A 57,281-nucleotide genomic window follows, 5' to 3' on the forward strand; every position below is an offset into this window, starting at 1 on the left:
GCACCAACTGGTCGGCTGCCATGTCTCTGCCGTGCCGTTCAGATTGGACAACGACTGTGACCATCATCCCTCAACTCTGCAAAAAGTGTCATTCAATGACAAAATACACTTGACGACATACGTTACTCAGTGCCATATTTCAGGCGTACTTACAGAAATTTGCGGTCTCTTGCAACCCCGTCACTTCATTGATGGCTGGGCGGGGAGACATGTGTCTGGTCTACGGTTTTCACGAGGACGTCATGAGCGCAATACCGTCAATTGCATCCTACTCACTTCCCTCACGTGACAGTCTGCCCGCAAACGTTGCGCAATGGCAGGCAGAGCCAGATCGAGCGGTTCTATTGATCCACGATATGCAACGCTATTTCATGGGCTTTTTTGCTCCTGAATTGCGCGCCTTGTTGATCCAGAGAATCGTGCAACTTCGGCAACAGAGCATCGCTCTTGGGATACCCGTCGCATACTCTGCTCAGCCAGGTGGGATGAGCGATGAGCAACGTGGCTTACTGAAGGATTTCTGGGGCCCCGGAATGAAGGTCGATCCAGAGGAGCGGAGTGTCGTAGACGAGCTCACCCCGGGACCCGACGACTGGCTTTTGACGAAATGGCGATACAGCGCATTCTTCAGGTCTGATCTACTTGACCGGATACGGGCGGCGGGCCGCGATCAGCTCATTTTGACGGGCGTCTATTCCCATGTCGGAGTTATCGCAACTGCGGTCGAAGCATTTTCGAACGACATACAGCCATTCCTAGTCGCGGATGCCACCGCAGATTTTTCCGAAGACCTCCATCGCTCTACCCTAACCTATGCGGCCAAACGGTGTGCCTATGTCACCGTTGCTGAGGGGGTTTTCAAATGAGTGGAGGAGCGCAAATTCAAGACACCCCGTCCAGTATTCTCGATGCAATTATATCCAACACACCGCCGTCGTATGCACTAATTCGACGTAATCTCGCCGATGGTGGAGCTGATCTAACTGATATCTTGGTTGGAGACGCGGTAGCTTTAAATCAGCTTGCTGATCTGGCGTCTATACCGCTTTCCCAGAACCAAACTCATCCTGAACATGGTGTACTGCTCCTACTGCCTTTCCGGCAAATCCACGAAAGAGGATATGAATGCATCGATGATGGTGAAGCGCTTCGGGCGCTCAGCATCACTCAAAGCGCCCAAATCTCCTCCGATGAGCTTGCCCACAAGCTCCCGCAAAAGAAGATCATCATTAACGATGAACGATATAGCCTCTCTGACGAGGGCTATGCGGAGATAGCGCGAAAAATTATTGCGGACGAAATAGGCGGCGGCGCTGGGGCAAATTTCGTTTTGAGCCGCTCCTATCTTGCCACCATTGACGGCTTTGACAATATCACTGCTCTTTCGCTATTCCGAAGTTTGCTGATGCTTGAAACCGGAGCCTACTGGACGTTTATCGTTCACACTGGTGACCGAATATTCGTCGGCGCTTCGCCAGAAAGGCATGTCAGCCTTTCCCATGGCATTGCCGCCATGAACCCTATCAGCGGAACCTATCGCTACCCCTCGTCTGGCCCCAGCCTTGATGGCCTGCGCTCTTTTCTGACCGACAGCAAGGAGGCTGACGAGCTCTACATGGTCGTTGATGAAGAGCTAAAGATGATGGCGCGCATCTGCGATAACGGCGGCACTGTCTATGGGCCAACCATCAAGGCTATGGCTCGGCTCGCACATACCGAATATCATATAAAAGGCGCTTCCAGTCTTCGACCGGACCAAATACTGCGAGAAACGTTATTTGCTCCTACCATTACTGGTAGCCCGATAGAAAATGCCTGCCGCGTTATCAAAAAATATGAGTCGAGAGGGCGAGCGTACTATAGTGGTGTTCTAGCTCTAGTTGGCCGCGATAGCGCTGGCGGCCATGCTCTTGACTCAACGATCCTTATTCGAACTGCTGATATCAATATTGAGGGCCAGCTTCGCATTGGTGTTGGTTCAACACTCGTACGCAAGTCGAATCCGGCCTCGGAGGCGGAGGAAACCAAAGCCAAGGCATCTGGCCTGTTGCAGGCATTTAAGAACATCGAAGTTGGTCAGATCAACTACTCTCAACGATCGGTGAGCCAACTTGTCGAACGGTTTGCCGAATTCCAGCGAGATTCCGATGTCAGCAAAGCCCTCGCATCTCGTAACAGCGATCTTTCGCAATTCTGGCTCAAAGACAACCAGTGCCGAATACGAAGTCAACCGGACCTTGCCGGGCTGAATACGCTAATCATTGATGCTGAAGACACATTCACATCTATGATACAGCACCAACTGCGATCGCTGGGCCTCAGGGTAGTCGTACGACACTACGACGAGCCATTTGACTTGGATCAGTTCGATCTTGTCATTTTGGGGCCAGGTCCAGGAGATCCCCAAGACTTCAATGATGCCCGCATCGTATCGTTGAACAGGCTTGTTGAAAGTATGCTGATCGAGAACCGGCCTTTTCTGGCCGTCTGCCTGAGTCATCAGATACTTTCCCGAAAGCTTGGTCTAGATGTTGTTAGGCGAGCGCAACCAAATCAGGGAACCCGTCGCACGATCGATTTATTTGGTGTTCGGGAGCTTGTCGGCTTTTATAACTCCTTTACCGCCGTCTGTGGGGTCGACCAAATGACAGCGGCAGGTGGGTACAAAGTCGATATTAGTCGGGATAGGGAGACGAACGAAGTATTCGCACTTCGCTCCGACTTTTTCGCATCATTCCAATTTCACGCTGAATCTGTGCTCACGCAGGATGGAGACCGGATTTTCGCGTCTCACTTGCCCCGCCTTGTTCGCACACGAGGGTCTCTGCCTCGCCAAATAACTTTTATGAACTCGACTGACAATGGGCTGGACATTTATGATGAACACTGCCGTTAAAACCAAGACAAGCCGTCAAGCGTGGCTAGGTTTGCTAACCGTTCTCGGCCCGGTACTCCTAGTGTCGATGGATGGGTCTGTTCTGTATCTGGCAATGCCGCGTGTGACATCAGCAATCACGCCGACGGCCGATCAAGCACTATGGATTCTCGATATTTATGGCTTCGTAGTTGGCTCTCTGCTGATCGCTTTTGGCAACATTGGAGATCGTTTCGGTCGCCTAAAACTCATTGTCGCTGGTGCTATCCTTTTTGGCATAGGATCTATAGGCGCAGCTTTCTCGCCAAATCCTGAAAGCCTGATCGCGTCTCGCGCCCTCATGGGGCTTGGTGGGGCGACCTTGCTGCCGTCCGGATTGGCAATTGTCGCAGCACTGTTTTCTGATCCCCGTGAACGTGCGCAGGCGATCGGAATATTTGCTGCGACATTCGCGACAGGATTCGCGATCGGCCCGATGGTCGGCGGGTTTCTGTTGCGCTCTTTTGAATGGTGGGGAGTCGTATTCCTAATCAACGTTCCGGTCGTCGTGGCATTTGTGTTAGTGGCTCCCGTTGCATTGAAGGAAGTGCGGTCAAGCGGTTTCGGTCGTATTGATCTCCTGAGTCTATTTCTTTCGTTCGTTGGAATTCTGCTATTCACTTATTCGATAAAGCGCGCAGCCGCTGTCGGTATCTCGGGCGAACAGCTTCTTGCCGGAATTATCGGCGTTATGGCGATAGTTTGGTTCATTCGGCGCCAGGGCAGCATTGAGTACCCACTCGTCGACTTGAGCTTGTTTCGCGACCGTGTGTTTACAGTCGCAATTCTGGCGGGGCTTCTTTCTCTCGTTGTGTGGGCGGCGGCAGGTTATCTAACGGGCATCTATCTTCAGACTGTCCTGGGCTACGATGTCCTGACTACTGCATTTCTAACCCTCCCGGGGGCGGCGACTCTTACCGCGACTTGCATCCTTACCCCTCGCTTTGTCGAACGGGTTGGCAAGAAGGTGGGTCTAGTTGCCACCTACCTGCTGATCGGGATTGGCGTGGCGCTACTACTGTTCACTACCGACGAGTATGGAGTCGGATTCGTGATCGCCTCTACGATTGTCGCTGGTGTGGGATACGGCTTTTCATTCAGTCTTGTTGCCGAGGTCGCGGTATCCGCGGTGCCGGCCGAGCGGGCAGGAGCGGCTGGTGCTATTGCGGAAACGAGCAATGAGCTCGGCAACGCGCTTGGCATCTCGCTCCTTGGCTCGGTGGCCGCCTTGGTCTTTCGCCTTAATGGACCGGGACTCGCGGGGACGCTCAACGAAACACTAGATTATCCCGGCATTGATCGCGAAGCGGTCATGCAGGCGAACGGAGCGTTCGTCGCAGGCTTGCATACGGCAATGGGCATTGCTGCAGCGATCATGCTCCTCGTTGGCTTATTAGCCATTCTCTGGCTCCCAAAGAAGCTGCCCGAATAATCCTCGGAAGCCCCCCTCGTTGTTAACAGAGTTGGGGACCGCCCCTATAGAAAGGATGACGAAAATGCGTCTCGCTCGAACGGTTGAAGAAGTGATGTCTAGGTTCGCGGATCGCCCAGCAATCGCAGAGCGACCCAAAATCTTGGTCCGTGACGATGTGTCATTGAGGATGACGATCGAGTACGAACGATCATACTCAACGATAACGTACCGAGAACTCTGGAAGCGAGCGAACAGCATCGCTGCGGAACTCAAGCAAAACAAGGATTACTCCGTAAGATCGGGAGAAAAGGTTGCCTTCCTCGCGTTTACCAGTGGTAACTATGCGACTCTTGATCTTGCATGCATCCGGCTGGGGGCCGCCACCGTTCCGCTTCAGTCCACATCGACCGATGCGGAACTTGAAGCGATTCTCACGGAAACCGAACCCGTGATTTTCGCGGTTAGTCCGCAATACCTCGAAAGGGCGACGAAGCTTGCACACCGGACTCCTTCAATCCGGTGCATTGTGTTGTTCGATTTCGAACCCGACATGGACGACCATCGAGAGGCTTTCCAAGCAGGCAAGGACTTTCTAGACCAAAACGCCGGTCCGTTCCTGTTGCTGCTCACGGACATCCTCGACAAGGGAGAAAGATTGGCGGACGTCGAATGGCCTTTTGAGGATGAAGACGACGATCCGTTGGCAATGCTCATCTACACCTCGGGCAGCACCGGTTCGCCCAAAGGTGCGATTTATACCGAGAGCCTCGCGGCAGGGATGTGGGGCGGTTCGTGGTCGCAGATATTCTCAGATGTGCGCCCGATGAGCATTCACTATATGCCTATGAGCCACGTCGCCGGGCATTCCTCTTTGAAGAACACCTTGGCGCGCGGAGGTACATGCTATTTCACGGCGAGCAACAATCTCTCCAGTCTTCTGGAGGACATCGCATTGGCGAAGCCGACGGAATTGTCTCTAGTGCCGCGCGTTTGCGAAATGCTCTATCAGCGGTTTCACAGCGAACTAGCTAGGCGGCTTCTTCAGGGAGGAGATGAAACCACTCTCTATGCGGCGATCATGGATGAGATGCGCACGGATGTACTCGGTGGACACGTGCAATGGGCAAGCTGCAGTTCGGCGCCGCTCTCACGTGAACTCAAGAGCTTTACTGAAAAACTTCTCGGTATCGAACTCCACAACGTCTACGGATCAACCGAGGCAGGCGGTATCTGGGTTGACAATATGCTTTTAAAGCCCCCTGTCACAGACTATAAGCTTGTCGATGTTCCGGAGCTTGGCTATTTTCGCGGGGATCAACCTTTCCCGCGCGGTGAGTTACTTCTCAAGACCACATCAATCATTCCAGGATATTATAGGCGTCCGGATCTTTCGAAGGATTTGTTCGATCCTGATGGTTTTTATCGTACCGGTGACATTGTTGCCGAGACTGGCGAAAATGAATTGCATTTTGTGGACCGACGCAAGAACGTCATCAAACTATCCCAGGGTGAGTTCATCGCAACGGCCAAACTGGAAGTGCTCTTTACCGCAAGCCCCCTCGTTCGCCAGATATTCATTTATGCACGAAGTGAATGGTCGAGTCTTTTGGCTGTTGTCGTTCCGGCAGCTCATATTCTCGACCAGTTTCCAGATGTCGAACACGAGTTAAAACGCTTGATCAGCGAATCGTTTCGAGAGATCGCGAAGAAAGAGCAACTCAAGCCCTACGAGATTCCACGCGATTTTATTGTCGAGCGATATCCTTTTAGTCAAGGGAATGGCTTGTTGTCGGATCATGGAAAACCGATGTGGCCGAAGCTCCGGGTGCGGTATGCCGGCGATCTAGACCGACTGTATAACGAGATCGCTTCGCGTGAAATTCAGGAGTTTCGGGACATATATCGGAAGCGGGGAGAACAGACCGTAATTGAGACTGTCCGGCAGGCTGTTCGAAGTATTGTCGGTGGCTCCGACATTGAGGTAAAGCCTTCCGACCGCTTCCGTGATCTCGGTGGCGATTCCTTGTCAGCCGTTCAACTGTCTATTGTTCTTGAAGAAGCATTTGAAACACGCGTTCCGATCGATATGATCATTAGTGATGGATCTGATCTCCAAAGTCTCGCCGATTATATTGAACGGAAGCGAGGCAATGTAACCGAACGGCCCACGGTTTCCTCTATCCATGGCATGGGAGCGACCGCCTACCACGCTAGCCAGTTGACGCTCGATAAATTCATAGATTCGACGGTGCTGGATAGAGCTGGCGTCCTTACTCGCCCTGCTGACGGCCCGCGCACAGTTCTTCTCACTGGTGCAAGCGGCTTTCTTGGCCGCTTCCTGTGTATGGCGCTGCTCGCTGACCTCAAAAAGACGGACGGCAAACTGATTTGCATCGTTCGGGGAAAGGATGATGCCGCCGCATATAAGCGGCTCGCAAGTGTGTTCGAAAAGCACGACCCACGCCTTCGGCAGGAGTTTCTCCAGCTTTCCACTCGTTATCTGGAGGTCATCGCCGGCGACATCGCGCTTCCACGCCTCGGACTTGACAACGACACGTGGGAACGGTTGGCGGGAGAGGTCGATGTCATCCTGCATGCTGGCGCCCTGGTCAATCACATCTTGTCGTATAGCCAGCTTTTCGATGCGAACGTGCTCGGTACGGCGGAGCTAATCGAACTGTCGCTGACCGGCCGCCTGAAGGAGTTCGTCTTCATTTCGAGCATCGCGGTCGCTACGCCGTCCGAGGGGCGAAATTCTGTTGACGAGGACAGCGATATCCGTCTCGCCATCCCGAACATGGTAGTAGGCAGTGATTATGCGAACGGCTACGCTACGAGCAAATGGGCTGGCGAGGTGTTGTTGCGGGAAGCGAACGAGAAATTCGGCATCCCTGTTACTGTATTCAGATCGAGCATGATCCTCGCCCACCGCGATTTTGTGGGGCAGCTCAACGTGCCGGATGCATTCACCCGCCTGCTGGCCAGCGTCATACTCACCTCCTTGGCTCCAGAAAGCTTCTACAAAACCGATCATGCAATCCCTCCGTCTGGGGCGCATTATGACGGCTTGCCTGTCGACTTCACGGCGAAGGCAATCATAGCCCTGGGTGTAGGTCATCAGGACGGATACCGTACAAACAATCTAGTAAATCCTCATGATGATGGAGTTTCTCTTGATACTATTGTCGATTGGCTTGTAGAGCTTGGTCATAATATTCGTCGCGTCCACACGTACGAGGTCTGGCTTCAGCAATTTGGTAGCGCATTGCAGTCTCTTTCGGAGATCGATAGGAAGAATTCAGTGCTTCCCTTGCTTCATGGTTACGAAGAACCACTTGAACCAGTTTCTGGATCGCTAATATCTTCGGTGAAATTTCAGACGGCTGTGAAGGCAGTTCGTTTGCACTTGGACGTTATCCCGAAAGTTGACAAATCTCTCATCGAAAAATATGTATCCGATTTGGAATATCTTGGTATCTTGCCGAAGCGAAAGACGTTGGAAAGCAAGCCTGGTCATTCATTCGATGTCGTGTGAATCGAAGTTTTGAATATGCCGACGATAGATACGTGGTCGCTACCCTGACGTGAGTGATGCTGTTAATACGGTTAGATAGGGGTTGTTCGGCGGCACATCAACGAACACTCGCCTGGGGTCTTCAAGCAGATAGCCATGCAACCGCCGCGACTTCCGCGGCCCGGTGACTTCGCAAGTCCAGATATTCAGGCCGCTATCCTGCTTACGATGTAGTTGCAGTTTTTCGAACGCTTTCTGAATCCATTGCCAATCCGCAACGTTTTCCTGCTTTGCCAGAAATGCCGTTTTGGGATGCTCTTGTGCGTAGCGCTGAAACAATCCTGGGCTGACCAGGTAAACGGTATCGGAGACGGTATGCACCAGGGCTTTGGCGTCGTTGATAATCAGCTTGCGGGTGCTGATATGCTGACGCAGCCAGGCGATGAAGTGTTCGCCAGATGGATGCACCTGAGTTTCGTTTTTCACTTCGGCAGTTGAAGGAGCGGCAGGCGGCAGCTCAGGCTCCTGATCCTGCGTGGTGCCTGTCTCGGTGGGTTCGTTCGGAGATGCTGTGGTCGACGGCGGCGTCACGTCCGGTGTCCCGAGCAGATCGAGCAACGCATCGACGCCATCCATGTTGGCCGCTTGCGTACCAGGTCCGGGAGCGGAGAGCGCTGGAGCGGCTGCCAAGCCGGTGGACGGCAAAGGCTGCTCCGCAACGTTTGGTGAAGCGGGGGATGCATCCGCCGTAGCGGTGTCATCCTGCACCACTTCCACAGTTCCCTGAAACGCCGGCGGGCGTTCACTGCCTTCCCATATCAACGCTGGTGCAAGCCGAAGCAGAGTGAACGTGTGGGTCCAGCCAGTGTCGCTGGTGACGACCGCTTTCCAGATAGCCTTGTCATCCGGCGTGGCCTGGAGCATGCCGTGGTCCTGCAGGATATTGAAGACGGCCGTATTGTTGGCCGGAATACCCTCGATGCCCTGAGAGAGCAAATGTGCGCGCAGCTTGTCCGAGACAGTCTTGGAAACGAGCCACAAGGCATCCTGCGTCAGCCAACCGTCCGACGCCTGTGGTTGATTCAGTTTCAACTCTTCCTTGAGCAGGTAGCGAAGCCCCTCCAACAATTTGCGCTGCAATGCATGCTTCGGTGCAGCCATCGCCTTGGCGGGATCTCCGCCGAGTTCCTGTGCCACGGAAGCGCGGTCGGCATTCGTGACCAGTTCGCCCAACACTCCCGCGTGCTCATGCTGGCCGGCCAGAACATAAAGCAGCGCCGCCCACAGTTCGGGGTAGCTGCTGAGCCAGTCCAGTATCTCGCGATCGAGCACACGGTTGTAAAGCAATCCACTCGCGGCGTTGTGCAGGCGGTACTCGCGATCCTTCCGATAGCGAAAGCGGTATGGATGCTGCAACGGTCCATGCCAAGGGTGCCACAAACTGCCGTCGTTCATCTCGACGTGCAGATCGACTGCAATTTTGCCGATGTCATGCAGCAGCGCGGCATAGGCTGTAGCGGCTGTCCAGGCCTCGGCTTGCGCGGCTTGATCCTCCGGTGTCGCTCCGGCCGGGAGAAGGTGGGACTGTCGCAGCTTGAGCGCATAGGCGACGATCTCAAGCCCGTGGTCAAGCAGGCCGCCGGGATAGGCGTGGTGGTGCGATTCCGACGCTGGAAACTGTTGGACCAGCTCGGCGTACCGCTCCAACGGGCCGAGATATAGCACTGCGAATTGCTGACGCGAGAGTGATGTACGCTGCCATATGTGCTCCAGCAGCTTCTGCCGGCGCGCGGTGGCCAGCAGCGATGCGGCCGGTTCCGGTCGCATCAGCCCTTTGGCCTTTGTTGCAGTGGCGGGCGCTGTGGTAGCGGCCTGCACGGGTCGTTTTCGTTGGAACAGCGCGAACATGAAAGCACCTGAAATTGCGGTCGGCGGGGAGCCTTTTCCTTTTCCGGATAGGCCCATTCCCCTTGGGCCCCATTCCCTTGCCCCTTGACGACCTTTTGCCCTTGCCGAAACCCTTTGATATAGCCCTCTGGGCCAGTTCCAGCGAGCAGGAATGCGGCACGGATGCCGTCCCTTTGTCGTCGTCCGCGACGCACTCACACGACAGCTGCAGGCTGTGGCGGAATTTGGCCTTATCTAGCGGAAAAAATTGATCTTTTTATTGCTCCAGCAAATTGCGATGTGCAATCCTTGCGGTGCGCCACTCATAGGCGCCGGGTGTGAGAACCCGAACTTGATACCAGCGGGTCGCGTTATGGCGATCCGTAGGGCAGACGTTCGCGTCTGGCCGGTCTGGTATCAGCCGGTTTCTCACCCCTGCGGGTCGCCGCCATCTATCGGATTCCATTCCGGGCGGCGCAGGGGAACAAGGCCACGGAGGGGACAGCATGGATCATTCAGACAATAACGGCGGAACCAGCATTCACGCGCAACGGGCTTATGCACTCATTATGTCGGGCGTGGCGGAATGCGATACGGCATTGGACCAGAGACTATTGCTCGACTCTCTCATCTGCCAGTGTGCTGTGTTCACCCGCATTCTGGGGGGCGAGAGCCAATTTTATGATCTATTGGAAAAGCTGAAGCGGATCGATCTTGGTGAGGTCGGCGATTTGATGTCGGCGACGCAGCACTGACGTGCGGTAGGAATTTTGTCGTTTTTATTCATGCTTTATTTGCGCGTGATCGTGCTGCATAAAAATAAAATAATTTATCGATAACAAATTCCTGCGATCTGCCGATACCTAATGAAATTACATTAGGGGATCGTTTATATGCTTAAAAGGTATTCATTGGAGAATGTCGCGGTAACCCGGAAGTTATCGCTTGGCTTCGGGTTACTGCTGTTTCTGTCGCTGATCCTTTGTATCACCGGCTTTCGTGGTCTGAGTAGTGCCGAACAGTCCATGCGGAGGGTTGGACAGCTTGGTTCCATATTCGACAGCAGCGTTGCCGCCAAGGAAGCCAACTTCTCCTATGCCTTGGGTAATGACCCCCAGTTTGTTGAGAAACACAACCAATCCGTCGAGGCCATAGCATCAGGCCTCCGGGGGATTTTGGATGAGATGAAGGCAGATCGATGGCCGGCAGAATATGCCGAAGAAGTGGCGCATATCGATTCCAAATTGAATGCCTATATCCGTATCTACAAAGCGGCCTTTGAGGATAAGTCGGTCGCAAGGGATGAATTGCTCGCGCTCCAGATGCAGTTGTCGGAGATCCAGACGGACATCAACAAACAGTATGCCCACGAGGAGGCTCGATCGGCCCACTCTATTGCCGAGAGCCGTTACCTCCTGGCTGGCGTCACGTTTGCGGTCTTTGCTCTTGGCGTACTGGTTGCGATGGTGATTTCTCGCCAGATCGTCAGGCCGTTGGCTGAGGCGCTTCATGCCGCCGAAGCGATCGCCGATGGCGATCTTACGGTGACGCTTTACAGTCAGCGGCGCGATGAGTTGGGGCAACTGATCCGAGCCATGGCGATGATGAACGGCAATCTGAATGAAATGATAGAGGGGATTCGTGTCAGCGCTGATCAGATCGCTACGGCTTCAGGCGAGATCGCCGCGGGCAATTCTGACCTTTCGTCCCGGACAGAGGAACAAGCCGCCGCGATTGAGGAAACCGCCGCCAGTATGGAGCAGTTGACCTCGACGGTTAAGCAGAATGCCGATAACGCTCATTTTGCGAATGATCTGGCAAGTACCGCCTCGAAAATCGCAGCCCAGGGCGGAGAGCAGGTCACCAGCGTTGTCCAGACCATGACCAGCATCGAACATGGTTCCAGGCGCATCGCCGAGATCACCTCGGTGATTAACAGCATTGCTTTTCAAACCAACATCCTCGCTCTCAATGCCGCCGTGGAGGCGGCCCGAGCTGGTGAGGCTGGTCGAGGCTTCGCGGTGGTTGCCAGTGAGGTGCGGAACCTGGCGCAGCGTAGCGCGCAAGCTGCCACGGAAATCGAAAAACTCATCGGTGAATCTGTTTCACAGGTTGGGGACGGCGCCGTCCTGGTGGAGAGCGCGGGCAAAACGATGCTCGACATCGTTGAATCCGTCGCCAAAGTGAACTCCATCATGGGAGAGATTTCTGTGGCTTCCGACGAGCAGAGCCGTGGCATATCGCAGGTTGGCAAGGCGATTGTCGAAATGGATGGTGTCACCCAGCAGAATGCTGCATTGGTTGAACAGTCCGCTGCGGCCGCGGCTTCCCTGGAAGAGCAATCCGCAACGCTGTTGCAGGCAGTGTCCGCGTTCCGGCTGTCACGAGCGCCCTCGAACCAGCTTGTTTCGGTGGGGTGATGTGGTGCTTAGGAACGATTGCGCGCATGCGTAGCCGCTGACCCAACTGCCGCGCCTTGAAAGGCGCCGGAATGTCCTTACGTGAACTGGAGCGGCATTGGATCTGTCTGCCATCAGATTTGGTCCAGGCCGGCCTGAAGTGCGTTAGCTTGGGCTTCAAAGTCTTCGGGACGACGCTTGCGGAATGTCTCCAGGTTGCTGAGCTTCCATCGCAAGGCAGGCAGTTCGGCAGCATGCCGACATTGCAGCAGTGACCAGTCGGGTTGCGCGTGCGCAAGGCCTGCCAGAAACTGCTTGTGCGCTTCGCTCAGTCTTCCCGGTAGGTCTCTGCGAAGCCGTGAGCGGGCATCGAGTAGGGTCTCCAGCGCGCATGGGGCTTCGCTCATACCGACGAAGGCTCGTTCGTACTCGGCACTGATATCCTTGTCGTTGCCGAACAGCACTTCGTGGGTTGGCCGGTTGTGCCCGGCCAGATAAACGACGAAGCACTCGACCATACCCTCGGTGAGGCCCCCGGTCTCGTAAAGTTGCCATACATCGAAGAGGTCCCGTGGATGCTGGCGATCCAGGGCGGCGACAAATTTGCCAGCGTATAGCTCGTCAGGGGCGAGGATTGGCGCGTCCAGCTCGACACCGAACAGTTCTCCCGTTCTGGCGCTTACGGGTCTTCGCTCTACGGGAAGCACCGTGCCGCGGAACACGACATTGACTTCGACCTTTACCTGGCTTGTTGCGTTCTCGATGATCACCTTGGTATCGCCGAGATCCTTGCTCCGGATAAGACGCGTCTGCACGCCAAGCGGAGCCAGGCGCTCACCAATCGCTGCCAGCTCCAGATTGATCGCTTGCAAGGCTTCATCACGGGGTGTTGCCCACGGCAGATACACCACGTCGATATCGACGGACAGCCGCGGCATGTCCTGTACGAAAAGGTTGATCGCGGTGCCGCCTTTCATGGCGAAGATGTCGTTGGCGAAGACGTCGGGTGCGACGGTGAGCAGAAGGCGAACGGTGTCCGCGTAGACTTTATCCATGGGGTTTCAAACTCAGTAATGTTCCGTCATCGAGCCGGCTCATCCAGCGTTTATTGCTGCCGGTGCGGATCGGGTGTTGTGCCAGAAGAGCGTCGATGTCTGTGACGTTCGTCTCTCTCGCCCAGGTCAGGAATAGCCGGACAGCCTTCACGCTGGTGCAGCAGGACAGGAGCTGCCCCAGAACCTCTTTGCGAGGGGAGCGCAGTCCGTCGAAGAGGTTGCGGGCTTCCTCCAGGCTTTGCTTTACGCCGACCTCGTACAGCAACTCCAGGATTGCGCGTTCCGGAACGGACACCCGCAGTCCTTCAGGCATGCCTGGCGGGGTGGTAAGCGTCTTCTCGGCCAGTTCGGTATCGGGCCACTCGAACAGCTGGGCGTTGACATAGCGGGCAGGAAATCGCGAAGAGAACCACGCTGGCAATGTGTAGCGGGCATCTCCCCACAGGACCAATGTTTCCCGGCTGCCCAGGTTGTGTCGGACACCCTGCACGGCCAGGGCGCTTCTGCCGCCGAGATGCAGGCCGGGCACACGACGCTGGAGGAACATGACTGCTTTGTGGACACCGAACTCATCGTTCGGAAAGGCATAGACGCCCTGGCCCAACCGCACGAGCCAGCCGCTCTCGGCGTATCGGGCGGCGAGCTGCGGCGACACCCCGAACTGGTTGAGGGTGGAGAGGTCGAACGGCGCTCCCCGCGGCAAGTCAGCTTGCAGTCGCTTGATTACCTGATGACGTACTTTTCCGCTCATGATATAAAATCTACACACAATCAAATCAGCCGGAGGTGGCTGACAGAAGTGTGGCATGAAAAATAGCTTCATGGTATATTTTTCTTGCAAAATCTAATCGGATTGGTTCAAGTCGCAATTTCCAGTGCGCCGATCAAGCCGTCCTGCAACGATTACCAGCCGTCGAGGTCTAAGTTGATGCGGCTCCGGGCAACAAACAGGGGCTTCTCTGATATACCGTTGAACTGAGGTAGACCGCCATGACAACCGATACGCACAAGGGGAAATGGGCTCACCGTCTGGGCCTGGCTGCTGGCCGCACGTGGCGCAGCTATGCCCGTGGCGAACGGAAAGCTACGGGCTGGCTGGTTGCGCGTGGTGCTCCCGCAGCAGTAGCCAAGGTTATTCTGTGGCTTGCCAAGCTCGTGCTGCTGGGCGTTCTCCTCTACGCAGCGTTCTGGCTGGCCTTGCTGCTCCTGTTCGCTGTCGCAGTTGCATGGTCAGCCGGGCATAGCGAGTTGGCCGACGAAGATGAATGGCCGTTTATCAGTCTGGACGAACCAAGAAAGGCGCACGGATATGACCCCGTGCCCTATAACGACTTCGACCACCCTGACTATCCGGACGAAAAGGACCTTTGAGAGGTAAGTCACTTCAGCTTGCTGGAAATGGCCCCGGCTCCCTTCGAGCCGGCTTGGGTGGCGCCCTTGGTTCCTTCTGAAAGCCCCTGAAGCGAATAGCCCGCACGAATCCCAACCCAACTGAGTCCCGTAAGCCAGAACCCGGGCAACACCAGGAACATCGTCGCCATGACGAAGTTCAGCAGCAGATCCCCGAACGCGTTGTTCAGCCCCATCACCGGATCGAAATTGGTCATGGGGCGGTTGTAGCCCCATCCCCATCCATAGAGCGCGTCCAGGATCGTGGAATCCACCCACCTCGCGAGTTGGAACCAGAAGTCGACGAAGAACAGGGCGAACTGCACAACGCTGACCGTCACCAGCGTCTTCAGGTCGTAGGTGCCGATCACCAGGACCAGCGGAATGCAGATGACCAGTGCCATCTTCAACAGCGATAGCGTCATGGGCAACGCTTGACGCATAACATCCATAGCCGGGAACAGGCCTATAGCGCCGACAGCCATCCCGACATCACCCGCGGCCCGGGTAACGACATTCGGCAAGGTCTTGTCGATCTGGCCGCCGTAGTCGGTGTAGACGGCGCCCTGGTTCAGTTTCTGTTGCCGCGGGGCCGCGATGGCGCGGATCACGGAATCGTCCAGCTCGGTCCTGGAGATGAAGCCAGCCCAGTTCGCCATGCGCGAGAGCAGATTGGGGTCGACCTGAGCCAGCAGGCGGGCGCGCAGGCCGGTTGAGCCATCCGACCACCATTCCCGGCAGTTTGGGTAACCGGCGCCGCTAGGCACCTCGGTCAGCCCCGCATCACGGCTGTCATCGTAGGGCCATGACTCGCGAGGCGTGCTTGAGCGATAAGTGTCGTAGTAGCCGGGCGTGTCGACAAAGTAATTGGAGCCGATCCAGCTGACGTCCGCCATCTGCTCTTCGCTCAGAGTCGGCCGGTTCATGAACAGCTTGGCTCGGGCGGGACCGTAGCAATTGAGCGCGAAATCAGTCACTTCCTGGGCCAGCAAGGGGTCGTCGATACGGGTGTTGTCGATGTCCATCCTCATCTGCCGCAGGTCGGTTCCGCACGGGATCGCCGCGACGGCGGCGCCGGTGACGGCCCTGGAGATCGAGTGCATGAAAAACCACCAGACCGGCACCTTGGCCGACTGGTTGTTGAGCGTGGTGAATGACTGGCCCCAACCCGTATCGCTGGGCGCGGGAACGTTCACCTGGCACTGGCTGGAGCGGGACTGATCGAAACTGATGGTATTGAGATCCACATCGATGAACGGAATGCCGGCGAACATGATCACCACGATGGCGACGAACACCCGGTTTTCGATCCGCATCGAGGAAAGCACGCCCTTGTTGCCCTCGTCAGCTCCCTCCGCGCGTGCTTTCAGCCATTCCTGAATGACGATCGCGATAAACGGGAGCGCAAACAAGCCGCTGGCGACCAGGACTGACCAGATTCCGTTATGAACGATCCACCCAACCAGTGTCAGGTAATACTCCAGATAATCGGACGTATAGAGCGTCATCGTGTCCTCCGCTCCTCAAGTGGATTGCAGCAGCAGGCTGCCTTCCAGAACGGCCAGAGCCACCACGCCGGCGATTTCGACACGGATGAGGCGCTGGTGTGGTTCCGTACCAGGTTCGCGAGCCAGGACCCGTTTACGCATCCAGAGCCAACCCCAGGCGAGGCCCGCATAAAGCAGCAGACGCCAGGCCAGGAAATAGCCCGTATGGTCGTCCATCCAGTGCTGCCAGCCTTCGATACTGCCAAGCACACGGATGCCAATCAGGTTGATGGAGATCGCCACAACAAGCAGCAGGATCGTCCACAGCAACGCGAAGCCGACACGGCGATTGAACAACCACCGCATGCGAAGCCAGGCCGGGATCATGGATTGCTACCTCCCGATTGCGAGCGCTGCAATTCATCGAGGCGATTGGGGATGGGATCGCCCTGATACACACCCCGCGAACCCGCAGCCCGGGTGCTGTGGCGCTGGATGATCTGCATTGGGGAGTTGTTGGCCAGCTCACGGCGCAGTTCGAGCTCGGTCTTGAGGTTGTTGATCTCGCGGTCGAGAATGTTGCTCTCCTGCGTGACCGCCTCCTGGGCCATTTCGTTCGCTGCCACATTCGGCTCCATCCGCCCGGTCAGCAGCGTGCGCTGAAGCAGCAATGCTTTTTCCAGCACGCTGGCGAGCGCAACCTCGGAAGCGAGACGCCTTGCGAGGATGTCCTGATCGGGTTCATCACGCAGCGCCTCGATCACGCCACGGGTAATCGGCAACGAGGTGCTGCTGGCCGCCTGCAGGTTGTCGAAGCTCATCGACTTGCTGCCCGAGATCAGTTCCTGCAAGCTCTCCAGCTTGGTCTCGTACTCTTCCTGAATGAGCGGTGTCAGACCGACGCCGGGCGTGGTCTGCGTCTTGGTGCAGCTCTCGCAGGTGCGTTGTTCCTGCTCGCCCAGCACACGCGTAGCCCAGGTGACGGCAGCCTGCGGAGAGGTCCAGGTCTGGCACGCCAGCCGGTCGCCGCAACTGCCGGAATCGATGGATGAGGTGTCATCGACGCTGCGCCCGTTGACCAGGTTGTAGCCGGCGCGCGTCACGTCAGCGACCACGCGGATAGGCGCCTGGCCCGAGCCGCCGGCATTGTCGCCTCCGACCCAGGGCACGCCTTCATTGCCCTTGCTGCTTTCTGCCTCCTCGATCGCGGAAACCGCATCGGTGCTGGCAACCGCCTTCTTGAGCGCCATGCCTTCTGCGAGCTGGTCCCAGCCGAGCTGGCCACCGGCCATGTCGGCCATCCTGTTCGCGATCGCCCTGCAGGTGAGTTTCGAGCGGTCGAAATCGAGCCTGGCTTGCAGGACACCGTTGGTGAGCAGGTTATAGAGACCGGGATCAGCGCGCTGGATGATCAGCGCAGGCAGCGAAGCCACCGCACTGGTGGCGTTCTGGATCACATTCGACATGATGGTCTGGAACCCGTTGGTGATGCCGTTCAACTGGTTCTGCAGCGTGGTGGTGAGGCTCATGTCGCCGCAAATGAGGTTGCTGTTCCAGCCAACGCCGACGCCGATCGAGCGCATGTTTGCCGCGCCCGTCATGGATACCGCCCGTCCGCCGCCGATGCTGTACAGCACATCGTCGCCAATGACGCTGCCGCGATGCTGCAGGCCATATTCGTTGACACTCGTCTGGGCGACAGCACCAGAGCATGCCGCCGTCAGGGCGCAAACAAGCAGGCCCCGGCGGAAGTGCTTGCTGAGTGCGAGAGTGGAGGATGAAGTCATCGTGCGCTCCCTCCGCTAAAGTCGACGCTGCCGAGGAAGGTCTGTCCGCGGCGCTGGCAGCAGCTGTAGGGCCGCCAGAGCGCCCAGGCATAGTCGCCTTGCTGGGCCTGGACGCGCTGGTTCGAATGGGGAAAGACGGCGCACGAACTGGACATCGTGGGCGTGAGTTCCTGCCACTTGCCCGTGGAGGCGTCGCCTTCGACGAGTTCGCCAGCCGGCCAGTAGCCGTCGCGCGCTGTGGCGAGCAGAGGCTGGTAGACGTGAATCTGGCCGCGGCGGGTGACGATATCGCCGGCGCGCTGCGCGACGACGGCACCGCTCTTGTAGTCATCGGTCTGATGCAGGAAACCGCCCCTCGGGTAGACGGCGCCCCACAGGTTGAGAGAGGTCCGCGCCCCGATTTCGCGCATGCCAGGGATCAGTGCTTCCGGATATACGGCCTCCGGAACGTTGTAGCGCCATGCCACCGTGTCGAGCGTGCTCAGCAGGTATGGCATGAAGGCCGTGCCTGCACCTTCGCAGGAATAGCCCGAAGCACTGGCGAGCTGACCCAGGACAGCCCCGCCGGGGTGGCCGATCACGTCAGCGTTTTTGAACTTCGACAGGTTGTTTTCATGGTCCTGGTTCGTCGTGCCATCGCCGCCGGCCTGTGCCGTGGTGTTCGGCATGCTCATGGCACGCACTTCTACCCACGGGTTCTCGCCAGTATTGGCGTAGCTGGAAACCACGGCATCGGGCACGTAATGGCTAACTTTCACCGAGGTCCGCACCGAGCAGCCGAAGGTGGTGCAGAAGAGCCAGTAGCAGATCCCGACGACCCGGTATTCGAGGCAATCGGGGGATAGGGCCGAGGCTGTGATCGATGCGGTGTTGAGCGCGAAGGCCGACGATGCGGTTCCAAGCATCAGGGCCGCGATTGCGGTGCGGAGACGACGGGCGCGCTTCATGGCTGCGCCCTCCGGTATGCCTCGATACGGGCTACCGCCCTGGCTACGTCCGGCTCACCGTAGATGACATAGCGCCGGTCGACCACGACTGCGGGAACGGTTGAAACGCTGAGGCCCCAGGCATCGGCCACGCCCTGCCAGGCGGAAGCAAGGTCGCGTTGCAACTGGGCGCCGCCCTGCTGAAGGCGTCCCTGGACGATGGCCTGGGCACGGCGGGGATCGGCGGGTAGATCGGCCGCGAGGCTGGCCTCGATTTCCTGTGCTGCGTCGAGATGGACGACATTGGCGTTATCCGCCGATGTCAGCGTGACGGATCGGTCGGTGAAAACCGTCACTTCTGCGGCGCTGGCCGCCTGACTGGCCAGGCCCAATGCTACGCACAAGGCGCTGGCTACCGCCGATGGAAAGCGTATCGGCCCGGATTGGGTGCGAAACGGGTTGAGCATGTCCGGACTCCTGAAACAGATTGCTGTTGTGGAGTCTCAAAGTTCATCCGGAACGTGCTCGCGGGTCAGTCAACAATCGGAAACCCGCCGTGTCCGCATTGTGCTCGCTGCGCAAACCTACATATTCATCGTCAAGCCCCCTACGGCCCAGGGAGTCGTGGAGTAGTGCTTTCTTATGACGGAAGTGATGTCAGCCTGAAAAAGTCCTCACGGTGTCGGAGCCTGCCCCGGCACCGCGACAGGACGAGGCTTGTCAAGCAAGACGCGGGATGCATGCATCTGGTGGAAACCCCGAAAAGCCGACCTTCTCGATGATTTCGGACAGATGCTCTACCACGGTCAGATCCTGGGCGGCCGTCATTGTCACTGGCGACGGGCGAACCAGAAAACCTTCGTGAGCCAGGCGCAGCATGGCAAGGTCGTTGAAGGCGTCACCCGCGGCCAGAACGTGGCAATTCTGCTTCAGCAAGCGGGCGACATGTTCTTCCTTGCCACAGCGGTCGGCCCACGCACAGTCGGTTATCCAATTTTCCGGATCAGTAACCAGCGAGTGGCAAAACGCCTCCGGCGAACCCAACGCATCGAGCAAACGGTCTGCCAGTTCGTAAAAGCAATCCGAAACGATGTGTACCTGATAACCACCGTACTGTTCGAGCTGGCGAAGGAAATCACGGGCTTCAGGGTATGGCTGGATATCCGCAAGGATGGCCTGCACGTCACGAAGGCGCAGGCCATGTTTTCGCAGATGGTCGATTCGCCAGCGCATCAGCGCCGGATAGTCCGGCTCCTCCCGCGTTGTGATGGACAGGGCCTCAATGCCGCTGGCCTGCGCGATCCGTGGCCACAGTTCCGGGATCAGCACGCCTTCTAGGTCGATACAGGCAATTCTCATCGCATCCCCCTCTCAAGCGCTGACATTGGTAAAGGCGAGTGACGCGCCGAGCGCGATCAGGGCGACCCCGATGATCCTGTCGACCGTGAGTTGGTGGTTCAGCAACCTGCGGCGCATGGCGGGAGCCGCGAAGAAGAGCGCCACGATGCTGAACCAGACCCAGTGCGAAACGGACATGAACAGGCCGTAGGCGAAGTTGTGGCTCATCGGGCTGCCGGCATGAACCACCTGCGTGTAGGTAGCGACAACGAAGAGCATTGTCTTCGGATTGAGCGCATTGGTCAGGAAGCCCATGCGGAAGGCCGCCAGCGATGATGGCGCGGAGCCGGACGCTTCCTCCAGCTTCAGCTCCGTTTTGTTGGTGAGGGACTTGTATCCGAGATAGATCAGATAAGAGGCCCCCAGCACTTTCATGCCAAGGAACAGCAGGGGCGAATTGACGATCACCACAGCGATGCCCAGCACCGTGTACATCACATGGACCTGCACGCCGCAGGCTATGCCGAATGCTGAAATCAGGCCCGTACGCGAGCCGAACGCATAGCTGTTTCGGGTGACCATCGCGAAATCGGGGCCGGGACTGATGACCGCCAGAATGGTGATGGTGGCTACTGCAATCAGTTCATTCATAGGTTTGGAACTCCATCGGGAGGCTGCGGAACGATCGGATCGTTCCGCAGGCGGTCTCAGCGCTTGTTGAAGGTGATGACGAGGACGTCGCGATAGCCCTGTCGGGCCGGGTCATCCGCAAGGATGGGCGTTACCCCATGCATCGTGCGTTCGTCGTTGACGATGGCAGCGTCGAGAGGATCGGCCAGGGTGTAGCGGGCGAGTTCCTGGCGATCCCTGTCGTAGATGCCGGTCTCGCCATTGAGGACGTTGACGCGGTTGACCAGCATCATGAAGACGAAGCTCACACCGTCGCGGTGAATGCCTTCAGGCGTGGGCAAAGCTTCTGCACTGGTGGCAATGATCCGGAACTGATGAACTTCGATATGCCAATCGTAGAACGGTGCCAGACCGCTGAACGTGGCGCGACACAGTTCCAGCGCGGACATCAAAACCTTGCCCGATGCGATCGACGGTTCGATGGGTGCGAAATGCCGGGCAATCCCGCCGTTGAGGGTGTTGTACGTGACGCTCTGGTAGTGAGGTTGCGGCGGCTCAAGCTGAACGCCGGAAGCCGGCGTCGCGCTGTAAACGCCATGACGTCGAAACCGATACGTCCCGCCGTCCTTCATGAACTGATCCTGCTCCAGCCGGTTCCAGCTCTCCTGAAACTCCGCCCAGTCGTCCAATGCGTCTGCATCCTCGGCGGAGAGCAGAGATCGGACTGTTGCGGACGGCAGTATGATGTAGTCCGTTTTGGCGATGATTTCGCACAGATTGTCTATGCGATTGCTGCTGGCGGCCTGCTTCAGTTGCGGTTGCAAAGTTGCGGCTTCAGACGTCGATTTCTCCATATCTCACCTCGGAAATTATGTTTTCATTGGGTTCTCGTGTTGTGCCGATTGAATTATTGAGTGCTTGTGCTGGAGAAAAAAGCGATTTATCTTGAGAGAAATCTGTCAGATTTCATCGTGTATATGAAACTTCCATCATTGGCTTCATTCCGCTTTTTCGAAGCGGCAGCGCAAACCGGCAGCTTCGTGAAAGCTGCCGAACAACTGCATGTGACCCACGGAGCGGTCAGCCGACAGGTGCGGCTGCTTGAGGAGGCGTTGGGCGTCGAGCTGTTCGAGCGGCGCAACCGTGCGATCTTCCTCAACGCGGCCGGACGCTCGCTGCATGCGACTACCTTCGCGGTGTTCGAGCAGCTAGAAGGTGCCGTATACCGTTTGCAGCAGTCGGCCCGTGAAGAGGTGCTGGTCTTGTCCTGCGAGCCGACCATCGCCATGAAATGGCTGATCCCGCGGCTGCCCGCGTTCCACAAGCAGAACCCAGACATCAACCTGCATCTGGTCGCCGCCGGCGGACCGATCGATTTCGCCCGGGCGGGTGTCGATCTGGCGCTGCGCCGCGACGATTTCCATTGGGGTCAGGACGTTCACGCGGAGAAAATCTGCGACGAGTGGATGGGGCCGGTCAGCAGGGCGAAGAAGAGCCGCAAGGAGCAACTGGATGGCGTGCGCCTCCTGCACTCGGGGACGCGGCCAAAGGCGTGGTCGACCTGGCAGCGGCTGTCAGGGGTTTCCACGAAGGGGAGCATCAGGGTCGACTACGAGCACTTCTACCTGTGTGTTCAGGCTGCGGTTTCGGGCCTCGGGATGGCCATGGTTTCATTCCTGATGGTGCAGGACGAACTGCAGAGCGGGCAGTTGCATGCTCCTTACGGCTTCATTCAGGACGGCTCGGGCTATTGCCTGCTATCGCCTCAACCACTTGACCAGGATGAAAAGTGCGCGCGTTTCAAGACCTGGTTGATGGGAGAGGCGGCTGCGAGCCTTTCCGCTATCAGGGAGTGAACCGGCAAGACCGGGGTCTTCCTTGTGACGCCCGGTATTGCCGGTTGGCGCTATACCGCCTGCTGGTGCCGGTTCTGTTCGAAAACGTGAATGGTGCTGGTGAGCATTGCGGTATGAGCGAACAGATCCCGAGCCGAGTCGGATGATTCTCCAACCAGTTCCGCGTTCTGCATGGCGATGCGCTCCAGGTCGACCACGGCCCGGCTGATCTGGGCAACCCCCGTGCTTTGCTCCTGCGCGCTGGTCGATATTTCCGCTATCAGCGTGTTGACGCGCTCAACCTCCGATACGACATTTCCGATTGCGGTGCCGGCCTGCGCAGCAAGCCTCGAACCTTCGGCGGTCTGTTGCACGCTTTTGTCGATCAGGGCCTTGATGTCTGCCGCTGCGACTGCCGAGCGCTGTGCCAGACTGCGGACTTCTCCTGCCACGACCGCGAAGCTTCTTCCCACTTCCCCCGCACGTGCCGCCTCGACGGCTGCGTTCAGTGCCAGGATATTCGTCTGGAAGGCGATGCTGTTGATCAGGTTGTTGATCTCGCCGATTTCCGCCGATGCGGCCGCGATACCCTCCATTGACTGAACAACCTTGTCCACGACCTCCCTGCCTTGTTCGGCGGCATGCCGGGCGCCGGTCGACAGGTCACTGGCCGAGCGCGCATTGCCTGCGCTTTGCTCAACAGCAGCCGTGATCTGCTCTGCGGCGGCGGCAGTCTCATGCAGTCTGGCCTGCGTATCGCCAACGCGCTTGGCAAGATCCTCGTTGCCGTTGGCTACCTGCTCGCTGGATTGATGCAGGCCGCCGGTTTGTGCCGCCACATCGTCCACGAGTGACCGCAGGTTCAAGCCTGCTTGGTTGACCGCGCGCATGATCATTCCGATTTCATCGACTCGGTTCATGTTCATGTTGGCGCCGGGTTGCCCGGCTGCGGCGGCCTTCGCCTGATCGAGCGCTGCGATCAGTGGTTTGGCGATCCGCTTTTCCAGCCAGAGGCCGGCAAGGCATGCGCCAGCGGTGGCGGACAAAGCCGGCGTCAGCAGACTGTCCATGCCGCCGACCATCAGGCTACCTGCCACGGTCGATGCGACGACGCCTGCGAGGCCGAACCTGAGCCGCCAGCGCACCGGCATGATCTGCCCCCAGCGCGTGAATCCCAGCAGACCGGTGCGAACGATCAGGCCCTTGTGGAACGCCAGTCCGCGGGCAGCGCCGTTGGTAAACCGTCTGTACAGCGATGATGCTGCCTCGATCTCGGCTCGGTCGGGGCGTGTGCGCACCGACATGTAGCCGACGATCCCGCCGTCGCGCCTGATCGGGGTGACGTTTGCCCGAACCCAGTAGTAGTCGCCGTTCGCCCGGCGGTTCTTTACCAGCGCTGTCCAGGCATCCCCGGCCTTGAGGGTCGCCCACATGTCGGCGAAGGCCTCTCTCGGCATATCCGGGTGCCGCACGATGTTGTGGGGCTGGCCCAGCAGTTCATCGCGGGAGAAGCCGCTGACCCGCAGGAATGCCTCATTGGCATAGGTGACGTAGCTGCTCGTGTCGGTGGTGGACATCAGCGTCACGTCATCGGGAAATTCAAACTCCTGCTGTGTGCTGGCGTGCGTTGCATATGCATTGATCGAATTTTGTTTCCAACCCGCCGTTTTCGGCACCGGCAGAGAGTGCTGTGTATCTAAAGTAGTTATTTTTTTGTCCTCTGGGGCAAGCAAACAAAAGAACAACAACGGCCCGCCATCGGTCTTTATCAATAACCGGGCTGGGGATCGTTGGGTTCGGATATCGGGCTTATGGGGCGGCGCGCGAAGGCAGACGTTCTGGTCGTCTGATCACACCTCTATTATGGGCGCCCAGTCTTGATATCGGTGGACGCAATTCTGTCAATAAGAATTGAGTCACAGCCGTTTCAGCGTGAATTTTAATTTCAACAGGTCATGATGATCAACGGATCATCGAAATAAAAATCAGTTTTTTTGTCCGATTTAGTTAATGTTGTCTATGTTATAGGGGAAATACTCAGTGTTGCCACTGCTTTGCTCGTCGCTGGAAGTTTGCTCTCGTTTTTCCGAAGAGATCAGGAAAAGTAGCGGAGCGGAGGCGATGATTGGATGATAGCCGAACCGCGTTCAAGATCTCCAACACCTGGCCGATACATTATTCAAGATCGAACACCACGTGATCTTTTATGCTCTGTCCATGAGGGGCATGCGCGTATTTGGGGGCAAGCTGGCCGCGATATCCGAGCGGAGGTGCCTTACTCGAAAATCAACCTGCAGAGCCTGGCCATGATGACCGCGGTTCCGACGAAACACGGTCGCCTACCGCAGACGGGGCCAGGAGCCACTGCTGCCGGCTTGTATGAAGGATGTGACGATGAAGATGGAGAGCCTGGTTCCTGACGGCAATCCCATACTGCTTCCGGCGCTGGAGCAGTCGATTGTGGCAGCAGTGCTTGTTGACGAGAACGATTGTGTCCTTTTCTTCAACCAGGCTGCGGAGCGGCTTTGGGGGTACGAGCGTCACGAAGTGCTGGGCAAGAACATGCTCCCTCTGCTGCCGGAAAGCCTGCGCGGGGTTCATGGCGGCTACGTGCGCAAGAACCGTGAGGGTGGGTTGCCGAAGGTTGCTGGCATGAGCCGTGAAGTGCTCATGGAGCGCAAGGATGGCCAGCAGGTATGGGCCATGTTCTCGCTATCGAAGATCGACGTTGAGGGGCGAATCCACTATCTGGCGCTGGTGCGCGACGTATCCGATGAAGTTGCGATGCGAGAGCAGAATCGGATGCTGCTGATTGCCGTCAACAATACCGACCGTCCGGTGCTGGTCCTGAATGCAGAGCGACGGATCGCGCACGTCAATCGCGCGTTCACCGAACTTTGGGGATATGAGATGGATGAGGTGCTGGGGCGGGAGCCGTCTTCCTTCCTGACCAGCCCGAACATGCCCGTCGACGAATTCAGGCATTTTCATTCCCGGCCTTGGGGACAGCAGCGATTGCAGGACGACGCCCTGGTCGTTTCGAAGGATGGCAAGGAAACCTGGATTCGCGTGTCCAGTACCCCCATTGCCGGCCACGACAACGATGGCTTTCGCGGGTACTCCGTCGATGTCATCACCGATATCACCGAGGAGCGGCAGATCCGTGATCTGGAACGTGACGTCCTCACTGCGCTGACCAGCAGCTTGTCGTTTGAGGAGCTGGGTGATTATTTCTGCCGGAGGATCGAGTCGATCGCATCCGGCGTACTTGTCTCGGTCTGCCGCGTGGCGGAACGCAAATTGCGGCCCTGGGCGGCACCCAGCTTCCATGCGTCCTATGGTCCCGACTGGGAAGGTGTCGAAATCGGAGAAGGCGTGGCTGGTTGCGGGACTGCGGCGCATCGCGGCGAAGCGGTGATGATCTACGACATCGAGACTGATCCGCTTTGGGCACCCTACAAGCATAAGATATTGCCCTACGGCTACAAGGCTTGCTGGACCTACCCGGTCAAGCGGCGCGATGGCAGTGTCGCTGGAACGTTTGCGTTCTACTTCCGCCGGGGTGGCCAGCCGGATACGCATCTTGAACGGATTGCCGATGCCAGTGTCCACCTTTGCGCTCTGGCGATCGAGCGGGAAGAAAACCAGCAGCGGGTCAACCAGCTGGTGCGGTACGACATCCTTACCGGCCTGCCGAACCGAAGCCTGCTGCGTCAGCATATCGATGAATTGCTCACGTCCAATCCTGACCAGGAGATCGCTTTCTTTTACCTGGGCCTGGACCGTTTCAAGGACATCAACGACACACTGGGGCACGCGTCGGGCGACCTTGTGCTGGTGGAAACGGGCAATCGGCTGAAATCTCATCTGGACGATGGCCAGTTCCTTGCCCGAGTCGAGGGCGACATGTTTGTCCTGGTCGTGCCCGATTGCGATGTGCATCGGGCTGCACTGGTGGCCGCGCACCTCCAGCGGGTCGCCGGCGAGCCGATGGAGATTTCCGGTTTCTCCCTGGACCCGACGGTCAGTATCGGCATCAGCCAGTACCCCGAAAGCAGCCGTGATCGCGATGATCTGCTGCGTAACGCCAAGAGCGCGATGGGCCAGGTGAAGGTGTCAGGCGGTGGCGAGTATCTGTTTTTCAGTGCGGGGATGAACGAGGTCGCCCGCGATCGTCTTTTGCTCGGGACGGCGCTGCGCCGGGCAATCGCCGGGGACTGCCTGCGCCTGGAGTACCAGCCACAGGTTCGACCGGACAGCGGAGAGCTTTATGGGGTGGAAGCTCTGGCACGCTGGCGCGATCCGGAATTCGGGGTTATCCCGCCGGGCCGGTTCATCAGCCTTGCCGAGGAAATCGGCGAGATCGAAGCCATCGGCCGATGGGCGCTGCGCGAGGCATGCCGGCAGATGGCCGTGTGGCGTGATGAAGGTGTGCAGGTGCCGGTCGTATCGGTGAACCTGTCGCCCCTCAGTTTCCGGGGCGCCGATCTGCCGGACTTCGTTGCCGGTCTTCTGCAGCAATATGCGTTGCCCGGTGAATGCCTGACCATCGAGATCACCGAGAGTGCCGCCATGGCGCTGACTGCCGGCATGCTGGAGGTCATCCACGGCATCCGTGCGCTCGGTGTCGGCCTGTCGGTGGACGATTTCGGTACGGGCTTCTCCAGCCTCTCCAATCTGGCGAACCTGCCTGTCACCGAGGTCAAGATCGACCGCAGCTTCATCGATAAGTGCTTGCAGGAAAGTCGCCTTCAATCTCTGGTGATGGCGGTGATTGGCATTGGACAGAACCTGCATCTGACGGTCGTGGCAGAAGGCGTGGAAACCGAGGCGCAGCGTGAACTGCTCAAGGCCCATCATTGCCCGGTGATCCAGGGCTATCTGTTCTCCCGCCCGCTGGCTCCGGCTGACATTCCCAACTGGATAAAAAACGCGGCCGATGCCCCGGTGCGGGGCTAAAGTGCAAGACGTCACGGCAATCTGAGGGGCAGGCAGGCGACCGGTGCCTTGCGCCGGAGAACTGCGCGTCTCATCAATGCCTCGTTGGGTGGCCCTCGCCTGAGCGTCCGCCGCCGCCTTCATCATGCGCGTCGTCCCCCGGCCAACGGCTGAGGCGGGGCGAAAGTGCAACCAGGCAGAAAGCCGCAGGCTTCCAGCCTGTTGCGGTTGCACAGTGCATAATAAAACAGTATCGTTTTGTAAGTATCAATCTGCCATATCGGAACCGCTGATGCCCGCCGTTATCTCGGCCCCCGGCGAAAAATCTCGCACGGGGCGTCCCTCTGTCTTCTCCGAAGAAGAGCGTTGCAAACGCATCCTTGAGGCGGCTGAGCGGGTGTTCGCCCGCGTCGGCTACGGGGCGGCAACGATGGAGGAGATGGCTCGCGAAGCTGGCATGTCCAAGCGGACGCTTTACGCCTTCTACGCGGACAAGCGCGAGTTGTTCACAGCGGTGATTGGCGACGTGGAAGGCTTTTCGGGGAAGCGTCCACACGTTCCTGCGACGGCCGGCCGGGATGCCCTGATCGTCGAACTGCATGACCGTCTCCTGGAGATGGCTCGGTTCGCGTTGTCCGAACGGCAGGTCAGGATCACGCGGCTGATCGTTTCGGAGGCCGGGAACCATCCGGAACTGGTCGTCGATTTCTGGTCGCGGATCGTCATGCGGGTGCAGGCCTACCTCGCAGATGGCCTGAAAGAGCTACAGCGTGCCGACGAGAGATTGCTCGCGTACGACGCGAATTGGCTGGCCAGCGCGATCTTTGGGGCGATCCTGAGCGATCTGCATTTGCGGGCCCTTTTGGGCCGACAGGAGAGCGATGGGTTCGAGGGTCTCACCGCTCATGTGGCCGACACACTGGCCTTGATGGGGTTGGATCTGCCTTCAAAGCACTCGCCAGTTCGTCCGACGCGCAAGCATTCCGATGGCAGGCGGCCGCATCGGAACACCTGAAATAACATTGAGAGAAACGGGCGGGGATGAGCACCAAGAACTACTATGACACCAATGTCTATGATGCGGCCAAGGCCCGTATCCGGCTGATCTTCGAGAATTTCGAGCGCGTATGCGTGGCCTTCTCCGGAGGCAAGGACAGCTCTGTCACGCTCCACCTCGCGCTCGAGGTCGCCCGTGAAATGGGTCGCGGACCGGTCGATGCGCTGTTCATCGACCTCGAAGGACAGTATCAGGCGACGATCGATCACGTCGAGGAGATGTTCAGCCGCGATGATGTGCGGCCCTGGTGGGTTTGCCTGCCGATCAATCTGCGCAATGCCTCCAGCCTGCAGGAGCCTTACTGGTGCGCCTGGGAACCGGGGCGCGAGGCGGACTGGATCAGGCCGATGCCAACCCATCCGGCCGTCATCAACGATCCCGCCCGGTTTCCCTTCTACCGCCATCGCATGGAGTTCGAGGAATTCGTTCCCGAATTTGACGAGTGGCTTGCCCAGGATGTGCCTACCGCCTTTCTGGTCGGCATCCGATCCGATGAATCGCTCAATCGCTTTCTGGCGGTCAAACGCCGCGCCAGGGTGAAGAAGCGCGCCTGGACGCCGCCTGGTTCGCATACACCGGTCCAGTGGAGCGCAAAGGACCAGCCGGACAGCCGCGCCGTTACCTTCTTTCCCATCTACGACTGGCGGTTCGAGGACCTCTGGCGGTACGTCGCTGATCATGGACATGCCTACAACCGGCTCTACGATCGCATGCATCTGGCGGGCGTGCCGTTTTCGCAGATGCGTATTTGCCAGCCTTACGGAGACGACCAGCGCAAGGGACTTGATCTGTTCCACAAGCTGGAGCCCGAGACCTGGTTCCGCGTCGTGCAGCGTGTCGCCGGCGCGAACTACGCCGCGCGGTACAGCCGCCAGCGCTTCCTCGGCTATCGCGGCGGGATGGGGCTGCCGCCGACTTTCGATACCTGGCGGCAATACTGTGAATTCCTGCTGCGAAGCATGCCGGGGCCGCTGCGTCAGGTCTATCAGCGCCGTATCGGGGTCTTCATCGACTGGTGGGAGAAGCACAATTACCCGCTGTCTTCCTGGCCCGATGCCGGTATTCCCGAGCTGGAGAACCGCAAGGCCCAGCCCTCCTGGCGTCGTGTCGCCCTGTCGCTGCTCAAGCAGGACATGGCGCGCTCACTGTCCTTCGGTTTCGCTCGTCAGGACATCGACACGCTGGCGCTGATCGAGGGGCAATCATCATGAAGCCCTTCGCAAAATACGAATTCGCCCAGATACGCTCGGCCGATGGCGAGGCGGCGTTCTTTTCCCATATGGGCTACTTCTTCGCCAGCCCAAGCGTGCGGCGCGAATGCGGAGGCTATCCGCTCAACGATGGGCCGCTGTACCGCTGGTTCATCGTCCGCCGCAAGGGCGAGGCTCGCGTTCTGGGCTTCATCAGCATCGAGCAGCGCTCCGATATCGTGCGCCTGCGCGAAGGCTACCTGCGCGCCGAGGCGCGCGGCCGGGGTTTGTTCGGTGAACTGCGCCGCCAGGTTCTGGAACATGTCGATGGCCTGGGTCTGATCTGCACGGCGCGCGTGCAGCAGACTGCTGCAAGGTTCCTCGAACCGCACGGATTCAACGTTCAGTCCTCCCGCGGAAGCTGGGTGACTTTGGAGAGACAGAAATATGCCACAAGTAATCAACCTGACGAACCGGGCCGAAGCCCTGTTCACCGAACTGGACAGCCTGCCGCTGGCGAGGCGAGTCGAAGCCATCAACCAGATCCGGCTGCGGCTGCACGAGCATAGCCCGTTCGCCGATGAGCCGGTGGACTGCGTTCAATGGGTCCGGGGCGAACAGGTTGAGGCCAATGACTACAACCCGAATTCCGTCGCGACGCCGGAAATGAAGCTGCTCGAATTGTCGATCGACGCCGATGGCTTCACCCAGCCCATCGTCACGCATCGCGAGCAGGAAGAAAGCCATGTCGTGGTCGATGGTTTCCACCGTCAGAAGATCGGCAAGAAGCAGGGGCCGATCAGGAAACGATTGCACGGCTACCTGCCGGTGGTTTCGATCAGAAGCGGGCGCGCGGCAACGGCAGACCGGATCGCCGCCACCATCCGTCACAACCGCGCTCGCGGTGTCCATTCCGTGCTGCCGATGACCGACATCGTGGTCAGGCTTCTGCAGACAGGATGGACTGAGGGCGATGTGGCCCGCGAGTTGGGCATGGATGATGATGAGGTGTTGCGGTTCAAGCAGGTGTCCGGCCTGCCTGGTCTGTTCAAGGACCATGACTATTCGAAGTCATGGGATTAGATCTCGCTTTTCCTTGAGAGCCGCAAGCTATCTGGGTGCGTTGCCAGCGCCGTCGTCGGGTGTCCCGGCATTCTTTCCCTGGCCGGTGTCGCCATCGCTTGATAGCAAATCCAGGGCTGACAACAGTGCGTCGCCTTCGACGGGACCGGGCAGGACAAGTGTATGGCCGCTCTGGTTGTCGCTGAGCTTCAGCGTCGGGGTCGCGGTAACCCCTTCACGCGAACCTTCGTTCGCCTGCGCCTGAATGATTGCCTCGGTGCGTGTGCTGTCCAGGCAGGCCTGGATTTCCGGGGTGAGTGCCGGGTATTGCATGTTTTCAGGTATGCCAGCCCCGTCGCTGCGGGTTTGTTGATAGATCCAGGTGACCGCCTGCCAGAACGCGGCGTGCCCCCCGGCCTCTCCCGCGCATTCGGCCAGCCGGGCCTGTCGTGTTGCGGCTGGCTCGTGCATGGGGAGCGGCAGATGGTGCCATTGCAGGTTCGCCTCGGGGTTCCGGTCGACCCATGCCCTGAGCAGCGGGTAGTAGCTCTTGCAGTATGGGCATTCCAGATCGGCATACAGCACCAGCGTAAAGCGCGCGTCGGCCTTGCCGTAACGCCATGGCGGTCCCGCTTGAAAACTTTGCGAGACGGCGTTGTCTGCATTGGTCTTTACAGATGAGCCGGATTGGCTCGCCAAATACCAGGTCGCCACAAGCAACAAGGTGAGTGCGAGAGCCATCAGGGGCCCCAGCATGCGGCGAAGGTGCAAACGAGAGAAAAGAGAAGATTGCATGACAGGTTCCTGATCGCCCACCGCGAGGTCGGGTTGCTTCACACCGGTTCGTCACCACAGTCGAACACAACCGTCCCGTTCCTGATGCAAACAAAGCGAACTTGACCGAACCGGGTTGTTGGTTGGCCCGGTGCGTCTATCTGGTCACGATGCAAAAAGCCGATGCCCAAATGGCTCGGTGCCGCTGTCTCCGGGTCAGGCGTCGATGCTGTCTGACTGGATTGCGCTGCGATTCAAGTTCGGGCCGAACCAGTCGATATATTTTGAATATCCAGTTCCGGTCATACGGCCTGGCGGCGCTGAAATCCGACAACGGCGAGGAGGGAAAAACGGCGCTGGGAAGCGCGACCGCATCTTGGGCGGTGTGTGATGAGAATCACCTGTTCTTATTATTATAACACTCAGATGGCTGGAAATGCACTTGGTTGGTGCTCGATCCCTTCTTAAAGTGGAAGACTTTGTAGTGGCATTACGGAATTAGTTGAATTGCCGTGATGAATTAATTTCAAGAAGGGGAATTATTTAGATGCTTGATGGCAGCTATGACAGCCTATTAGTGCTGTTCTCGTTGGCGGTTGCCATATTGGCATCCTATACCACACTGGTTGTTGCAGGCCGTATCGCGACATCTTCCGGTCGTCCCGCCCGATGGTGGTTGGCAGGCGGTGCCTGCACCATGGGGATCGGGATCTGGTCCATGCACTTCATTGGCATGTTGGCCTTCGATCTGCCGATGGACCTCGGCTACGATTTGCTGCTCACGCTGTTGTCACTCCTGTTCGCAGTCGCCGCCTCCGCCTTTGCTCTCTGGATCGTCACGCAAGAAACGTTGACCCTCCGGCTACTCGCCGCCGGCGCCCTGGTGATGGGTGGCGGGGTAGCGGGCATGCATTACATCGGCATGGCGTCCATGCGGATGATGCCTGGCATCGTTTATGACACGACGCTGCTCGGACTGTCTGTTCTCGTTGCTATTTGCGGGTCTGCAGTGGCGATATGGTGTAAGTTCGTACTGCGCCATCGTTTCACGAACGCCACTCAGCTTCGCCTCCTCGCGGCAATCGTCATGGGGCTGGCGATCGCGGGCATGCATTACATTGGCATGGCCGCCGCGAACTTTCCTGCAGGCAGCATTTGCGGCGCGGCGCAAGGCGGTGTGCATGCACACTGGCTCGCCCTGACCATCATTCTCGCGGTGCTGGCCGTACTGGCCATCGCGCTGATCGTCTCGGTGCTCGATCAGCGCATGGAATCCCGGACGGCATTGCTGGCGAAAGAACTGGCAGAAGCCAATCAGGAGCTGACGTACCTCGCCCTGCACGACAACCTCACCAAGCTCCCCAATCGCGTCCTTCTTGAGGATCGACTGAACCAGGCCATGGAGCGGGCGCGCCGCGAGAAAAGCCGCTTCGCGCTGATGTTCATGGATCTGGACGGCTTCAAGGCGGTCAACGATGCCTACGGTCATCTGCTGGGCGATATGCTCCTTGTCGCAGCTTCCGGACGCATTGTGGAGAACACCCGCGGCAGTGACACCGTTGCGCGCGTCGGCGGTGATGAGTTCGTCGTCCTGGCTCAGGTGGACGAACCAACCGATGCCGGAGTGTTGGCCAGCAAGCTGGTGGCGGCGATCGGAGAACCGTACCTGGTGAAAGGGCATGAGCTTCATGTCTCGACCAGCATCGGCATCGCCATCTATCCGGGCAACGGCGAAAACCAGGACGAGCTGCTGACCAATGCCGATGCGGCGATGTATCACGTGAAGGGGAAAGGTCGCGACGACTACTGCTTCTTCGAGGCGTCGATGACCGCCAATGCGCACGGTCAGGTGCAGCTGCTGCAGGACTTGCGTATGGCGCTGAAGCGCAACCAACTTGCTCTCTACTACCAGCCCAAGTTCACCGCGCCCCACGGTCCGATTACCGGCCTGGAGGCCCTGCTGCGCTGGATGCATCCCGCCCATGGCATGCTCGGCCCGGCGAGCTTCATTCCGCTGGCCGAGAAGACAGGTTTGATCGTGCCGATCGGCGAGTGGGTGCTGAACGAGGCATGCCGGCAGATGGCCGCGTGGCGGGATGAAGGACGTGAGGACTGGACTATCGCGGTCAACCTGTCTGCGGTGCAGCTCGCGCATTCGGGCTTGGTGGACGCAGTGCGCGGCGCTCTGGATCGCCATGGGCTGGAACCGCACCGGCTGGTGCTGGAAATCACCGAGTCGACCGCCATGCGTGACGTCGATAGCAGTCAGGCGATCCTTCAGAAGCTGCATGACATCGGCGTCCGCATCTCCATCGACGATTTCGGAACGGGCTATTCCAGCCTGCTGTACCTCAAGCGGTTGCCGGCAACGGAACTCAAGATCGATCGCTGCTTCGTACACGACCTTGCTTGCGGCACAGAGGATGCCGCCATCGTCTCGGCCATCGTCGCCCTGGGACAGACGCTTGATCTTCGGGTCGTAGCCGAAGGCGTGGAGACGGCCGAACAGCAGGAATTCCTGACCAGTCTCGGCTGCGATACGCTTCAGGGCTATCTGCTGGCGTACCCCATGCAGGCGGATGAAGTGATTGCCCTGCCGGATATCGGCAAGGTGTCCGATGACAGGCCCGCGGCACCGGATGAAATGGAACTGGTCTGACAGACTGTTCCAGCCGGAAGACGCCAGCCACTTCCCGGTTTAGTCCAATGCGTCCAGAGGCAAAGAGTTGATGCCGCGCGCCCGGTCGATTTTTTCCGCGACCTTGAAGGCGGCATCGAGTTCGCTGATGCCGAACTGCTGCATCAGCTGGTAGCGCTCGGCTTTCTCTTCCGGCTCCGTCATGGCAAGCGCCAGGTACAGGCTGGGCGGGACGGCGCGGAACAGCAGTTCCATCGACTTGGACAGGATCACCCCTTCCGTGAACTTGCCGGCCTCCTTCCTGGCCGAGAGCATCAGGGCTTTCTGTGACGGGTTGAGTTCGCGGAAACGGGCGATCTTCTCTACCTCGTCGGGTGGCATGCTGAGGCAGATCCACCATTCAATCATGTTGAGCATGGGCTCCGCCGCTTTCGGCAGGTCGTCGAGGTTCTGTGTAGCTAGCCAGTACCAGGCCCCCAGCTTGCGCCACATTTTTGTGATTTTCACGACATAGGGCGCGAGCAACGGGTTCTTGGTGATGATATGGCCCTCATCTGTCACGTTGACGATGGGGCGGCCGAGGAACTGATCGCGTTCGGCGATGTTGTTGACCGTGTTGATGAGGCTGATATACGCGATCGAAAGCTGCGCGTTGTAGCCCTCGCGCGCGAACGTCGCCAGGTCAACGATGGTGATGTCCGCCTCCGGCCACGGAGTACCGGGCCGGTCGAACATTTCGCCGTCGATCCCTTGACAGAACATATCCATCGCATCCGACATTTCTAGTAAGCGCGTGCGGCGGGTTTCAGGCAGCGTGGAATCACGGCCGCGCTCACGCAACGCATCGCGCACGTCGCGGGTCAACACCGTGCGCTTCTCCGACACGCAACGCTGTGCGGCCTCAAGAATGCACTGGCGGATCAGGCTGCGATCGGCCCGCGTCATTCGGGCTTCCTCTTTGTCCTCGCCGCCTGTGATCATGAGCCGCGCAGTGATTTCCAGTTCCCCGAGCACGTCACGCTGTTCGTCGCCTTCCGCCAATTCCTCTTCTGCGGTGTCGTCGTCCAGCGCATCCGCATCGAGCGTCTGCACCTGGCTTGGCGTATCCACCAGTCGCCAGGCATCGGCAAACGGTGCGAGGCTCACGCCAGCGCCGGGCGACAGCTTGACGCGATGCACGGTGAGGCCCAGCCGCGCCGCGAAATCGCCGAACAGGCCGAAGCTGTTGCCTGCTTCCACGATGAACATCCGCGGGCGGTAAATTGCGGTGATCTGGTTGAGGATGTTGTTCAGGGTGGCGCTCTTGCCCGAGCCGGTGGGTCCGAACAGGAACAGGTGCGCATTCATCTGCCGGTCGAGGCGGTTCAGCGGATCGAAGGTGACAGTGCCGCCGCCGCGATTGAAGAAGGTGATGCCGGGATGGCCTGTTCCCTGGCTGCGACCCCAGACCGGGGCCAGATTGGCCGCGTGCTGGGCAAACATGAGCTGGGTGTACCACTGCCGTTTGTCCTTGCCGGGGTCGTAGACGCAAGGAAGCCAGCGCAGGTAGCTGTTGAGCGGAGCAACTTCGTCTTCCTCACGCACGGGCTGCAGGCCCGCATTGAGCAGGACATTGCCGAGCTGAAGGCCGCGCATATCGAGATCGGCCAGGTCGCGGCCGCGCAGGTAGAACGCCAGCGAAGCGCGGTAGAGCTTGTGCGAACTGCCGATCAGACCGCGTGCCTGTTGCACGTCCTTGAGCGCCTGCTCCGATGCCAGGGTTTCGCCGACCGCTTTTTTTGCCAGATGGTTCAGATGGGCTTCGAGAATGTCCTGCGGCGTGATCACCAGGGTGAGGCACATGGTCGTGTCTTCGGGCATCTGGTCGAACAGGGCATTGATGGCGTCGCCCCCCTTGCGGGTTTCGCCGGTCAGATGGCCGGTTGCCGGCGGCGTGCGCAAACGGTCGAGCACGATGGTGCGATGGGGCATGCCGTCGAAGAACCAGAGGCCGTTCTCGACATCGGATCTCGGCTGGCCGAAAAACAGCCGCTGCGCGAAGTCAGTGCCGCTGGCAAGTTCCAGTTCGCCTTCTTCGGTGTCTTCAGGATAGGAAGCCAGGCGATAGAACCGCTCGCGGTCTTCGTCTGTCGGACCCAGCAGCGCCGGTCCTGGATTGAACCAGGGCAGCAACCAGGCGTGGATCGCGGCGGCATCGAGGCGGTGCGCCTGCACACCGGCATTAGCGAGGCCGCCAGCCAGGCGTTCGCAGACGACATTCAGCGCCTGTTCGGGGGATTGCCCGCGCCGGGCCGGCGCATTGCCTACGCGCCGATAGACGACCAGCCGGACACGTCGCGTCTGCCCGCGCCAGGGCAAGCGAGTGACCGTGCGGTCCTCGAACAGCCCTCCCTGCCGGGAGACGGCGCGCAGATGGTGGCCGAAGAAACGGAGATAGAACTTCGTGAACTCGCTTTCCCTGGCCCGAGGCTGAAGGTAGTTTTCGAGCGTCGAAAGATAGCGGTTCCAGTCGGCATCATCCTGGGCATACAACTGCACCACCCATGGGGACTCGTCCAGCTCGTCGAAACTGTCCTGCAGCGCGTTTTCCAGCGCGTCCCGGACCTGAGCCAGCCAGGATGCTTCCCGTCCTTCCGTGCCGATCGGCATCAACTCGAAAAATGCCGCGACGGAAATACCGTCCTCCAGAAGCATGCACCTGGATTCCGGCAGATACTCCACCCACGGCAGCAGGTCGGCAAAGGACGGCGACACGTCGTAAAGCGCCTGCTCATCGGCCAGTGTCGCTGGCCTGTGCCTGGCTGTGTCCCGCTTGCCGGGTTCAGGGATTCCGTGTGCCTCCAGTGACGCGAGATAGCGAGCCCAGGCATCCGATGGAGCATCTGGCGAGGAGCCGCTATTGACCTCTGTCGCCGTAGCGCGGCGTTTGAAAAACGGTCCCATCAGTAGTCCTCGGTCCGTTCGCCCGGCATGGCGTATTGCACGCGCTGGTACAGCGGGAAGACAGTGGTGTAGCCGGGAATTGGCACCGGATCGGTGCCTGCGAGATGCGGAAACACGTACAGGGTGAGATCGGGGTTCGGCAGGCGCTGGAACTGCCGGTAGATCTCGTTTTGCGCCGTGCGGGTATAGCTGGCATTGACCGCAGGTGCGGCCTTCACATCGACTTCGGTCAGCGGACGGCGCAGCGATTGTCTGGCGTCGAGCAACTGCCGTGCGGCCTGACCGCCGCGGGCGCTGCCGCCGGTTTCCTCGTTCCAGATGTCCATCATGGTCTGTCCATCGTGGGGCAGCAGTTTTTCCTTGCTGGTCGAGCAGCCGCCAAGCGCCACGGCAATGGCCAGCACCGCCAGGCCGTTAATCCAGATCCTGTGCATCAGAAGCACCTCCGAGACGATGATCGACCTTGCGCCCCTTCGGGTCGTAATCGATGGTGAGGGGTTGTTCGAGATGAACCGCGACCCTGGCGCCGGGTTTGACGTACACCGCCGCGAACGCCTGGCCATAGAGCTTGTTCACCCACTGCGACATGTCCTGGACGCCACCGGCGAGGATGCGGCCCATCGCTTCGTTGCCGGAAATGCCGACCGTGCCGAGCGAGCCGTTGTTGTTGGCGACTACCGCTACGCTGCCGTTGTCGGATTTGATCAGCGATGCCGCACCTGCCCCGGCAGCGGTGATCAGTGCCTGAGTGCCGAGATACTGCTGGGCATTGCTGCGCCGTTCACCGCTCACGCAGGGAATGCCGTAGGGATCGCTGATCCAGCCGAGGCCGTCCTGCATGCTGTTGCCGTTGGCGTTGTTGCTCTGCTGGCGGTTGCCGCCACGCTCGCCATCCTCGGGCACCGTGCGGATGGTGCCGTCATGGAACACGAAAGTGACCGAACGGATTTGCCCGCGCACGCAGGAGAGCGTCCAGTCGCCCGACGCTGTTCCGCTGACGACCGCACCGGCGACATCGGGAATGTCGATGCCATTGGCGGTAAGGTTGTCCGGGCCGATCAGGACCTTGAAGGGGTACGGATCGTTCACGGTCCCGTCGATCGGTACACGCCCGATCAACGCCGTCATCGAAATCGATCCCATCAACGTGGCGTTCGTAGGTACGGTATAGACGGGCTTCGCCGTGGAGACGCCGGTCGCTTTGCTGCCGGCATCGACGACTGCATCCCTCGTCGTATCCAGCGTTTTCTGTGCCGGGCCGAAACTGGTCGGGAATGTGAAGTTCCCGGCTGTGCCAGGGGTACGGCTTTTGCCGTCGCTGCGGGCATCCTCCGGCTCGATCCAGCGCACGCCATCGGCTCCGGGGCCGTCACCAGGCTCCAGTCCCAGCCCGACCGGCAGATCGGCATGTCCGCTCTTGTTGCTCAGGTTCTCGAACTGGCGTTGGAGATCCTGCAGCAGACCCTGAGTTTGCTGGCGTTCGCTGGCAACCTGCTCGCGGTCGTTCTTCAACTGATTGCGCTCGGTTTCCAGGGCGCTCTGGATACGGCGATCGATGGCGCCCTCGCGTTGGCGCAGGCGCTCGTTCTCCGCTTTCTGGGTCTTGTTGTCGGTGAGTGCGGTTTGCAGTTCGGTGCGCAACTGCCGGACCTGGCCGACCAGCGTCGCCACCGTATCCCGTGGCGTGTCGCCTTCGATGCCAAGGGCCCTGGCTTCTTCGGGCGTGAGCTGGGTTCCGCCATCGCGGCCGGGCTGGCTACCTCCACCGGAAAACAGCTTCACGCCGACAAAGACCAGCAACAGCGCCATCGGGATCATCAGCCACTTGAGCAGGCCATTACCTTTCATGACGGCCTCCATTCTTGTCGGTCGGTGCCTTCGGCTCCGGCAGGTTCAGCGCCGCGTTGACGGGACTGATCGTTGGCAGCAGCGATTCAGCCAGGCCGTGTCCTTTGGTCACCAGGTAAACCACCGACGTGTCGTCGGGCGTGCCGGCCGGCCCCAGCGTGTTGTGCTGGAATGCTCCGGTCATGAAGTCGCCTTGCAGATCGCGTGGGTCGAGAGACAGCCAGCGTTTCGAGGTGTTGGTGAGGCGCACAGCCGTGACCCAAAGGCCATCGAGCCGCCAGGCAGCGAGCGCACGGGTGCGTACCGGTAGGGTCGGCAGCAAGGTATCCAGCGGCAGGTTGCGTTTCAGATTGACGCGCGTGATGCCGGATACCGGTTCGACAGTACGCAGGGGCGCATAGAGGTTCTGGGCGGCAAAGCGTGTCAGCACTACGGGCACCGGCGTCTCGCGAGCTGTACGGGACACCGTATCCTGCGTGTCATCGTCAGCCGTTGCTGCCGCTGTCAGGTCGCCGTAACGGGTGGGCGCACCCTCGGCCTCGACAATGCGCACGGGCTCCAGCGGTGCCTGACCTGCCGGTGCAGCTTCGGCGGCAATGTCCAGCAGGATCAACGCACCGCTATCGGCATCCTGCAATTGCAGTCGCGTGGGCTCGATCGGTTCGCTGGCACGCAGGTAGATCGCGCCACCGGCACTCTGGACACGCAGGCGGCCGGCCAGCGATGCCGGGACGCCGACACGGACGTTGCGGTCGATAAAGACGATGCGCTCCTGATCCACATGCAGGGACACAGCCAGCGGCAGTCGCTCCCAGCGCAGGATTTCCAGCGCCTGGACCGCAGTGGGCAGTCCCGCGGTGACCAGGATGCCGAGGAGATAGAGGACGTGTTTCATGGCGTGTCTCCCAATGGGCCGCCGAGGCCGCCGGATGTCGCTCCGGTCGGGGGCACAGGGTCAGGGGTGGTGATGCGCTGCGGCGCGCCGCTGTAGCAGTCGATGGCCAGACCGAAGGGGTTGCGTTCCGGATCGACATCCGAGCGCACGACCTTGAGGGGGTAGCGCACCAGCGCGCGCTTGACCTGTTCGGAGCCGTAGTATTCGTCTGCTGTCACATCCAGCGTGACGATCCAGTCGCGGTCCGAGACGGCCTTGACGCGCAGCGTGGGGTCTTCTCCGTAGCCCCGGCCGGGGATCTCGTAGATACCGCGCACGCGCTGACGCAGCTCGCCGGCCGTGCGGCGATATTCGTAGTCGTGGCGCAGGAAGCTCTGGCAGGATGGCGTGAAGTAAGGCGACAGCACATGGATGTTGCGGGAATAGTCTTCATCGCCATTGACGGGCCAGCGCTGGAGTTGCTGCCAGATATAAAACGAGAACGAATAAACCGACTCTGGCGGCACTTCCCACCATTTCCTGGTGCTGCCCGAGCGCAGGTCCGGCGGCACGTGAATGGTCAGGTCGCGCGGCGCATTCCACCAGCCGATCCCCATGACCAGGGCCACCAGCAGCAAAGCGCCCGCGCCCAGGCGCAGGGTCTTGATATGCGCCTGCAGATGGGTGATCTCGTTCTTGAACCGGCTCATGAGGTGGCCCTCCGCCTGGTTGTCCAGTAGCCCGAGCGGGTCACCAGGTCCCGCCCGCCGACGAACTGGGCAATGCCCGGATGCCGTCGTGCGATCCACCATTGGATCTGCCGGTAAAGCCAGGTGTCGGGCCTGCCGCGTTTCTGGCGGCGCAACATGCCGCCGCCGGCAAAGACGCCGGCGGCGATGCCGAGCACGATGGCAGTGGGCGCGATGGCGATCATCGAGAAGACAATCGCCAGCGGAATGCCCACCGACAGGCCGGCCGCGCCCGACAAGCCTGCACACACCCATAGTTCATCGGCCGTGAGGCCGCGAACGACCACGGGATGGCGGTTGAGGCGATGCGGCAGGAACGCTACCGTTCCGTCAGGCCGGACGTCCTGATGCTCAGGCATGCTCGTACCTCACAGAACGCCGGTGGCTTCGGTGAGCAGCCAGATGCCGACGACCAGGAGGACGGCGCCTACCGCGACTGTCAGACCGAACTGGCCCCACGTTTTGCGGCCCGTGTGGATTTCGGCATAGGTGCCGTAAGCGTGATAGCAAACGCCGACGAACATCGATGCGACCACCAGCAAGGCGATCAGCATCACGATGTCGTAGCCGTAGTTGCGCAGCGTATCCATGATGCCCGAGCCCGTGCCGCGCGACGGGTCTTCAAGCGTGGGCAGGCCCTGGGCCTGAGCGAGCGAACTCAGCATGGCAAACGCCGGCAGGGAAGCCAGGGCGGCGATGCGTGCGGAGCGGAAGGGATGCGAAACCGGATTCATGATGTGAGCCTTTGCGTTACGAGAGGAGGAAAAAAGTCAGCACGACGTACATCGCGACAAAACGCACCGCGACGCCGAGGAACTGACGCTGGGAAATCCGCTGCTCCGACCAGCCGACATAGGCGGTACGCAGCGCCCACACGCCCCACAGCAGCAGGACCGCGAACACAGCGCCGACCAGCACGACGGAGACGGCGGATGGGGTGAAGCCGCCGTTGGCCTGAAAGGCGGTGATCTGGCTGGCATTCATTTCTTCGGCTCCTGTTCGGAGTCCTGTCGGTAGTCGCCCTGCAACGCAGCGGGGTCGCGCGGTTGGGCGCGCTGTGGCGTCAGGTAGTCATTGATGCCGGTCCGCATGCGCTGCAGGTCAGCCGTGAGGCGGGTGTAGTCGAAGTGATAGCGGGCGCGCTCCTGCGATGCGGTCGCAGCGGACTGCTTCGCGAGACGATCGAGCAGGTCCAGCTGGCGAACGACTGCCGCCAGGTGCTCCTTCTCAGTGCTGTCGTCGGCCGCGACTGCCGGTAGAGCCGTCGACAGGCCGACGATCAGCAGCGCTGCGAGCGTGCTGCGCCTTGCAAGTGCCGGGCGGTAGGACCGTGCCATCGTGCATTCCCCGTTGATGTGTAATGGCTTGATGCTGCGGCGGTGAGCGTGTGAAAGCCGCAAACAATGAGAACTGCCGGCTCACCACATTCTTGGGATGCGGGGGATGTGCCTGTCCGGACGCGCCCACGAGGTATCCGCCTCTGTCGGCTGTGGGTGCTCGCTGGGGGGCACCAGGGATCGAATGCGGCGTGTTCGCTTGCGTCGGAACCGCTTGCGCAATGCCAAGGGAAAGGTGCTTTCACCGAAAATAAGCATCCTGATAGGAGTGCCAATCGGACAATTGCGCTCCCCTGAGAGCGGTTATTGAAAATTCGGCGAAGGAGTGCAATAATCCGCCTCATGAAAACACATAAACCAGATAGTCACTCCGTTGAGAGTGATAAAGTAGATGTTCCATTGCCGCTGCCTGTCGAGCGTGCCATCCGCAAGCTCGGCAGCGACGTCGCGCTGGCACGCAGGCGCCGCCGGATTTCGCAGGCCTCGCTGGCCGAGCGAATGGGCGCATCCGTGTCCACCGTCCGGCGCATGGAAAAAGGTGATGTGCGCGTGCCCATCCATTTCTTTGCCCGCGCACTGCATGTCTTCGGTGAGATACAGGCGCTGGCTGGCCTGCTGGATACGTCACGTGATGACATCGGCCTGACGTTGATGGACGAAAACCTGCCCCAGCGCGTGCGTAGCAAGCCGGGCAAATCGGGGGCGCTATGAAATCGGCTGTTTCGATACGTCAGCAGATTCAGGTCTGCATCGGCAAGGCGGGCACGCCCGTCGGCACCCTCGTCTACGTCAAGCAGGGCCGCCGCGAAAACACCACCTTCGCCTACGACCAGGACTGGCTGGCAAACCCGACCGGCTTCAATGTGTCCGCCGATCTCGGTCTTCACGCCGGGTATCAACCGCGCAGGGCACCCTCAGCGCATGATTCGGTCTTTCACTTCGCCCTTGCCGATACGGCTCCGGACGCATGGGGACGCAGGGTCATCGCGCGGGACCACGCGAAGCGCCGCAAGGACAACGCAGCGCTCGCCCCGTTGACCGAGCTGGACTACCTGCTGGCGGTTGACGACTTCAGTCGGGTTGGCGCCTTGCGTCTGCGCGACCAGGATGGCCGCTATTGTCGGACGGTGGAGGACGGCAGGCGCAGCACACCGCCGCTTCTGGAACTGCAACGCATCTACAGCGCCAGCCGTGCGGTTGAGCAAGGCCAGGAAAGCACCGAGGATCTGCGTTACCTGCAGGGCAAGGGCACGTCTCTTGGCGGCATGCGGCCCAAGAGCACTGTGGTCGACGAGGATGGCGCGCTGGCCATCGGAAAATTCCCGAGCGTGGGGGATACGCGCAGCGTGACACGCGGAGAGGTGCTGGCCCTGTGCCTGGCACAACGTGCCGGCATCGACGCTGCGCCTGCCCGTATCGTGGAACTCGACGGCATACCGGTCGCGATCATCCGCCGCTTCGATCGCGATGGTGCCGACGGGCGCATACCGTATCAGTCGGCCGCATCCCTGCTCCAGGCTTCGCGCGAAGAGGATCGAAGCTACACCGAGATCGCGGACGTTATCCGCTCGCTGGGACATGCACCGACCGCCGATGTACAGCAATTGTGGCGGCGCCTGGTCTTCAACCTGTTGATCACCAATGTGGATGACCACCTGCAGAACCATGGTTTTCTGCATGTCGAACGGGGGCTCTGGCGACTGGCGCCGGCCTTCGACGTCAATCCCTTCCCCGACAAGGACAGGGAATCCAAGACCTGGCTGTCAGAAGAGGATGGGCCGATCACCGATCTTGAGATGCTGCTGGCCCGAAGCGCGTATTTTTCGCTGAGCAGGAGCGATGCACTGGCCGTTCTGGCCGAAGTGCATGCAGCCGTTCTGGATTGGCGGAAGGTCGCGCTCAGTGCCGCGGTGGGGTTGCGCTCGAACGAGCTGGACGATTTCGCGCCTGCCTTCGAGCATGAACAGATGTCGCTTGCGAAAACGCTGCTGGGTTGATCGACCCACGAACTGAAAAGAGAAGCAGGCGCAAAATTGCGCCTGTATTCATAGCTTCTGTCTAATAGAGGTTCTTTCCAGAAAGAGCCGAAACTCTTTCGCCGTGAATCCGGTCATAGATTTCCTCTCTATGAACATTCACGTCCTTCGGCGCAGAGGTTCCGAACTTCACCTGCTGGCCTTTGACCCCCAGGACGGTGACGGTGATATCGTCCCCAATACGGATGATTTCACCGACGCGGCGCGTCAGAATGAGCATTTGCCCTCCTTGCTGGCGTTCTTTTTGTCTGCCGGAAAGGCCATCAATGGCCGGAGGGAAAAGCCCGCCAATGACAGCGCGGGCGGATTTCCATGGTGTTGGTCGCTATTCCACTCCGGGCTCCCTATCTTTGAAGTACCGGGTGTAATTTCATCATGGCAGAAGTATTTCGTTTTTCATAAATGTTTTTGCAGATCAATAATTGAATATTGATCGTTATTGCCGATCAATATTCGAGGGAGAGTTACTGCATCATGTGCGCAGATTGTGCAGAACGATCCATCACGCTCATGAAACAGGGAACATATTCAGTGCCAGCGGAATGGTTGCAAGCGCGAGGAGCAGCGAGACGATTATGGATAGTGAAATGACGTCCTGCTGATAGTCGTATTTCTTGGCAAAGACGTACACGCCTGCACCAATCGGCTGAGCTGCCATCACTACGGCCGCTGCCAACCAGAGGCCCTGGTCTTCACGCATTCCGAAAACGTAGAAGGCTGCTGCGAAGGTAATGGCTGGCTGCACGAAGAGCTTCAGCATGACCATCGGCAGAACCGTCTTACCTACCGTGACGTTGAAATGCTCCCTGAAATTGAGCCGTGCAAGTCCCAACCCGAGCGCGAACAATGCTGTTGGCCCGGCAGCGTTGCCGAGGAAACTGGCGAACGACTCAACGAAGGCGGGCACCTTGATACCGAGCAGGACAAACAGCAGCCCGGCCAAAACCGAGAGCGTCAGGGGGTTCTTGATGGTGGTCAGTGCAGCGCGCCACACGCTCTGAAAAACAGGTATCTGTTCGCCGGATGAGCGCTTCGAGAACATATCCCAACTGATGATCACGGCCATAATCGCCGGTATGTTGTGCAGTATCGTTGCAATGGCGGCCGGCAGCGCGGCCTGCTGGCCATACACGGAAATCAGGATCGGCACGCCCATATAGCCGGTCGTGCCATAGCAGGCGCCCATGCTCAGGATGGAAGATTGAGGCAGGCCGATTTTCATCGCTTTCGCAATCAGGCTGGCGATCACATAGGAAGCGGCAATTCCGATCAATGTCGACAGGATGAAACCCCATTGCTTCAATTCACCAATGTCGGCGCGAGCAATGGCAAGAAAGAGCAACGCAGGCAGGGCAACATACAGAACATAGTCGTTGATCAGTTTGTCTGCGCCACCGCTATCAGGCCTGAATCGCCCGTAGCAATAACCCACGAGTATGACCAGAAAGATGGGGGCGACGATCATGAACATTTTGTATCCTTGTTTTCTTTCTTGTTCAAAAAAGGCCCCGGAAGTCATTCCAGGGCTTCCGGGAGTTATTGGATAAAGCGTCTCGCGAGCTGCCCTACGGTCGATGCATAGACAACATCAGACGCATAGAACTGGACCAACTCGTCGCGCATGCGCTCAAACTCGGAATGCTTCCTGGGGTAAGTCGCGGTCAGGATCGCATCGAGCTCCTTCTTGACCTGTTGCACGACTGCGGGGTCACAGGATTCGTCTTCAAGCCCCTCATCCAGCAATATCCGTTGCACGGTTGCATCATGGAGGCCCGTGCTATTCAGGAAATACGGAATCTCGCGCGCCGCCCCCAGGAAGGCAGGGATGTTGGCGACTCCCATGTTCTCCTGGTTGACGATGTGGCCGCTGATCGGCCGATACAGGTCGGGCATGGAAAGAAAGGTGCTTTCCGACAAGCGAGCGGCGTCAATGACGGCATCCGTATCCAGAGAATGTCCGTTGATGCGGATGTTTCGCTCGCGAAATATCAGCTCCAGAATTTCGATCGCCGGAAGGCCCGAACGATTGCCTGTTCCAGCAAAGCCACCTTCGATGATGTTGAAGCCGTGATACAGCGAAGCCAGCGCATTTTGCAGGCCCAACCCCCGGTCGTTGTGAGCATGCAGGCAAAAGTCGGTTCGTGGATATTGATGGCGCAAATTGGCGGCAAGGACCGCCATCGCTTCCGGATAAAGAGTTCCGAGCGAGTCGTTGACGCGAACGGTCTGTATATCCATCGCAAGTGAGCGATCGATGTCTCCGGTGATCTTCTCGTAAGAGCCCTCATCGATTCCGGTGCTGAAGTTATTCAGCAGGCTGACCCTGAAGCTTTCGAAACCCCAACGCCGAAGTTGTTCGGTCGTGCGCTCGAACAGTCTCTCGTCTGCCTTGTGGGAAACCATGCCAAAGCTGATCGTTACATACTTCTTCAGGGCATCCGGGAATGACTCGAATTGCGCCATGATCGGTTCGTGGCAATTCAGTAGCATGATGAAGGAAAAACGTGCATCTGCCGGCAGCGCGTCATTCTCGATCAGATCATCGATGGTTTGAAAAAGGTGCGTGGGGTCGTTCGGACCGGAGCCATAGACAATATCCCGAACCCCGGATTGAAGTATCTTGGAGATGAGAGGGATTTTATCTTTGGCCGGGACGGAGAAAGCGCAACGTTCGGCTCCTTCTCTGAGAGTTTCGTCCAGGATTCCGTCAATACTGAAATCGGAATAACGAGGTTTGTGATTATCCGGAAACTTTAGTAGGGCCATCTTCACTTACTCCTTTAAGGGGGCATGTTTCACCTGTGTTGTAGCGATTTGAAGATTGATGCTTGTTCAGTGTGTTGGATGGCCGGTGATCTGTTAAATGAATTATGGCGCTGCTATAATCGACTGAAGCGATAGCCGGGAGGGAGGTCCTGATGAAGCTGGCAGCGCAAGTGGATCGGATCGAAGGTCGAGGCATCACGCTGGAGCAGTTGCGTGCGTTCGTGTTCATTGCCGAGTTCGGCGGCTTCGGTCGTGCCGGGGAGGAACTGGGGCGGACTCAATCAACGTTGAGCGCTGGACTTCGACGGCTGGAAGAGGATGTTGGTTGTCGCCTCATCGAGCGACGCCAAGGGCATATCCTCGGCCTGACGGAGGAAGGCAGGCAGCTACTGCCGGCTGCCCGTGACATCCTGCAGCGCACTAACAGGGCCATCGGAGCCCTCAAAAAACACCACCTGAAGGGGCGGGTCGCCCTCGGCGTTCCGGATGATTTCCAGGTGAGGAATCTGCACGGCATCATCTCGATGTGTCTGGAGGAGAATCCGGGACTTCGGGTTGAGATCACCGCGGCTTCATCGACGGTTCTGTCGGCCATGGCCGCGCAACAGCAGTTGGATGTCGTGATTCTCAAGGGCATGGCCGGACAGCCCCTGGTCTCCGAAACCGAACGGGTCTTGCGCGTTGAATCACTGCACTGGGTAGGCTCTGGAGCATCCCATTTCGGTGACATGGATGAAGTTCCGCTGGTCACCTTCCCGGATGGCTGCGTTATCCGCAAATGCGCGGTCTCGGCGCTGGAGCATGTCGGCCGCCGCTACTTCTTCTCCTACGTGAGCGGCTCCTTCGACAATATCCGCAGCGCGGCGGCGAGCGGGCTGGGCATCGGGCTGCTGCCGCAAAGCGCGCTATCTGACGATTTGTACGTGCTGACCCCGGAAGATGGCGCGCCCAGTGTTCCGGCCATTCAACTTGTGCTGAGCGTGACGCGACCAGGCAAGCTCTACAAGCTCTTTACCAGCTACATCGATCGGGGATTGGGCTCGGCAGCATGATCCGGCGGAAATCCCCTGTAAGGCGCGCAAGTCGCACGCAGTCGTCCCAAGACACGGGGCAATTTCATGCTGAGGGACAAACCTTATGAACAACTATCAATTTGCCTCAACCGAGCGGCTCGACATTGCCTACCTCGAATGGAATCCGCAGGGCGCGCGAACCGCCGTTCTGCTGCACGGCTGGCCCGATAGTCCCGAGTGCTGGAAGGCTGTGGCCCCGACGCTCGCCGATGCCGGCTATCGTGTACTGGCGCCTGCGCTACGTGGCTTTGCTCCGAGCCGATTCCGCGAAGCTGCCACGCCGCGCAGCGGCCAATTAGCAGCTCTGGGACGTGACCTGCTGGACTTCATCGATGTGCTCGGACTGACCCGGCCCGCACTGATCGGCCATGACTGGGGTGCGCGTGCAGCCGCCAACGCCTGCGGTCTGCAGGTGGATGTCGCCTCGCACCTGGTGTTGCTGTCGGTGGCCTACGGCAGCAACACACCGGACCAGCCATTGGCGCTGCAGCAAGCACGCGACTATTGGTATCACTGGTACATGGCGACGCCGCGCGGCGCGCAGGCAGTTCGCGATGATCGCGAAGCCTTCGCCCGCATGATGTGGGACACGTGGGCACCCACAGGCTGGTACGAACCGGCCGATTTCGATGAGGCAGTGCGCGCATTCCAGGGGGAGGATTGGGTCGAGATCGTGCTGCACTCCTATCGCCACCGCTGGGGCTTCGCCGAGGGCGACCCGGCCTATGCCGAGGATGAGGCATGTCTGCATCCTGCGCCCGTCCTGACTGTGCCGACGCTGGTGCTGCATGGTGGTGCCGATACTTGCAATCATCCCGACGTATCCAAGGGGCGGGAGAAGTTCTTTCAGGGCGGCTATGAGCGGCAGGTGTTAGATGGCGTGGGACATTTTCCACCACGGGAAGCGCCCCAGCGCGTTGCCGAGGCCGTTGTGCAGTTTTGCCGGAAATAAGTGCCAGCCCCGGAGCGCGTAGCCCAACGCTGTGTATTCCTCGCCATGTGTCGGATGTGCGAAGGACTGCACAGCGCTACAAGTATTTCTTGAAGCTTCCGGCGGCGATGTCCGTTGCCAGTCCCAGCAGCACCGCGCTGGGCAACAGGATGAGCAAGGGACTGATACTCACTGGAAGCGCCAGGTAGATCACCCATGGCAGCACCGCCAGCGGCATCAGCGATGCTTTGGCACGATGATAGATGAAGCCGGATTCGCGTCCGGCGCCGAAACGGCGGATGTCGCGGCGAACGAGGCCGTCGACCAGCCCGACGAAGGCCGCCATCAGGAACAGCGGCAAGGTGAGCACCAGCACCATCAGGCGCACGATGAACACCAGGGTCGTGAACGCCGCAGCGATCAGGTAGCTTTCCACCCAGACATAGGCCTGGCTGATGTAGTAGCGAAAATCCCGCGCTGCGCCATGGCTGGGAGCGCTGGCCTGGTTCGCCGCATTGCGCATCCATTCCAGCAGGCCAGTTTTGACGAAGATCCACTCGTAGGCCTGTTCGACCAGCCAATGGGCGGTGCGCCCCGGCTCCTGTACGAGAGCGCTGCGGGTGAATTGGCCGGAGAGCTGGGTCAGCTCGTAATCCAGCATTCCCTGTGCGTGCCGCCATCCCTGTTCCGGCCAGAACAGGTGCATGCCCACGCACTCGATGACGATGCACAGAAGGAGCGAGCCGCACAGTACGCCGAAGAGGCGAAACGGCAGCGTGATGATGCCGGCGATCAGCCCCTGCTGGCGGTTCTGCTGGCGTTGCGCTGTCGCGGCCGGATCGCTCATGGCAGTGCCGCCTCGTCTTCAACGGTGGCAATGTGCCGGAAGCCGTCGAGAAGGTCGTCCGGCAGAGGCTCATCCTGAAGGCCGGGAAGTCCCTGGTTCTCCCACCAGTCGCCGGCTTCGACGTAGTGCTGGCGCATGTAGCCTGCCAGTTGCTGCAGATCCTTCGGCATCACTTCGTCCGGGTCCGGCGCCGGCAATGGCATGCGAACCTTCCACAGGTTCCCGCCCTCCAGCAATGCGAACGCCTGGCCTTTGGGCAGAGACACCACATGCGCGGGTTCGATCAACGGCACGCTTGTGGTGGTGATGCGATCCTGGGTGTTGCTGGTGAAGTCCGTCTGGCCGCGAATATCCGAGCTATCGGTGGCGCCGCTCATCAGCGAAGTCGTGTAAACCTCGACCTTGGGAAGCTGTTTGGTCAACAGCTCTGCCGTGGCCGTTTCGCGTACCCGCAACATGAAGAGATTATTGAAGTTGCCGACGACCTGGCCAGCCTTGGCGCGGTTGCCGATGCGTGCTTCGATATCGCTCAGCGTCTGGGTATAGGCCGTGACCTGGAGGCCCGCTCCGCCGCCTTTGTTGACCATGGGGATGAACTCATCACCCATCAATTCATTAAATTCATCCGCGTGGACGTTGATGGGAATTTTCACCCCGGTAGCCGCGCCGGGAAGGCCGTCATCAATCCCGAATTTGTAGATGTGTCCTGCGACGGATACCAGATCGCTGAACATCGAGTTTCCGACCGCCGCCGCGACTTCCGCATCCGACAGGGCATCCAGGCCAACGTAAACAACCGCCCTCTTGCGGATGATCTGCATCCAGTCGAAGATCGGCCGCGGGTCGTTCAGGTCGGAATAGTTGGGGGCGAGCAGCTGTGCGGTTTTGCCGGTGGTGAGCTTCTCAAGCAACGGCAACAACGACGCGACGATCTTGTCGAAATAGGTGCGGTCATAACGCACTGCCGACCGCAAGCCATCAAGCACGGGGTCGTACACGCGCACCTGAGACAGATACTGTTCGAGCGCCACCACGCGCTTCTCCCTGCCCATCATGTGCCGGGGCGTGTTCTTGTCGTTGATCCGGCCCTCCAGCTGAACGATGATCTCCCAGGCCTTCGGCTCATGGCTTGCGAAGTAGCGTTGGGCATATTCGATGAACAGCGCGTCGATGTTCACGACATGTCGCTGGATCAGCAGGTAGTCCGGCCGCTGCCCCAGCTCCACCAGGGCCCTGGCGATGATGTTGACGAACCGCCATGCAAATTCACGGAATGCAGCGCTATTGCCTTCCCCGGAAAGCTGCCCGGCGATGCGGGTCGCCACTTCACTGATGCGGCCGAAGCGTCCCACAGCGTTGTAGCGGGCCGAAATGTCGGGCCATCCGAGATGAAACACATAGAATTCGCCCTCACGCCCGGCGCGTTTGGCCTCGACGTACATCCGCTTCAACAGGTCTGCGTCACCCTTCGGATCGAAGACGATGACCACCTCATGTTCACCGGAGGCGTTGCGCCGACGGATGTCCTGGGTGATGAACAATTCCGCGAGCCTGGTCTTGCCAACGCGGGTGGTTCCCAGCACAAGCGAGTGGCCGACGCGTTCGCCGAGCGGCAGGGTGACGTCGATCTCGTGCGGCTCGATGCCGTGCAGGCGTGGCATGCCTCCCACCGGGGGCAGCGGCCGCGCGGGATTCAATGGGCTGTCCCATGCAATCACCCGGGCGAGTTTTGAAAGCGGAAACGGCGCGAACTCAAGGCGCTCTTCGACGCGCCGGGCAAGGCGGTAGATCGGCGTGGGTTCGACGTAGCGCCGAAACTCCGGTCGATAGGTCTGCATCAGCCGGTGGGTGTGGCGTTGATCCCAGCGAAAACCGCGGCCGATAAACAGGCGTTGCCGACTGACCGGCACCTGCCGGCTGGTCATGACATAGCGAGGCAGGCGGCGGATGTTGCGGCGGTATCGCAAGATAGCCATCGCCTCGCGCAAGCGGATGCCGCCGAACACGAGGAATGCCAGAGCGCTGCCGAAGCCCAGCAGCGGGCTTAACGCCAGCGACCAGGGTGCCACCATGCACACCAACGCGGCGCCGGCGCAAACCGCAACGGTGTATAGCTCCACCGCTGGCCGCAGCAGCACTTCCACCGCATGAGGCTGGGCCATGATGGCGCACTCACTGCTCGATGCCGGTGGCGGTGATCAGGACCGGGTAATGCCGCAGTCCCAACCGCTGCGCGAGGTCGTCACCCGATACCGGAGACAACGTGAGCTCGGGAGCCAGCTTGCGCAACCCAGCAAGTGTCTCCGCCGATCCGACATTGACCACGAGACCGATGGCGCTGATTTCGTGCAGCGCCGCTTTGCGCTCAATCAACCAGGCGCGAGAGCGTTCGTCATCACCGATGAGGAAAACGGGGGCCAGGCCTGGTGCCTGGATCACCCTGCGAGGTTCATCGCCGGGCGACAGCCGCTCCGAGCGCACGGGCAGCATATCGGCTTCGCTGAAGGTCTTGCCTGCGGACGGCGGCACAGAGATCTGCGGCGGGTTCGGTTGGCCCTGGCGTGGTGGCAGGTCCAGCGCCTGGTAGTAAGGCAAGGCCGACCTGCCTCCATGGTCCTCGACCACCACGAGAGGCGGTTGGCCTGCCAGGGCTGGCAGACCACCGGAACATAACAGGGCGCAAACAATCGGCCTCGCGGCAACGGCAGTGAAGGTAGGCTTCATGGGGTATTCCTCCTGGTGGAAGCGTCAGCACGGGAAGGACCCACCACACGCGCCAGGTGCTGACTGACGCTGCGCCGGTAGCGCGCGGCGGGGGCGCCGCCAGCCGGGCGGTGATAGCGACCGATCGCGAGCAACCAGTCTTCGCCCGGCGTATGCTGTTCACGCAGGATTTCGGCCGCGATCGCGAGGTTGCGATATGGATCGAGCAGGTCGCAGGGGTGGCTGTAGCGATGCTTCTGGTAACCCAGGTTGATCTGAGCCAGTCCCGCGTCGATACGAGTTGGCGGCACTTCGCGCAACGCTTTGTTCAGCCCGCTGCATGCCTCGGCGTGGCTGCCGAAACGGCGGGCGGTTCCAGCGACGTTCAGGGTCCAGGGCCATGGGACCAGTCGGCCACCACGCCGCAAACCGCTCTCCTGCAGCGCAACGGCATAGAGCACCGGGGACGGAATATCCGCACGCTGCGCCGCGACCTGGTAGGCAGGAGGCGGTATCTCCTGTGCCCTGGCGAGCGCGGTTCCGGCGATCGAGACGGCCAGAACTGCAAGCAGGCGCGCATAGCGGTTCATTGCCTTTGCCATTCGCCGCCGATCTGCCGCACGACGGCTGGCAGATCCCCTTGCAGGCCCAGCGACAACCAGCGGCCTGCATCATGGTTGAGGGTGATGGAGCCGCTACGAACACGGGCGGGGTCAATCCGGGCACGCTTGGCCCAATCGCGGATGCGGGCATCATCCTGGCGGCTGCCGACCATGTAGAGGTCGAATTCGGCCCCGGAGGTCTGCAATTGCTGGACAAGCTGGCCGCATGGGGCACAACCGTCCTTTATGAATACGGCCAACCGGTTCCCATCGCCCGGCACGCCGGTTGCGCTGGAAGTCTGGTTGGCCCCCGGCAGATTGACGCGCTGCATGCCCGGATGCAGGCGTTGCCAGGCAGCGTCATAAGCACGCTGGTAAGCCAGTGTTTTCTCGACACGGCGCGCTTCGACCTGAACCTGCAGTTCGGCGTAGCGCCGGCGCTCTTCATCTGAACGCGCTTCGATGCCGAGCGCGGTAAGCGGATCGAGATTGGGAGAAAAAATGCCCAACGGACCACGCATCACCTCCCGGTAACGTGTCCATTCCTCCAGGCGCAGCCCCCAGTCGCGAGCGTTCTGCTCCTCGCTGTTGCTCGCTGTTGTCGCCTGTTCCTGACCAGGTACAACAGGTGACGTGGACGTGCGGGTGTTCTGTGCTGATACGGGGGAGATGACGCCCACGGCAAGGTTGGTAGCTAGGGCAAGCGAAATGATCATACGGTTCATCTGGCCCTCCTATGGCGCTAGCACGCGAAGAACCTGACCGTTGTTCTGGAATACGGCGGTACGGTCTTCGATGGTTTCCAGCCGCCAGCCAGCCTCTGATTCACCGGGCCGCAATACGCCGGTCAGTAGCGAGGAAGCTCCTCCCGCGGGCTGGATCGACAAGAAGCGTTCACCGCCCCGCATTTCGAGACCGACAACCTTGAATGGAGGAACCGCCGCTTTGGTCCTGGAGGCCTGGCTCTTCCGCGTGCGGGTTGGGGTGGGCACGACCTGAGCGGCTTTCGCCAGGCGGGCTTCCAGTTGCTCGATGCGGCTATGCAACGGGGCAAGGCTATCGGCCGTCAGCCGTTCGCCGAGGGCCTGCCCGATCCTGGAAACCCGTTGCTCGATGGCCTGACGCTCGGTCTCGAACTGTGTGGTCGTCAACGCGGCAGGCTGCTGACGCTGCGCTTCGAGCTGCTGACCCAGTTCTGCCAGCCGGGCCTCCAGGGCTGCGACTTGCGTGCTCTGTGCGCTGCCGCCTGCCTCGGTGGCAAGGTTGGACAACGCCACGTGATTCACCACTGCTCCCGTGCTGATTAGCAAGACCCAGGTGATGGTGGCCACGCGCAGCAGCGGTACGCGCGAGCGACGGGGAGAGCCAGGGATGTTGGTCATGGCCGCACCTCCGTTGTAAGCGGACGTCTTTCGACATGACCGGTCGCCTTCAAGGCTGACTGCGGAGTCGATTGGGCCTGACTTGATGACGGCTGCTGAGCGCGGTTGAAGCAAATCCGGCGAGCGCCATCATCGACTTTCAGATCCCACGCAGGACCTGCCAACGTCAGCAGAGCATCGCGCAGCAGCATCGGCCCCAGCCGATAGTGAGATGCGGGCAGCGGCAATGAGTTGAGCGCGGTGATGTCGCCCACAGAGCAAAGTTGGTAGCCGGAACGCAGCAGAACGTGACGCAGCGCATCGCCTACTGTCGCGCTGCGCGTATCGGGTATGGCGACATCGACCACCTGCAGCAACAGGTCTTGCTGTGCCGATGCCGGCGCCAGTTCGACCAGTGTGTAACGGCCATAGCGAACGACGGGTACGAATTCCGGCTTCTGTTTTGCCGGCGCGATTGCCGGCTTCTCGATCGGGGCGGTCTTGGGCGGAGGCGTTGTCGTCGCGCAGCCGCTCATCAGTACGGCGGCGATCAGCAGGCCGCAGCCCGCTAGACGGCGATGAAGGTGGCTGAATGGTTGCATGTGTCGGTTCTCTGGGACGTTGAACCGACACCATCGCTGTTGATGGCAGGAGCATCAGCAAACAAAGGGATTTGCTGGCTCCCCTTATTTCTAGTTTCAGAAAACCGGAGCGCGCCACGGCGCGCTCCTATGACATCAGTGAAATGCTCGGCAGCAAGACACGGGCGCTATCGATGCCGTAAAAGCCGCCCATTATCTAAATCAGCAAACGCCTCACTGCGACGGAAGAAATGTGAGCCAAAACCAAAAATGGGCAATTCGCTACGTTAAGACGCGATCACTCTCTCCGGAACGAATGTATGGGTTAGCCATGGCTGGCAGGATCGCGAGAATTGCTAGGGCTGCCATCGCCACACCGAGAAGTAGAGTCGAGTGGAGGCCATATTTATCCACCAATGCTGAGCCAACCGCGCTGCTGATAATAATGCCGAGAGTAATAAAGGATGAGTGAACGGTATTCACTAGGGGGGAAGCGTTTCCTGCGCGCTGTACTCGGATTGTCATCGCCGGATTCATTGTGACGCCTACGAGGCCGATTGCGATCATGAAAATCAGCGCGACAGGGGCGATTTGCGTCCATATCGCCAGTCCGGCTAGAAACAACGCATTCAGGATAGTTCCTCCGAGAAGGGTGACGACAGTATGGCGATCAGCGAGCCGAGCCACTATGCTATTTCCGATCACCGTGGCGGCACCGTAGGCAAACAGTAGCCATGGAACGGTGCCCAGGGCAAATCCAGAGAGTTCCGTGAGAATTGGAGTAAAGAAGCTAAATGCCGCAAAAGTGGCCCCAATGATAAGCGTGCTTGAGAGAAGGGCAAAGATCAGTTGAGGGCGCATGAAGACTGCCGCCTGTTCCTTGATTGACAGCACTGACTCCGGAGTATCACTTTCGGCCGGTGGGTTGTGAACGAAGAATATAGTTAGGATACCCGCCACGGCGGTAGCAATTGCAATTGCCCAGAAGGCCGACTGCCATCCGAACCGTGCGCCAATAAGCGTGGCAGCAGGAAGGCCTAGAAGTGTCCCAAGCATGAGCCCATTCATTGCGACCCCAATGGCCCGCCCGCGCATTTTCACGTCAACAAGACGCGCGCATAGGGAGATAGCTACCCCGAAGAACGCTTGCGAAGCCACGCCTGTGACCACTCGTGCCACGACCATAACACCGTAGCTGGAGGCGAAAGTAGCGATGACGTTTCCAATCAGAAAAATCGCAAGGATTATGAGAAGACTGGTCTTTGGTGATAAGCGGTGCAGGAGGAAGACAAGCACAGGCCCGCCAACGGCCATAGCGACAGCGAATACGGTGACAAGATAACCAATCTGGGCGATTGTCGTATCAAGACCCTCTGCGAGTTGTGGCATGAGCCCTGCGACTGCAAACTCGCTCATAACCATGGCAAATATCCCGATTGCCAAAATATACACGGCACCGGGGACTTTCTTAGTTTCTAGTGAATTCTGCATTTGTTGAGTTCTCTCTCGTCGTCTTATCCAGATTGATATTTGGGATTGGAAATCTCGCTACTGCAGCAAGGAAATCCAACCTCTACACGGTCATGTTCAACTGCGAATTGAGAGGGAGTGGCGGAAAATATTCGCAGGGTCCCATGCTCGCTTGACCTTCTGGAGTCGTGGATAGTTGTTCTTGTAATAGAGGTCATGCCATTGGTACGTTGACGTGTTGTACCTGGCATCTGCGAGATCACTATCGGGGTAATTTATGTATGCCCCGTCCGTAACTCCGCCGATCGCCGGTACTCCATCAGTCTCGGCGAAGGTGTCGGCATAGAAGCTCCTGATCCAATGCAAATGCGTTGCATCGTTGGTGGCATCTGACCAAATATTCTGGAATAGTGCTTTAATAACGGAATCGCGTTGCGCCGACGAGGTTTCTTCATCCGACTTCGAATTGATGGCTCCTCCATATGAGAGAAGGATGATTGATGCGTCAGGATTTCCGTAGTTCTTGTCGCTGAGATACCGATAAATTGCTGAGAGTTGTGTATCGGTAAAACGGCTTCGGAAGTAGGCAGATTTGATGCCAACGCGAGCATCAGGGTTGAGGCCGATAATATCGGGTGCCCCCGTCATTCGGACTGCCTGCCACCAAGGAATCTCTGTGGTCTTGAACAGACGTGGCATGGGTCCAAGCTCTCCGCTTCCAACCGTCATGGGCTGCGGTTCGATCACGCCGGAACTCACTGTTCGAACGAAGTCCTCAACGATCGCATGAGCGCTTGCCACGGATGCATCAATCTGAATGAACATGCTGACATGCCCATGGGCTATGGAATTGACGTTGAAGAGAGTGCTCAATTGAGAGTGCGGCGTGCCGGGGCTACTGTTCTCCTCATGCCAGGTACTGTAGT

Annotated in this window: 52 protein-coding genes and 1 pseudogene (2 of these 53 cut by a window edge); 18 read left to right on the forward strand and 35 right to left on the reverse strand. The window is 59.4% G+C overall.

Translation table 11 applies throughout. The annotated features are described in order from the left end of the window. Positions 1–22, reverse strand: the start of a protein-coding gene (locus tag FY156_00550) for a hypothetical protein (GenBank protein UXS00084.1). Its footprint begins 845 nt before the window's first position; the window shows 22 of its 867 coding nt (coding positions 1–22); it begins with the start codon at positions 20–22; its stop codon lies off the left edge, out of view. 220 nt (positions 23–242) lie between these two features. Between FY156_00550 and FY156_00555 the strand changes: the two genes are divergently transcribed. From FY156_00555 to FY156_00570, 4 genes are all read left to right on the forward strand, one after another. Next, positions 243–866: an isochorismatase family protein gene (locus FY156_00555; protein UXS00085.1), complete on the forward strand. Its 624-nt coding sequence runs from the start codon at positions 243–245 to the stop codon at positions 864–866. Further along, positions 863–2,896 (forward strand): phenazine-specific anthranilate synthase component I, encoded by a 2,034-nt coding sequence (locus FY156_00560; protein UXS00086.1) that lies wholly within the window; start codon positions 863–865, stop codon positions 2,894–2,896. Before FY156_00555 ends, FY156_00560 begins: the two co-directional genes overlap by 4 nt. Continuing rightward, positions 2,877–4,346 (forward strand): MFS transporter, encoded by a 1,470-nt coding sequence (locus FY156_00565; protein ID UXS00087.1) that lies wholly within the window; start codon positions 2,877–2,879, stop codon positions 4,344–4,346. The genes FY156_00560 and FY156_00565 overlap by 20 nt, the downstream gene beginning before the upstream one ends. 64 nt (positions 4,347–4,410) lie before the next feature. Next, complete coding sequence (locus tag FY156_00570) at positions 4,411–7,863, forward strand: AMP-binding protein (protein UXS00088.1); 3,453 nt, start codon at positions 4,411–4,413, stop codon at positions 7,861–7,863. Between the two features lie 39 nt (positions 7,864–7,902). Here the strand turns inward: FY156_00570 and FY156_00575 are convergent, their stop codons facing one another. Then, positions 7,903–9,750, reverse strand: coding sequence for a DNA-binding domain-containing protein (locus FY156_00575; GenBank protein ID UXS00089.1), 1,848 nt, complete (start codon positions 9,748–9,750; stop codon positions 7,903–7,905). 485 nt (positions 9,751–10,235) lie between these two features. Here FY156_00575 and FY156_00580 point away from each other — a divergent pair, with 485 nt between their 5' ends. Both FY156_00580 and FY156_00585 read left to right on the forward strand, forming a co-directional pair. Further along, positions 10,236–10,484 (forward strand): hypothetical protein, encoded by a 249-nt coding sequence (locus FY156_00580; GenBank protein ID UXS00090.1) that lies wholly within the window; start codon positions 10,236–10,238, stop codon positions 10,482–10,484. Between the two features lie 138 nt (positions 10,485–10,622). After that, positions 10,623–12,149, forward strand: coding sequence for a HAMP domain-containing protein (locus tag FY156_00585; protein ID UXS00091.1), 1,527 nt, complete (start codon positions 10,623–10,625; stop codon positions 12,147–12,149). Between the two features lie 113 nt (positions 12,150–12,262). Here FY156_00585 and FY156_00590 read toward each other — a convergent pair whose 3' ends face one another. Then, the gene (locus FY156_00590; protein ID UXS00092.1) at positions 12,263–13,183 is read right to left on the reverse strand and encodes a nucleotidyl transferase AbiEii/AbiGii toxin family protein; all 921 of its coding nucleotides are present in this window, start codon (positions 13,181–13,183) and stop codon (positions 12,263–12,265) included. After that, on the reverse strand, positions 13,176–13,934 hold the full coding sequence (locus tag FY156_00595) for a hypothetical protein (GenBank protein ID UXS00093.1): 759 nt from the start codon (positions 13,932–13,934) through the stop codon (positions 13,176–13,178). Before FY156_00595 ends, FY156_00590 begins: the two co-directional genes overlap by 8 nt. Positions 13,935–14,173: 239 nt before the next feature. Here FY156_00595 and FY156_00600 point away from each other — a divergent pair, with 239 nt between their 5' ends. Next, positions 14,174–14,554 (forward strand): DUF3742 family protein, encoded by a 381-nt coding sequence (locus tag FY156_00600; protein ID UXS00094.1) that lies wholly within the window; start codon positions 14,174–14,176, stop codon positions 14,552–14,554. An 8-nt stretch (positions 14,555–14,562) separates the two neighbouring features. Here the strand turns inward: FY156_00600 and FY156_00605 are convergent, their stop codons facing one another. The 8 genes from FY156_00605 to FY156_00640 form a co-directional block, all read right to left on the reverse strand. Continuing rightward, positions 14,563–16,080 (reverse strand): conjugal transfer protein TraG, encoded by a 1,518-nt coding sequence (locus FY156_00605; protein ID UXS00095.1) that lies wholly within the window; start codon positions 16,078–16,080, stop codon positions 14,563–14,565. 15 nt (positions 16,081–16,095) lie between these two features. Next, entirely contained in the window at positions 16,096–16,446 is a 351-nt protein-coding gene (locus FY156_00610; GenBank protein UXS00096.1) for a hypothetical protein, read from the reverse strand. Continuing rightward, positions 16,443–17,846, reverse strand: a complete 1,404-nt coding sequence (locus tag FY156_00615; GenBank protein UXS00097.1) for an integrating conjugative element protein — start codon at positions 17,844–17,846, stop codon at positions 16,443–16,445. The genes FY156_00610 and FY156_00615 overlap by 4 nt, the downstream gene beginning before the upstream one ends. Continuing rightward, complete coding sequence (locus tag FY156_00620) at positions 17,843–18,793, reverse strand: TIGR03756 family integrating conjugative element protein (GenBank protein ID UXS00098.1); 951 nt, start codon at positions 18,791–18,793, stop codon at positions 17,843–17,845. Before FY156_00620 ends, FY156_00615 begins: the two co-directional genes overlap by 4 nt. Next, entirely contained in the window at positions 18,790–19,239 is a 450-nt protein-coding gene (locus tag FY156_00625; GenBank protein ID UXS00099.1) for a TIGR03757 family integrating conjugative element protein, read from the reverse strand. Before FY156_00625 ends, FY156_00620 begins: the two co-directional genes overlap by 4 nt. A gap of 253 nt (positions 19,240–19,492) precedes the next feature. Beyond that, positions 19,493–20,131 carry a bifunctional phosphoserine phosphatase/homoserine phosphotransferase ThrH gene (gene thrH, locus FY156_00630; GenBank protein ID UXS00100.1) on the reverse strand — a complete coding sequence of 213 codons (639 nt, stop codon included), beginning with the start codon at positions 20,129–20,131 and terminating at the stop codon, positions 19,493–19,495. A gap of 12 nt (positions 20,132–20,143) precedes the next feature. Further along, on the reverse strand, positions 20,144–20,761 hold the full coding sequence (locus tag FY156_00635) for a LysE family translocator (GenBank protein UXS00101.1): 618 nt from the start codon (positions 20,759–20,761) through the stop codon (positions 20,144–20,146). Between the two features lie 56 nt (positions 20,762–20,817). After that, complete coding sequence (locus FY156_00640; protein ID UXS00102.1) at positions 20,818–21,594, reverse strand: 2OG-Fe dioxygenase family protein; 777 nt, start codon at positions 21,592–21,594, stop codon at positions 20,818–20,820. 123 nt (positions 21,595–21,717) lie between these two features. Here FY156_00640 and FY156_00645 point away from each other — a divergent pair, with 123 nt between their 5' ends. Continuing rightward, complete coding sequence (locus FY156_00645) at positions 21,718–22,596, forward strand: LysR family transcriptional regulator (protein UXS02967.1); 879 nt, start codon at positions 21,718–21,720, stop codon at positions 22,594–22,596. Between the two features lie 50 nt (positions 22,597–22,646). On the opposite strand, the gene FY156_00650 is transcribed toward FY156_00645, so the two are convergent. After that, complete coding sequence (locus tag FY156_00650) at positions 22,647–24,152, reverse strand: PAS domain-containing protein (protein UXS00103.1); 1,506 nt, start codon at positions 24,150–24,152, stop codon at positions 22,647–22,649. 817 nt (positions 24,153–24,969) lie between these two features. Here FY156_00650 and dosP point away from each other — a divergent pair. The 5 genes and pseudogenes from dosP to FY156_00675 all read left to right on the forward strand — a co-directional run bounded on the left by dosP (position 24,970) and on the right by FY156_00675 (position 30,843). Beyond that, on the forward strand, positions 24,970–27,534 hold the full coding sequence (dosP, locus tag FY156_00655; GenBank protein UXS00104.1) for an oxygen-sensing cyclic-di-GMP phosphodiesterase: 2,565 nt from the start codon (positions 24,970–24,972) through the stop codon (positions 27,532–27,534). A gap of 271 nt (positions 27,535–27,805) precedes the next feature. After that, on the forward strand, positions 27,806–28,528 hold the full coding sequence (locus FY156_00660) for a TetR/AcrR family transcriptional regulator (GenBank protein ID UXS00105.1): 723 nt from the start codon (positions 27,806–27,808) through the stop codon (positions 28,526–28,528). Between the two features lie 26 nt (positions 28,529–28,554). Further along, the gene (locus FY156_00665) at positions 28,555–29,781 is read left to right on the forward strand and encodes a DUF3440 domain-containing protein (protein UXS00106.1); all 1,227 of its coding nucleotides are present in this window, start codon (positions 28,555–28,557) and stop codon (positions 29,779–29,781) included. After that, positions 29,778–30,275 (forward strand): annotated as a pseudogene (locus tag FY156_00670) (N-acetyltransferase). The gene FY156_00665 and the pseudogene FY156_00670 overlap by 4 nt, the downstream one beginning before the upstream one ends. Beyond that, a complete protein-coding gene (locus tag FY156_00675; GenBank protein UXS00107.1) occupies positions 30,208–30,843 on the forward strand; it encodes a ParB-like nuclease domain-containing protein in 636 nt (211 codons plus the stop codon). The pseudogene FY156_00670 and the gene FY156_00675 overlap by 68 nt, the downstream one beginning before the upstream one ends. A 27-nt stretch (positions 30,844–30,870) precedes the next feature. Here FY156_00675 and FY156_00680 read toward each other — a convergent pair whose 3' ends face one another. Next, on the reverse strand, positions 30,871–31,578 hold the full coding sequence (locus FY156_00680) for a thioredoxin domain-containing protein (GenBank protein ID UXS02968.1): 708 nt from the start codon (positions 31,576–31,578) through the stop codon (positions 30,871–30,873). Between the two features lie 565 nt (positions 31,579–32,143). Here FY156_00680 and FY156_00685 point away from each other — a divergent pair. After that, complete coding sequence (locus FY156_00685) at positions 32,144–34,255, forward strand: EAL domain-containing protein (GenBank protein ID UXS00108.1); 2,112 nt, start codon at positions 32,144–32,146, stop codon at positions 34,253–34,255. Positions 34,256–34,294: 39 nt separating this feature from the next. Here the strand turns inward: FY156_00685 and FY156_00690 are convergent, their stop codons facing one another. Genes FY156_00690 through FY156_00730 form a run of 9 tightly spaced genes read right to left on the reverse strand, consistent with a single transcriptional unit; the run spans position 34,295 to position 41,985 of the window. After that, on the reverse strand, positions 34,295–37,177 hold the full coding sequence (locus tag FY156_00690) for a conjugative transfer ATPase (protein ID UXS00109.1): 2,883 nt from the start codon (positions 37,175–37,177) through the stop codon (positions 34,295–34,297). Further along, positions 37,177–37,611, reverse strand: a complete 435-nt coding sequence (locus tag FY156_00695; GenBank protein UXS00110.1) for a TIGR03751 family conjugal transfer lipoprotein — start codon at positions 37,609–37,611, stop codon at positions 37,177–37,179. The genes FY156_00690 and FY156_00695 overlap by 1 nt, the downstream gene beginning before the upstream one ends. Beyond that, positions 37,592–39,025 carry a TIGR03752 family integrating conjugative element protein gene (locus tag FY156_00700; GenBank protein ID UXS00111.1) on the reverse strand — a complete coding sequence of 478 codons (1,434 nt, stop codon included), beginning with the start codon at positions 39,023–39,025 and terminating at the stop codon, positions 37,592–37,594. The genes FY156_00695 and FY156_00700 overlap by 20 nt, the downstream gene beginning before the upstream one ends. Next, positions 39,015–39,920: a TIGR03749 family integrating conjugative element protein gene (locus tag FY156_00705; GenBank protein UXS00112.1), complete on the reverse strand. Its 906-nt coding sequence runs from the start codon at positions 39,918–39,920 to the stop codon at positions 39,015–39,017. Before FY156_00705 ends, FY156_00700 begins: the two co-directional genes overlap by 11 nt. Then, positions 39,917–40,609: a TIGR03746 family integrating conjugative element protein gene (locus FY156_00710; protein ID UXS00113.1), complete on the reverse strand. Its 693-nt coding sequence runs from the start codon at positions 40,607–40,609 to the stop codon at positions 39,917–39,919. The genes FY156_00705 and FY156_00710 overlap by 4 nt, the downstream gene beginning before the upstream one ends. After that, positions 40,606–41,007, reverse strand: coding sequence for a TIGR03750 family conjugal transfer protein (locus FY156_00715; protein UXS00114.1), 402 nt, complete (start codon positions 41,005–41,007; stop codon positions 40,606–40,608). Before FY156_00715 ends, FY156_00710 begins: the two co-directional genes overlap by 4 nt. A 9-nt stretch (positions 41,008–41,016) precedes the next feature. Next, entirely contained in the window at positions 41,017–41,382 is a 366-nt protein-coding gene (locus FY156_00720) for a TIGR03745 family integrating conjugative element membrane protein (GenBank protein UXS00115.1), read from the reverse strand. Between the two features lie 16 nt (positions 41,383–41,398). Then, positions 41,399–41,632, reverse strand: coding sequence for a TIGR03758 family integrating conjugative element protein (locus FY156_00725; protein UXS00116.1), 234 nt, complete (start codon positions 41,630–41,632; stop codon positions 41,399–41,401). Beyond that, positions 41,629–41,985, reverse strand: a complete 357-nt coding sequence (locus FY156_00730) for a raqprd family integrative conjugative element protein (GenBank protein ID UXS00117.1) — start codon at positions 41,983–41,985, stop codon at positions 41,629–41,631. The genes FY156_00725 and FY156_00730 overlap by 4 nt, the downstream gene beginning before the upstream one ends. A 342-nt stretch (positions 41,986–42,327) precedes the next feature. On the opposite strand from FY156_00730, the gene FY156_00735 reads away from it, so the two are divergent. Together FY156_00735 and FY156_00740 are read left to right on the forward strand one after the other, a co-directional pair. Continuing rightward, entirely contained in the window at positions 42,328–42,696 is a 369-nt protein-coding gene (locus FY156_00735) for a helix-turn-helix transcriptional regulator (protein ID UXS00118.1), read from the forward strand. Beyond that, on the forward strand, positions 42,693–43,982 hold the full coding sequence (locus FY156_00740) for a type II toxin-antitoxin system HipA family toxin (protein UXS00119.1): 1,290 nt from the start codon (positions 42,693–42,695) through the stop codon (positions 43,980–43,982). The genes FY156_00735 and FY156_00740 overlap by 4 nt, the downstream gene beginning before the upstream one ends. Before the next feature lie 61 nt (positions 43,983–44,043). Here FY156_00740 and csrA read toward each other — a convergent pair whose 3' ends face one another. From csrA to FY156_00755, 3 genes are all read right to left on the reverse strand, one after another. Next, positions 44,044–44,241 (reverse strand): carbon storage regulator CsrA, encoded by a 198-nt coding sequence (gene csrA, locus FY156_00745; GenBank protein UXS00120.1) that lies wholly within the window; start codon positions 44,239–44,241, stop codon positions 44,044–44,046. Between the two features lie 288 nt (positions 44,242–44,529). Next, positions 44,530–45,492, reverse strand: coding sequence for an AEC family transporter (locus FY156_00750; protein UXS00121.1), 963 nt, complete (start codon positions 45,490–45,492; stop codon positions 44,530–44,532). A 65-nt stretch (positions 45,493–45,557) separates the two neighbouring features. Further along, the gene (locus FY156_00755; protein ID UXS00122.1) at positions 45,558–46,787 is read right to left on the reverse strand and encodes an isopropylmalate synthase; all 1,230 of its coding nucleotides are present in this window, start codon (positions 46,785–46,787) and stop codon (positions 45,558–45,560) included. A gap of 158 nt (positions 46,788–46,945) precedes the next feature. Between FY156_00755 and FY156_00760 the strand changes: the two genes are divergently transcribed. After that, the gene (locus FY156_00760) at positions 46,946–47,839 is read left to right on the forward strand and encodes a LysR family transcriptional regulator (protein ID UXS02969.1); all 894 of its coding nucleotides are present in this window, start codon (positions 46,946–46,948) and stop codon (positions 47,837–47,839) included. Positions 47,840–47,924: 85 nt separating this feature from the next. After that, entirely contained in the window at positions 47,925–48,812 is an 888-nt protein-coding gene (locus FY156_00765; protein ID UXS00123.1) for an alpha/beta hydrolase, read from the forward strand. Positions 48,813–48,888: 76 nt separating this feature from the next. Here the strand turns inward: FY156_00765 and FY156_00770 are convergent, their stop codons facing one another. From FY156_00770 to FY156_00810, 9 genes are all read right to left on the reverse strand, one after another. Further along, entirely contained in the window at positions 48,889–49,638 is a 750-nt protein-coding gene (locus FY156_00770) for a TIGR03747 family integrating conjugative element membrane protein (protein ID UXS00124.1), read from the reverse strand. Beyond that, on the reverse strand, positions 49,635–51,800 hold the full coding sequence (gene traD, locus FY156_00775; protein UXS00125.1) for a type IV conjugative transfer system coupling protein TraD: 2,166 nt from the start codon (positions 51,798–51,800) through the stop codon (positions 49,635–49,637). The genes FY156_00770 and traD overlap by 4 nt, the downstream gene beginning before the upstream one ends. 10 nt (positions 51,801–51,810) lie before the next feature. Continuing rightward, positions 51,811–52,362, reverse strand: coding sequence for an integrating conjugative element protein (locus tag FY156_00780; protein UXS00126.1), 552 nt, complete (start codon positions 52,360–52,362; stop codon positions 51,811–51,813). Then, positions 52,359–52,943, reverse strand: a complete 585-nt coding sequence (locus tag FY156_00785) for a lytic transglycosylase domain-containing protein (protein ID UXS00127.1) — start codon at positions 52,941–52,943, stop codon at positions 52,359–52,361. Before FY156_00785 ends, FY156_00780 begins: the two co-directional genes overlap by 4 nt. After that, positions 52,928–53,659 carry a TIGR03759 family integrating conjugative element protein gene (locus FY156_00790; protein UXS02970.1) on the reverse strand — a complete coding sequence of 244 codons (732 nt, stop codon included), beginning with the start codon at positions 53,657–53,659 and terminating at the stop codon, positions 52,928–52,930. Before FY156_00790 ends, FY156_00785 begins: the two co-directional genes overlap by 16 nt. Before the next feature lie 18 nt (positions 53,660–53,677). Further along, positions 53,678–54,325: a hypothetical protein gene (locus FY156_00795; GenBank protein ID UXS00128.1), complete on the reverse strand. Its 648-nt coding sequence runs from the start codon at positions 54,323–54,325 to the stop codon at positions 53,678–53,680. After that, positions 54,322–54,906 (reverse strand): hypothetical protein, encoded by a 585-nt coding sequence (locus FY156_00800; protein ID UXS00129.1) that lies wholly within the window; start codon positions 54,904–54,906, stop codon positions 54,322–54,324. The genes FY156_00795 and FY156_00800 overlap by 4 nt, the downstream gene beginning before the upstream one ends. A gap of 261 nt (positions 54,907–55,167) precedes the next feature. Further along, entirely contained in the window at positions 55,168–56,376 is a 1,209-nt protein-coding gene (locus FY156_00805) for an MFS transporter (GenBank protein ID UXS00130.1), read from the reverse strand. A gap of 96 nt (positions 56,377–56,472) precedes the next feature. Then, positions 56,473–57,281: the final stretch of an FAD-binding oxidoreductase gene (locus tag FY156_00810; GenBank protein UXS00131.1), read on the reverse strand. It continues 871 nt past the right edge of the window; the window shows 809 of its 1,680 coding nt (coding positions 872–1,680); its start codon lies off the right edge, out of view; the stop codon is at positions 56,473–56,475.

The sequence above is a fragment of the Agrobacterium tumefaciens genome (genome assembly GCA_025559845.1).
GTDB lineage: Bacteria > Pseudomonadota > Alphaproteobacteria > Rhizobiales > Rhizobiaceae > Agrobacterium.

Excerpts from the sequence above, each read along its gene's own strand:
- FY156_00785 (UXS00127.1), bottom strand. The coding sequence starts at position 52,943 with ATGGCAAAGGCAATGAACCGCTATGCGCGCCTGCTTGCAGTTCTGGCC.
- FY156_00780 (UXS00126.1), bottom strand. The coding sequence starts at position 52,362 with ATGAAGCCTACCTTCACTGCCGTTGCCGCGAGGCCGATTGTTTGCGCC.
- FY156_00575 (UXS00089.1), bottom strand. The coding sequence starts at position 9,750 with ATGTTCGCGCTGTTCCAACGAAAACGACCCGTGCAGGCCGCTACCACA.
- traD (UXS00125.1), bottom strand. The coding sequence starts at position 51,800 with ATGGCCCAGCCTCATGCGGTGGAAGTGCTGCTGCGGCCAGCGGTGGAG.
- FY156_00805 (UXS00130.1), bottom strand. The coding sequence starts at position 56,376 with ATGCAGAATTCACTAGAAACTAAGAAAGTCCCCGGTGCCGTGTATATT.
- FY156_00610 (UXS00096.1), bottom strand. The coding sequence starts at position 16,446 with ATGATCCCGGCCTGGCTTCGCATGCGGTGGTTGTTCAATCGCCGTGTC.
- FY156_00650 (UXS00103.1), bottom strand. The coding sequence starts at position 24,152 with ATGTCCACCACCGACACGAGCAGCTACGTCACCTATGCCAATGAGGCA.
- FY156_00600 (UXS00094.1), top strand. The coding sequence starts at position 14,174 with ATGACAACCGATACGCACAAGGGGAAATGGGCTCACCGTCTGGGCCTG.
- FY156_00615 (UXS00097.1), bottom strand. The coding sequence starts at position 17,846 with ATGACTTCATCCTCCACTCTCGCACTCAGCAAGCACTTCCGCCGGGGC.
- FY156_00740 (UXS00119.1), top strand. The coding sequence starts at position 42,693 with ATGAAATCGGCTGTTTCGATACGTCAGCAGATTCAGGTCTGCATCGGC.
- FY156_00675 (UXS00107.1), top strand. The coding sequence starts at position 30,208 with ATGCCACAAGTAATCAACCTGACGAACCGGGCCGAAGCCCTGTTCACC.
- FY156_00660 (UXS00105.1), top strand. The coding sequence starts at position 27,806 with ATGCCCGCCGTTATCTCGGCCCCCGGCGAAAAATCTCGCACGGGGCGT.
- FY156_00625 (UXS00099.1), bottom strand. The coding sequence starts at position 19,239 with ATGCTCAACCCGTTTCGCACCCAATCCGGGCCGATACGCTTTCCATCG.
- FY156_00710 (UXS00113.1), bottom strand. The coding sequence starts at position 40,609 with ATGAGCCGGTTCAAGAACGAGATCACCCATCTGCAGGCGCATATCAAG.
- csrA (UXS00120.1), bottom strand. The coding sequence starts at position 44,241 with ATGCTCATTCTGACGCGCCGCGTCGGTGAAATCATCCGTATTGGGGAC.
- FY156_00665 (UXS00106.1), top strand. The coding sequence starts at position 28,555 with ATGAGCACCAAGAACTACTATGACACCAATGTCTATGATGCGGCCAAG.
- FY156_00605 (UXS00095.1), bottom strand. The coding sequence starts at position 16,080 with ATGACGCTCTATACGTCCGATTATCTGGAGTATTACCTGACACTGGTT.
- FY156_00795 (UXS00128.1), bottom strand. The coding sequence starts at position 54,325 with ATGACCAACATCCCTGGCTCTCCCCGTCGCTCGCGCGTACCGCTGCTG.
- FY156_00620 (UXS00098.1), bottom strand. The coding sequence starts at position 18,793 with ATGAAGCGCGCCCGTCGTCTCCGCACCGCAATCGCGGCCCTGATGCTT.
- thrH (UXS00100.1), bottom strand. The coding sequence starts at position 20,131 with ATGAGAATTGCCTGTATCGACCTAGAAGGCGTGCTGATCCCGGAACTG.
- FY156_00635 (UXS00101.1), bottom strand. The coding sequence starts at position 20,761 with ATGAATGAACTGATTGCAGTAGCCACCATCACCATTCTGGCGGTCATC.
- FY156_00645 (UXS02967.1), top strand. The coding sequence starts at position 21,718 with ATGAAACTTCCATCATTGGCTTCATTCCGCTTTTTCGAAGCGGCAGCG.
- FY156_00595 (UXS00093.1), bottom strand. The coding sequence starts at position 13,934 with ATGAGCGGAAAAGTACGTCATCAGGTAATCAAGCGACTGCAAGCTGAC.
- FY156_00705 (UXS00112.1), bottom strand. The coding sequence starts at position 39,920 with ATGAAACACGTCCTCTATCTCCTCGGCATCCTGGTCACCGCGGGACTG.
- FY156_00700 (UXS00111.1), bottom strand. The coding sequence starts at position 39,025 with ATGAAAGGTAATGGCCTGCTCAAGTGGCTGATGATCCCGATGGCGCTG.
- FY156_00680 (UXS02968.1), bottom strand. The coding sequence starts at position 31,578 with ATGCTGGGGCCCCTGATGGCTCTCGCACTCACCTTGTTGCTTGTGGCG.
- dosP (UXS00104.1), top strand. The coding sequence starts at position 24,970 with ATGAAGATGGAGAGCCTGGTTCCTGACGGCAATCCCATACTGCTTCCG.
- FY156_00560 (UXS00086.1), top strand. The coding sequence starts at position 863 with ATGAGTGGAGGAGCGCAAATTCAAGACACCCCGTCCAGTATTCTCGAT.
- FY156_00750 (UXS00121.1), bottom strand. The coding sequence starts at position 45,492 with ATGTTCATGATCGTCGCCCCCATCTTTCTGGTCATACTCGTGGGTTAT.
- FY156_00640 (UXS00102.1), bottom strand. The coding sequence starts at position 21,594 with ATGGAGAAATCGACGTCTGAAGCCGCAACTTTGCAACCGCAACTGAAG.
- FY156_00725 (UXS00116.1), bottom strand. The coding sequence starts at position 41,632 with ATGAATGCCAGCCAGATCACCGCCTTTCAGGCCAACGGCGGCTTCACC.
- FY156_00715 (UXS00114.1), bottom strand. The coding sequence starts at position 41,007 with ATGCCTGAGCATCAGGACGTCCGGCCTGACGGAACGGTAGCGTTCCTG.
- FY156_00800 (UXS00129.1), bottom strand. The coding sequence starts at position 54,906 with ATGCAACCATTCAGCCACCTTCATCGCCGTCTAGCGGGCTGCGGCCTG.
- FY156_00720 (UXS00115.1), bottom strand. The coding sequence starts at position 41,382 with ATGAATCCGGTTTCGCATCCCTTCCGCTCCGCACGCATCGCCGCCCTG.
- FY156_00565 (UXS00087.1), top strand. The coding sequence starts at position 2,877 with ATGATGAACACTGCCGTTAAAACCAAGACAAGCCGTCAAGCGTGGCTA.
- FY156_00735 (UXS00118.1), top strand. The coding sequence starts at position 42,328 with ATGAAAACACATAAACCAGATAGTCACTCCGTTGAGAGTGATAAAGTA.
- FY156_00765 (UXS00123.1), top strand. The coding sequence starts at position 47,925 with ATGAACAACTATCAATTTGCCTCAACCGAGCGGCTCGACATTGCCTAC.
- FY156_00555 (UXS00085.1), top strand. The coding sequence starts at position 243 with ATGAGCGCAATACCGTCAATTGCATCCTACTCACTTCCCTCACGTGAC.
- FY156_00570 (UXS00088.1), top strand. The coding sequence starts at position 4,411 with ATGCGTCTCGCTCGAACGGTTGAAGAAGTGATGTCTAGGTTCGCGGAT.
- FY156_00695 (UXS00110.1), bottom strand. The coding sequence starts at position 37,611 with ATGCACAGGATCTGGATTAACGGCCTGGCGGTGCTGGCCATTGCCGTG.
- FY156_00790 (UXS02970.1), bottom strand. The coding sequence starts at position 53,659 with ATGATCATTTCGCTTGCCCTAGCTACCAACCTTGCCGTGGGCGTCATC.
- FY156_00755 (UXS00122.1), bottom strand. The coding sequence starts at position 46,787 with ATGGCCCTACTAAAGTTTCCGGATAATCACAAACCTCGTTATTCCGAT.
- FY156_00730 (UXS00117.1), bottom strand. The coding sequence starts at position 41,985 with ATGGCACGGTCCTACCGCCCGGCACTTGCAAGGCGCAGCACGCTCGCA.
- FY156_00690 (UXS00109.1), bottom strand. The coding sequence starts at position 37,177 with ATGGGACCGTTTTTCAAACGCCGCGCTACGGCGACAGAGGTCAATAGC.
- FY156_00585 (UXS00091.1), top strand. The coding sequence starts at position 10,623 with ATGCTTAAAAGGTATTCATTGGAGAATGTCGCGGTAACCCGGAAGTTA.
- FY156_00580 (UXS00090.1), top strand. The coding sequence starts at position 10,236 with ATGGATCATTCAGACAATAACGGCGGAACCAGCATTCACGCGCAACGG.
- FY156_00590 (UXS00092.1), bottom strand. The coding sequence starts at position 13,183 with ATGGATAAAGTCTACGCGGACACCGTTCGCCTTCTGCTCACCGTCGCA.
- FY156_00770 (UXS00124.1), bottom strand. The coding sequence starts at position 49,638 with ATGAGCGATCCGGCCGCGACAGCGCAACGCCAGCAGAACCGCCAGCAG.
- FY156_00685 (UXS00108.1), top strand. The coding sequence starts at position 32,144 with ATGCTTGATGGCAGCTATGACAGCCTATTAGTGCTGTTCTCGTTGGCG.